Annotated in this window: 54 protein-coding genes, 1 tRNA gene and 4 pseudogenes (1 of these 59 only partly in view); 17 read left to right on the plus strand and 42 right to left on the minus strand. The window is 37.3% G+C overall.

All coding sequences use genetic code 11. The features are described 5' to 3' along the window. Positions 1-146: 146 nt before the first annotated feature. From CS842_RS00745 to atpB, 21 genes and pseudogenes are all read right to left on the minus strand, one after another. Positions 147-482 carry a CBS domain-containing protein gene (locus tag CS842_RS00745; RefSeq protein ID WP_103326806.1) on the minus strand — a complete coding sequence of 112 codons (336 nt, stop codon included), beginning with the start codon at positions 480-482 and terminating at the stop codon, positions 147-149. 141 nt (positions 483-623) lie between these two features. Further along, a complete protein-coding gene (locus tag CS842_RS00750; RefSeq protein ID WP_146037413.1) occupies positions 624-1,145 on the minus strand; it encodes a chloride channel protein in 522 nt (173 codons plus the stop codon). 10 nt (positions 1,146-1,155) lie between these two features. Beyond that, entirely contained in the window at positions 1,156-1,308 is a 153-nt protein-coding gene (locus CS842_RS06775) for a hypothetical protein (RefSeq protein WP_195909810.1), read from the minus strand. A 306-nt stretch (positions 1,309-1,614) separates the two neighbouring features. Then, positions 1,615-3,363 (minus strand): aspartate--tRNA ligase, encoded by a 1,749-nt coding sequence (gene aspS / locus CS842_RS00755; RefSeq protein ID WP_103326818.1) that lies wholly within the window; start codon positions 3,361-3,363, stop codon positions 1,615-1,617. Positions 3,364-5,161: 1,798 nt separating this feature from the next. Then, entirely contained in the window at positions 5,162-5,668 is a 507-nt protein-coding gene (locus CS842_RS00760; protein WP_103326820.1) for a ribonuclease HI, read from the minus strand. After that, positions 5,655-6,416 carry a lysophospholipid acyltransferase family protein gene (locus CS842_RS00765; RefSeq protein WP_103326822.1) on the minus strand — a complete coding sequence of 254 codons (762 nt, stop codon included), beginning with the start codon at positions 6,414-6,416 and terminating at the stop codon, positions 5,655-5,657. The genes CS842_RS00760 and CS842_RS00765 overlap by 14 nt, the downstream gene beginning before the upstream one ends. 898 nt (positions 6,417-7,314) lie before the next feature. Further along, on the minus strand, positions 7,315-7,563 hold the full coding sequence (locus tag CS842_RS00770; RefSeq protein WP_103326824.1) for a hypothetical protein: 249 nt from the start codon (positions 7,561-7,563) through the stop codon (positions 7,315-7,317). A 155-nt stretch (positions 7,564-7,718) separates the two neighbouring features. Further along, positions 7,719-8,054 (minus strand): hypothetical protein, encoded by a 336-nt coding sequence (locus CS842_RS00775; protein ID WP_103326827.1) that lies wholly within the window; start codon positions 8,052-8,054, stop codon positions 7,719-7,721. A gap of 2,218 nt (positions 8,055-10,272) precedes the next feature. Next, positions 10,273-10,359 (minus strand) — tRNA-Ser (locus CS842_RS00785). Positions 10,360-11,023: 664 nt separating this feature from the next. Beyond that, a complete protein-coding gene (gene trpS / locus CS842_RS00790) occupies positions 11,024-12,010 on the minus strand; it encodes a tryptophan--tRNA ligase (protein WP_103327016.1) in 987 nt (328 codons plus the stop codon). A 472-nt stretch (positions 12,011-12,482) separates the two neighbouring features. Next, positions 12,483-12,716, minus strand: coding sequence for a hypothetical protein (locus CS842_RS00800; RefSeq protein ID WP_103326835.1), 234 nt, complete (start codon positions 12,714-12,716; stop codon positions 12,483-12,485). Positions 12,717-13,173: 457 nt separating this feature from the next. Continuing rightward, the gene (locus tag CS842_RS06780; protein ID WP_195909811.1) at positions 13,174-13,335 is read right to left on the minus strand and encodes a hypothetical protein; all 162 of its coding nucleotides are present in this window, start codon (positions 13,333-13,335) and stop codon (positions 13,174-13,176) included. A 240-nt stretch (positions 13,336-13,575) separates the two neighbouring features. Beyond that, positions 13,576-13,917 (minus strand): hypothetical protein, encoded by a 342-nt coding sequence (locus CS842_RS00810; protein ID WP_103326839.1) that lies wholly within the window; start codon positions 13,915-13,917, stop codon positions 13,576-13,578. 504 nt (positions 13,918-14,421) lie between these two features. Beyond that, a complete protein-coding gene (locus CS842_RS07685; RefSeq protein WP_410468534.1) occupies positions 14,422-14,622 on the minus strand; it encodes a hypothetical protein in 201 nt (66 codons plus the stop codon). 8 nt (positions 14,623-14,630) lie between these two features. Continuing rightward, positions 14,631-14,846, minus strand: a pseudogene (locus CS842_RS00815) (AAA family ATPase). 291 nt (positions 14,847-15,137) lie between these two features. Further along, positions 15,138-15,998: an ATP synthase F1 subunit gamma gene (gene atpG / locus CS842_RS00820; protein ID WP_103326841.1), complete on the minus strand. Its 861-nt coding sequence runs from the start codon at positions 15,996-15,998 to the stop codon at positions 15,138-15,140. 5 nt (positions 15,999-16,003) lie between these two features. Continuing rightward, on the minus strand, positions 16,004-17,590 hold the full coding sequence (gene atpA, locus CS842_RS00825; RefSeq protein WP_103326843.1) for a F0F1 ATP synthase subunit alpha: 1,587 nt from the start codon (positions 17,588-17,590) through the stop codon (positions 16,004-16,006). Between the two features lie 9 nt (positions 17,591-17,599). Further along, entirely contained in the window at positions 17,600-18,163 is a 564-nt protein-coding gene (atpH, locus tag CS842_RS00830) for an ATP synthase F1 subunit delta (protein ID WP_103326845.1), read from the minus strand. 3 nt (positions 18,164-18,166) lie between these two features. Beyond that, the gene (gene atpF / locus CS842_RS00835) at positions 18,167-18,664 is read right to left on the minus strand and encodes a F0F1 ATP synthase subunit B (RefSeq protein WP_103326847.1); all 498 of its coding nucleotides are present in this window, start codon (positions 18,662-18,664) and stop codon (positions 18,167-18,169) included. A gap of 53 nt (positions 18,665-18,717) precedes the next feature. Next, positions 18,718-18,945 (minus strand): ATP synthase F0 subunit C, encoded by a 228-nt coding sequence (atpE, locus tag CS842_RS00840; protein WP_103326848.1) that lies wholly within the window; start codon positions 18,943-18,945, stop codon positions 18,718-18,720. 15 nt (positions 18,946-18,960) lie between these two features. Continuing rightward, positions 18,961-20,031 carry a F0F1 ATP synthase subunit A gene (gene atpB / locus CS842_RS00845; protein ID WP_241518397.1) on the minus strand — a complete coding sequence of 357 codons (1,071 nt, stop codon included), beginning with the start codon at positions 20,029-20,031 and terminating at the stop codon, positions 18,961-18,963. An 87-nt stretch (positions 20,032-20,118) separates the two neighbouring features. Here atpB and dusB point away from each other — a divergent pair, with 87 nt between their 5' ends. The 5 genes and pseudogenes from dusB to CS842_RS07360 all read left to right on the plus strand — a co-directional run bounded on the left by dusB (position 20,119) and on the right by CS842_RS07360 (position 24,251). Further along, positions 20,119-21,114, plus strand: a complete 996-nt coding sequence (gene dusB / locus CS842_RS00850) for a tRNA dihydrouridine synthase DusB (RefSeq protein ID WP_103326850.1) — start codon at positions 20,119-20,121, stop codon at positions 21,112-21,114. 1,185 nt (positions 21,115-22,299) lie between these two features. Then, positions 22,300-22,503: a hypothetical protein gene (locus CS842_RS00855; RefSeq protein ID WP_103326852.1), complete on the plus strand. Its 204-nt coding sequence runs from the start codon at positions 22,300-22,302 to the stop codon at positions 22,501-22,503. 619 nt (positions 22,504-23,122) lie between these two features. Beyond that, positions 23,123-23,503: pseudogene (locus CS842_RS07345) on the plus strand (PLP-dependent transferase). Between the two features lie 92 nt (positions 23,504-23,595). Beyond that, a complete protein-coding gene (locus tag CS842_RS07350; RefSeq protein WP_265614257.1) occupies positions 23,596-23,778 on the plus strand; it encodes a PLP-dependent transferase in 183 nt (60 codons plus the stop codon). Positions 23,779-23,990: 212 nt separating this feature from the next. Then, positions 23,991-24,251: pseudogene (locus tag CS842_RS07360) on the plus strand (PLP-dependent transferase). Here CS842_RS07360 and cysS read toward each other — a convergent pair. Together cysS and folE are read right to left on the minus strand one after the other, a co-directional pair. Then, the gene (gene cysS, locus CS842_RS00865; protein ID WP_103326854.1) at positions 24,215-25,897 is read right to left on the minus strand and encodes a cysteine--tRNA ligase; all 1,683 of its coding nucleotides are present in this window, start codon (positions 25,895-25,897) and stop codon (positions 24,215-24,217) included. The pseudogene CS842_RS07360 and the gene cysS sit on opposite strands and share 37 nt — an antisense overlap. Positions 25,898-25,934: 37 nt before the next feature. Continuing rightward, positions 25,935-26,615 carry a GTP cyclohydrolase I FolE gene (gene folE, locus CS842_RS00870; protein WP_103327021.1) on the minus strand — a complete coding sequence of 227 codons (681 nt, stop codon included), beginning with the start codon at positions 26,613-26,615 and terminating at the stop codon, positions 25,935-25,937. A gap of 109 nt (positions 26,616-26,724) precedes the next feature. On the opposite strand from folE, the gene CS842_RS00875 reads away from it, so the two are divergent. Together CS842_RS00875 and CS842_RS00880 are read left to right on the plus strand one after the other, a co-directional pair. Beyond that, complete coding sequence (locus CS842_RS00875; protein ID WP_103326856.1) at positions 26,725-27,699, plus strand: type I phosphomannose isomerase catalytic subunit; 975 nt, start codon at positions 26,725-26,727, stop codon at positions 27,697-27,699. 458 nt (positions 27,700-28,157) lie between these two features. After that, on the plus strand, positions 28,158-28,397 hold the full coding sequence (locus CS842_RS00880) for a hypothetical protein (RefSeq protein WP_103326858.1): 240 nt from the start codon (positions 28,158-28,160) through the stop codon (positions 28,395-28,397). Between the two features lie 1,337 nt (positions 28,398-29,734). On the opposite strand, the gene CS842_RS00885 is transcribed toward CS842_RS00880, so the two are convergent. Beyond that, positions 29,735-29,926 (minus strand): RNA methyltransferase, encoded by a 192-nt coding sequence (locus CS842_RS00885; RefSeq protein WP_103326859.1) that lies wholly within the window; start codon positions 29,924-29,926, stop codon positions 29,735-29,737. 764 nt (positions 29,927-30,690) lie between these two features. Here CS842_RS00885 and CS842_RS07365 point away from each other — a divergent pair. Both CS842_RS07365 and CS842_RS07370 read left to right on the plus strand, forming a co-directional pair. Further along, on the plus strand, positions 30,691-30,942 hold the full coding sequence (locus tag CS842_RS07365) for a type I phosphoribosyltransferase (RefSeq protein ID WP_265614239.1): 252 nt from the start codon (positions 30,691-30,693) through the stop codon (positions 30,940-30,942). Between the two features lie 22 nt (positions 30,943-30,964). Beyond that, positions 30,965-31,264 carry a uracil phosphoribosyltransferase gene (locus CS842_RS07370; RefSeq protein WP_346962745.1) on the plus strand — a complete coding sequence of 100 codons (300 nt, stop codon included), beginning with the start codon at positions 30,965-30,967 and terminating at the stop codon, positions 31,262-31,264. Here CS842_RS07370 and CS842_RS00900 read toward each other — a convergent pair. Beyond that, on the minus strand, positions 31,229-32,275 hold the full coding sequence (locus tag CS842_RS00900) for an aspartate-semialdehyde dehydrogenase (RefSeq protein WP_103326865.1): 1,047 nt from the start codon (positions 32,273-32,275) through the stop codon (positions 31,229-31,231). The genes CS842_RS07370 and CS842_RS00900 overlap by 36 nt on opposite strands. Before the next feature lie 231 nt (positions 32,276-32,506). Between CS842_RS00900 and CS842_RS00905 the strand changes: the two genes are divergently transcribed. The 5 genes from CS842_RS00905 (at position 32,507) to CS842_RS00925 (ending at position 39,790) form a co-directional block, all read left to right on the plus strand. After that, positions 32,507-33,367, plus strand: a complete 861-nt coding sequence (locus tag CS842_RS00905) for a YicC family protein (RefSeq protein WP_103326868.1) — start codon at positions 32,507-32,509, stop codon at positions 33,365-33,367. Beyond that, on the plus strand, positions 33,367-33,936 hold the full coding sequence (gmk, locus tag CS842_RS00910) for a guanylate kinase (RefSeq protein ID WP_103326869.1): 570 nt from the start codon (positions 33,367-33,369) through the stop codon (positions 33,934-33,936). Before CS842_RS00905 ends, gmk begins: the two co-directional genes overlap by 1 nt. Before the next feature lie 110 nt (positions 33,937-34,046). Further along, positions 34,047-36,626, plus strand: coding sequence for a phosphoenolpyruvate carboxylase (locus CS842_RS00915; RefSeq protein ID WP_103326871.1), 2,580 nt, complete (start codon positions 34,047-34,049; stop codon positions 36,624-36,626). Positions 36,627-37,031: 405 nt separating this feature from the next. After that, the gene (locus CS842_RS00920) at positions 37,032-38,114 is read left to right on the plus strand and encodes a mannose-1-phosphate guanylyltransferase (RefSeq protein WP_103326873.1); all 1,083 of its coding nucleotides are present in this window, start codon (positions 37,032-37,034) and stop codon (positions 38,112-38,114) included. Then, a complete protein-coding gene (locus CS842_RS00925) occupies positions 38,114-39,790 on the plus strand; it encodes a LysM peptidoglycan-binding domain-containing protein (RefSeq protein ID WP_103326875.1) in 1,677 nt (558 codons plus the stop codon). The genes CS842_RS00920 and CS842_RS00925 overlap by 1 nt, the downstream gene beginning before the upstream one ends. Before the next feature lie 8 nt (positions 39,791-39,798). Here CS842_RS00925 and CS842_RS00930 read toward each other — a convergent pair whose 3' ends face one another. Genes CS842_RS00930 through CS842_RS00945 form a run of 4 tightly spaced genes read right to left on the minus strand, consistent with a single transcriptional unit; the run spans position 39,799 to position 42,078 of the window. After that, positions 39,799-40,365, minus strand: coding sequence for a hypothetical protein (locus CS842_RS00930; RefSeq protein ID WP_103326877.1), 567 nt, complete (start codon positions 40,363-40,365; stop codon positions 39,799-39,801). A gap of 35 nt (positions 40,366-40,400) precedes the next feature. After that, the gene (locus CS842_RS00935) at positions 40,401-41,054 is read right to left on the minus strand and encodes an alpha/beta hydrolase (protein ID WP_103326879.1); all 654 of its coding nucleotides are present in this window, start codon (positions 41,052-41,054) and stop codon (positions 40,401-40,403) included. Between the two features lie 53 nt (positions 41,055-41,107). Next, a complete protein-coding gene (locus tag CS842_RS00940; RefSeq protein WP_103326880.1) occupies positions 41,108-41,362 on the minus strand; it encodes a DUF2400 family protein in 255 nt (84 codons plus the stop codon). A gap of 50 nt (positions 41,363-41,412) precedes the next feature. Then, positions 41,413-42,078, minus strand: a complete 666-nt coding sequence (locus CS842_RS00945) for an ABC transporter ATP-binding protein (protein ID WP_103327024.1) — start codon at positions 42,076-42,078, stop codon at positions 41,413-41,415. Positions 42,079-42,159: 81 nt separating this feature from the next. On the opposite strand from CS842_RS00945, the gene sucC reads away from it, so the two are divergent. Both sucC and dnaX read left to right on the plus strand, forming a co-directional pair. Beyond that, on the plus strand, positions 42,160-43,353 hold the full coding sequence (gene sucC / locus CS842_RS00950) for an ADP-forming succinate--CoA ligase subunit beta (RefSeq protein WP_103326882.1): 1,194 nt from the start codon (positions 42,160-42,162) through the stop codon (positions 43,351-43,353). Positions 43,354-43,386: 33 nt separating this feature from the next. Continuing rightward, complete coding sequence (gene dnaX, locus CS842_RS00955) at positions 43,387-45,162, plus strand: DNA polymerase III subunit gamma/tau (RefSeq protein ID WP_103326884.1); 1,776 nt, start codon at positions 43,387-43,389, stop codon at positions 45,160-45,162. Here the strand turns inward: dnaX and bioD are convergent. Further along, a complete protein-coding gene (bioD, locus tag CS842_RS00960) occupies positions 45,153-45,797 on the minus strand; it encodes a dethiobiotin synthase (protein WP_103326886.1) in 645 nt (214 codons plus the stop codon). The genes dnaX and bioD overlap by 10 nt on opposite strands. Beyond that, positions 45,794-46,867: an aminotransferase class I/II-fold pyridoxal phosphate-dependent enzyme gene (locus CS842_RS00965; RefSeq protein WP_195909812.1), complete on the minus strand. Its 1,074-nt coding sequence runs from the start codon at positions 46,865-46,867 to the stop codon at positions 45,794-45,796. Before CS842_RS00965 ends, bioD begins: the two co-directional genes overlap by 4 nt. Before the next feature lie 199 nt (positions 46,868-47,066). Here CS842_RS00965 and CS842_RS00970 point away from each other — a divergent pair, with 199 nt between their 5' ends. Beyond that, entirely contained in the window at positions 47,067-49,595 is a 2,529-nt protein-coding gene (locus CS842_RS00970) for an ATP-dependent Clp protease ATP-binding subunit (protein WP_103326890.1), read from the plus strand. Here CS842_RS00970 and CS842_RS00975 read toward each other — a convergent pair. From CS842_RS00975 to CS842_RS01030, 11 genes and pseudogenes are all read right to left on the minus strand, one after another. Continuing rightward, positions 49,590-50,630, minus strand: coding sequence for a glycosyltransferase family 9 protein (locus tag CS842_RS00975; RefSeq protein WP_103326892.1), 1,041 nt, complete (start codon positions 50,628-50,630; stop codon positions 49,590-49,592). The two genes, CS842_RS00970 and CS842_RS00975, sit on opposite strands and share 6 nt — an antisense overlap. Then, positions 50,631-51,245: a DUF4254 domain-containing protein gene (locus CS842_RS00980; protein WP_103327026.1), complete on the minus strand. Its 615-nt coding sequence runs from the start codon at positions 51,243-51,245 to the stop codon at positions 50,631-50,633. A gap of 413 nt (positions 51,246-51,658) precedes the next feature. Next, a pseudogene (locus CS842_RS07690) lies at positions 51,659-51,862 on the minus strand (lysozyme family protein); the annotation flags it as partial. A 38-nt stretch (positions 51,863-51,900) separates the two neighbouring features. Then, positions 51,901-52,095: a transglycosylase SLT domain-containing protein gene (locus tag CS842_RS07695; protein ID WP_195909813.1), complete on the minus strand. Its 195-nt coding sequence runs from the start codon at positions 52,093-52,095 to the stop codon at positions 51,901-51,903. Positions 52,096-52,553: 458 nt separating this feature from the next. After that, on the minus strand, positions 52,554-52,787 hold the full coding sequence (locus CS842_RS00995; RefSeq protein WP_103326898.1) for a Sec-independent protein translocase subunit TatA/TatB: 234 nt from the start codon (positions 52,785-52,787) through the stop codon (positions 52,554-52,556). Positions 52,788-52,826: 39 nt separating this feature from the next. Then, positions 52,827-53,180 carry a murein hydrolase activator EnvC family protein gene (locus CS842_RS01000; RefSeq protein ID WP_103326900.1) on the minus strand — a complete coding sequence of 118 codons (354 nt, stop codon included), beginning with the start codon at positions 53,178-53,180 and terminating at the stop codon, positions 52,827-52,829. Between the two features lie 642 nt (positions 53,181-53,822). Next, entirely contained in the window at positions 53,823-54,032 is a 210-nt protein-coding gene (locus CS842_RS01010) for a hypothetical protein (RefSeq protein ID WP_103326904.1), read from the minus strand. Between the two features lie 72 nt (positions 54,033-54,104). Then, positions 54,105-54,917, minus strand: a complete 813-nt coding sequence (lolB1, locus tag CS842_RS01015) for a lipoprotein insertase outer membrane protein LolB1 (protein ID WP_146037414.1) — start codon at positions 54,915-54,917, stop codon at positions 54,105-54,107. A 10-nt stretch (positions 54,918-54,927) separates the two neighbouring features. Further along, the gene (locus tag CS842_RS01020) at positions 54,928-55,935 is read right to left on the minus strand and encodes a sugar phosphate nucleotidyltransferase (RefSeq protein ID WP_103326908.1); all 1,008 of its coding nucleotides are present in this window, start codon (positions 55,933-55,935) and stop codon (positions 54,928-54,930) included. Positions 55,936-55,948: 13 nt separating this feature from the next. After that, the gene (dut, locus tag CS842_RS01025; protein WP_103326909.1) at positions 55,949-56,389 is read right to left on the minus strand and encodes a dUTP diphosphatase; all 441 of its coding nucleotides are present in this window, start codon (positions 56,387-56,389) and stop codon (positions 55,949-55,951) included. After that, positions 56,382-57,671, minus strand: the 3' portion of a protein-coding gene (locus CS842_RS01030; RefSeq protein WP_103326911.1) for a lipopolysaccharide biosynthesis protein. The gene runs 207 nt beyond the window's last position; the window shows 1,290 of its 1,497 coding nt (coding positions 208-1,497); its start codon lies beyond the right edge, outside the window — the gene reads right to left on this strand; the stop codon is at positions 56,382-56,384. Before CS842_RS01030 ends, dut begins: the two co-directional genes overlap by 8 nt.

Below are 57,671 nucleotides of genomic sequence, written 5' to 3' on the forward strand. Positions count from 1 at the left end.
TGTCAAACGTCTATTTCTTCAAAATTTGGACAAAGAAAGATGAGTGAGTTCCTTAATTCAGAAAAAAGAAAATAAGACTGAAACCTCTGCCGTAAACCTCATATTAGTTTTCATAAAATGCCAATGCTTTTTTATAGGCGTTATATTCAGAAGCTTACCTCCATGAGTTTTCTTCGGTAGACGCTGAGCAATTTAGATTTAGATATGAAGCCAACATATTTTCCCTGCTCGATGACCGGAAGATTCCATGCATTGCTACGTTCAAATTTCTTCATAATGGAAGCTATGGACTCCCCCTGTGAAAAAATTTCAGCAGGCCTGTTCATCAATTCTTTAACGGAAATTTTCATAGAGTGAGGATTGAACATAATAGCACGAACAACATCTAAAGTGATAATACCCTTTAATCTGACCTTGTTCATCAAGCACGGGAAAAAGATTTCTTTAAGATAAAGATATGGCGCTTTTATCAGAGCTTTCATATTTTCGATAAACTCTTACAGGAAAAATTTTTTTCAATAAGTTTTTCTATATTTAAAGAAAGTAGCGTCAGTTTCTTTGGTATACATAGAGTGTGGCATAAAATAACGGGTAATAGAAAATGAAAGATCTAGAAGTGATCATCAATGGTAAAGAGCTGATATTATCCCGTGAGTGACAATAAGGAGTATAGCCGTGAGCGACGCTTGTAAAATCCCTGCCATGAAGTCGGTCGTCCCTACCAGCGTGAAATTGCTCGCAGGTAAGTCTACGGCTAAAAACCTAAGAAACTTCTCAAAAAAAAATCCCCTGCCGTAACCGCCCATGAAAAGTGTAGATGTAAAAAATACCCCCACCTCCCCATGTATGGTAATATCTGTAGCTAGAGGTTTAAAAAGCAACAAGCCCATCATAAATAGCAAAAGCAATCCCTTTTTTCCCAAATAATCGGTATTTAAAAAATTCTTAAAAGCACGTTGAAAGTGCATATCGATCAAATCGTTTATAAAACTAAAGCTCTCTCCATAAAATGGTGGAATCAGAAGTATGAAAACACCTAAGACAACTCCACTTATCAGAGCTTTTTTATAATAATTTTTTAAAGGTTTAAAAAGTTTTTCCACATAAAAAAACATATCCGAAATATACATGGATATTAAAGTCATAAAAAAAAACCTAAAAGACAGTAACAAAAGCAATATTATCGAAATGAAAACGCTCAATTCCGTAAAAAGGTACCAAATAAGAAGCGTCAAAAAGCGTGCCTGTCGCGGTAATGGGCGCCTTATAAATCGCCGCTACAGAATCTGTAGTGGTGCATATTAACAAAAGTTTTCGAGATCTTTTATACATATGAAAAAAAGAAGCGATTTGGGACCCTATGGAAACTCCGTTTCCTACAGCAAGACCTTCTAAACCTATGAGGAAAGAATAATCCTGCGATTTATGACGCCATTTCTCCGCGCCAAAGACTGAAGTGCAATGGGAATGCCTTCATCGAATCATTTTTAATGATATATTTCTTAATCAATACAACCAGCATAAGGCCTATCAAAAGAGAAATTTCCGATGTGAAAGATGTCGATACCGCCATATAAAAACCGCCCAAGCAGGCTTTTCGGTTTTACGGACATTCTACAAGGCGGTTTTTATTTGTAAACCTAACTCTTCTAATTGTACGGTATCAAGTCTTGAAGGACTCTGTATCATTAAGTCTCTTCCGGAATTATTTTTAGGGAAAGCGATAAAATCACGTATGCTTTCCTCTGCTGCCAGCACAGCGGCTAATCGGTCCAGTCCAAAAGCAATACCACCGTGAGGAGGAGCACCATACTGAAAAGCATTGATCATAAATCCAAATTGCTCATAAGCTTTTTCCTTAGAAAAGCCCAACAAGGAAAAAAGCTGCTCTTGAAGTTCGCTTTGATGAATGCGAATGGATCCTCCGCCAATTTCACTGCCATTGATCACCAAATCATAAGCTTGGGCGCGGACTTTCTCCGGAGTGCTTTTCATAAGTGAACGGTCTTTTTCTTGAGGAGCTGTAAAAGGATGGTGCAAAGCATGATAATGTTCATTATTTTCCGATCGCTCGAGTAAAGGGAAATCCACTACCCATAAAGGGGCAAATTTTTCAGAGTCGAGTAAACCCAGTCTTCGGCCCATTTCTAAACGAAGCTCGCCGAGTTGTTTTTGAGTTTCTTTCACTTTTCCTGAAAGGATAAGTAATAAATCACCTGCTTGCGCCTTGAGTTTATGGGCCCATTCTTTAAGGTCTTTTTGATCAAAATATTTATCTACTGAAGATTTAAAATCCCCTTGTGGTAGATATTTGACCCATACGAGCGTCTGAGCGCCGATTTGTGGTCTTTTTACCCAGGTCGTAAGCTCATCTAATTGCTTGCGAGTATACTCAGCGCAACCCGGAACGGCGATACCTATGATAAGTTCTTGCGCATCAAAAATAGAAAAGCCCTTGTTTTTCACGAGCTCATTCAACATTCCGAATGTCATTTGAAAACGTCTCTCAGGTTTATCTGAGCCATAAGTTTGCATAGCTTCCTCATAAGAAATACGAGGAAAGGAACTGGGAAGCTGAATCCCGCGAATCTCGCGGAAAAGATGCACGATAAGTCCTTCAAAAAGTTTCAGTATATCTTCTTGTTCTACAAAAGACATTTCACAGTCGATTTGGGTAAATTCAGGCTGCCGGTCAGCTCGGAAATCTTCATCACGAAAGCATTTAACGATTTGGAAGTACCTGTCTATACCTCCAATCATCAGCAATTGTTTAAAAGATTGCGGTGATTGCGGCAATGCATAAAATTGGCCCGGGTGCATGCGAGAAGGCACGACAAAATCCCTCGCGCCTTCAGGCGTAGATTTGATGAGCATAGGTGTTTCCACTTCTATAAAATCAATCTCAAAGAGGTATTTACGACTTGCTAATGCTATCTTATGGCGCAAAAGTAGTTTGTCTTTTATGGGATTTCTTCGGATATCCAGATAGCGATAGCGCATACGAAGCTCTTCATTTCCGTCACTTTGGTCTTCTATGGTGAAAGGAGGTATAAGGGATGGATTAAGCACTTGCAGTTTCGAGACGGCTACCTCAATATCTCCGGTAAGATTTTTCGGATTTTTGGAAGTTCTTTCCACTACGTTTCCGGAAATTTGTATGACAAACTCACGCGCGAGCTCATCAGCTTGTTTTTTTAGCGGGTTTTCTTTGTAAAAGGTCAGCTGCGTGATTCCATAGCGATCTCTCAAGTCTATAAAGCTTACCGATCCCAGATTTCTTATGGAATGAACCCAGCCCGAGAGAACAATTTCCCGACCTATATCTTCTTGGCGAAGTGCTCCGCAATGATGAGTTCTGTACATTTTATTTAAGGTGTCCTAATTTCTTAAAAAAGAAGATAAAGCAACAAAGTTAGCGTCCTGTAAGGTTTTTGCAAAATTTTTGCATTTGTTAAAATTTATTCGTTTTATCTATAAAACAAAAACTCTGATTGTATTTTAAATGAGTAAATGAGTAAAAAAAATTCTGAGAAAATTTGTGGATTTAATTCATTTTTTCAAAAATTGTGGTCATAAATATCCGATGAAATTTTAGCGCCATCCATTACAAAGTCAGGAATTGTATTTTGCTACCCATATAACACCGAAAAAGCTTTACGATGTAAAGCCTGCTTATAAATAGTGTAGATTTATTTAAGGAAGAAGTTTTTTTACTTTATAGATCTCATTTACGGTATATTATAAGTTATAATTATAGATTTAATCTACAAATTGCATGCAATTGCTATTTCCTTTTTTTACATGCTCGGCATGTTAAACTAAAGTTTAACTATAAAACTTTTTTTGGGTTTTCATCTGTAGGATATATCTCTCGTTTTGTAATGTGTAAATGAATTTATCGATTTACCCGATTCAAAGCTTACTATACTATTTAAAATCAGCTTTGACATTCCCTATACTTCCTTGGTAGCGATATACTTATACTTTGGCTCCTATCTAAGCAGGTATTGACTTCTTCGAGATAATACGTAAGAGTATCCTCGGCTATCTTCTTCGCAATAGTGTTTGTGTGCTTTTCTAATGTAGATTCTTGTGGTTTTGTTGGTTACTATAGATTCGATAAATCTAAAAAGAAGTAATCTAAAAAAAGACAAGAAAAAAATAAGAAATTTTTGAATTTTTATTTTCAACCTATACTGTTTTGATTTGTATTTAAATCCTTTGTTTATATCACTTTAGAAGTGATCTCTCTTTTTTAGGACCTGTCTTTAGACTATATTGAAATATTTTCATTTTCTTTGATATGAAGAATATGTAACATTTTAAATAAAGGCTTCTCTTCTTTCTTAAGAATCAATCATAAAACAGAAAAGACTATTGTTGAAAACACCTTGTCTTTTCTTAAAGAAAATAAATTTAGAACTACAAATAAATTTTACCTTTAAATAGGATCTGATATAAGTTGCTTTATAAAAACTAAAGACATTTTATCTCTAATTCTTATAATTTTCTCGTCCTTTTAAAACGGGTTTCTGCCTTTTCACAAGATCTTTTCTTTGATAAATCCAGTGGTTTTGGTAAGTTCTCTCCAGAGTATTCTGCTAAGGGAGCGGGTGTAATTTTCTTTTTATTAAAAGTCTTCTTTTTCTGTTAATAAGCTGATTTCTTGAAAATCCTCTGAAGTCTCACCTTTACTTAAAGGAATATGATCTGCATAGCTTTCACATTCGAATAACTTTCACATTCGACAAGAAACATATCGTTATATTCCCGAATCTTCTGGAAGAAGCTTTTTATTTCATCAGAAGTATTATTTTAAGAAGTGAAGCTCAAGGATTTCGGGTTCTTATCCACAGGTCCACTAAATCTGCTTTGTTCAGTGGGTTTTGCGTCTATGTTTTGTAATGAAGAATCTTCTAAAGAATATATAGTTATATAAGATTTACACTCCAATAGTTCTTCAGATATATTATCGAGTTTATTGTTCATTTCTTTAATAAGAGGGCTCCAAAATTTTTCCTATCTTCATGATAGGCAAGACCTTCCAGTACTGATGATCAGCGCTCAAGGCGTCCAACCGATGTATCTGAAGCTTTAAACAATTGAGTCTTTGTAAGGGATGAGGAAAAAACGATAAAAAATAAAAGGAGATAAATTTTTCTCATAAAGAAATCTTCCCATTTGGGATTTGTAAACTCTCGTAGATTTCGTCTATTTTAAACGGGCCATTTTTAGCAGCTTGAGTGGCTATATAATCGCATTGTTCATTCTCAGGATGCTCATTGTGTCCCTTGATCCATTTAAAAGATACCTGATGTAAACGATAAAATTTAAGAAAACGACGCCAGAGATCTGAATTTTTCTTCCCTTTAAAATTTGATTTTTCCCAGAAAAATACCCAGGCTTTATCCACCGCTTGAGTTACATATTTCGAATCAGTAAATACTGTAACCTGCGATTTCTGTTTAAGATGCGCTAGACCAGCGATGACGCCCCAGAGTTCCATGCGATTGTTGGTAGTGAGACGAAAAGCTTCGGAAAATAACTTTCGATGGCCACTATCGGACATTTCCATGATCAAGCCATAAGCGCCTGCCCCCGGATTTCCCCTGGAAGAACCGTCTGAATATATACGCACCCGTGGAATGGCATTTTTAGAATCCGACATCACGATTTTTTCGCGCAAAATCCTTTAGCTGATTTTCAATTATCCGGTAACATTTTTCTTTCAAAGCATCCTTATCTGATAAAGTCATGCCTTTGGTGGAAATAGGTGCATGTCGCCGGACATAAACTTTTCCGGGCCCGCCCCTGAAAAAATTATAAGGAAACCTTTGTTTCATCCCATAAACGCTAAAAAGCAATAGAGGAATTTGCTTTTCTATAGCTAAGGCAAAAGCACCGCCTTTAAAATGCGCAAGCATATTTGATGTTTTTGGTACTCCGCCTTCTGGAAAGATACAGATGCTTCGGCCTAAATCGATTTTTATTTTGGCTTCTTTCAAAGCGTGAGTGCCACTGATACGGCTTTTCCTATCGACAAGGATATTACTTTTTCTATAAACATACCCGAAAACGGGGATTTTCGAGAGCTCAGACTTTCCTATAAAGACCATAGCGTGTCGACTCACAAGAGCATAAAGCAGCATGATGTCCATAACAGAGGTATGATTGCTCAGTACAATATAGGGTTGATCCTTACTAAGCCGGGTTTCTTTTTTAACTTTATAAACTATGCCCATAAGCGAAAGATTCCCTACTCCCCAAAGACGATGTAGACGATAGGCTAAAGGATAATATTTCTCCTTAAAAAGGAAAGGAATGGAGATTCCTCCACAAAAAGGAACCAGCACAATATTAATGACTATAAACCATAAACGCCATAAAAGAGATGAAAATCCTCTTATCCAATGCATTTTATTAAAAAATAATACTTAAAGTTGATCGCTAAAGATCACGGTAATTTTCTTTTTACAGAGAAATAAATGATTAAAAATAAGACTTTTCAAAGACGTGGATTTAAAAACAAGGAATTGTAATTAATAAGTTATTCAACTTTAGAGAGACCTTCCGATAAAGAAGATCTTGAATATAAATCTTCCATTTAAAGTAAATTATAATAAAACCTATAGTAAGCTTTTGAAAACCTTAAGACCAAATGATCCCTGCCAGAGAGTAGGAATAGAGCTTAAAAAAAGCAAAAACTGAGCTTGATGGAGACACCTTAAATTCTTTATAGAAAATTAAAAACGGATATAAAATGCATAATATATGTCTTTAATGTTTAAAAATAAGTTATAAAATATATAAATAGAATATGTACTATTAGTCATGAATATAGTGTTTTAGATAAAAAAATTAATATTTATTATCCAATTCATTTAACTATAATAAGTCATATGCTATTTTTAATTGAAAAATAAGAGCTATTTTCTCACTCAAGGAATGACTCTTGTTTTTGAAGATTTTATCACATTCATTGAATGTGTACCTTCTTTAAAATCATTTTTTTATAATTCAGATACCAAAAGAATATTACCGCTATATTTGCTGTTGGTGTCCTTTATAAACTGCAATAATCCTGTTTTCTTTCTCATTGGGATGCATTCCATCTTTTAGAAACATGGAATTATAATCACCTTTTCTATATACTCTTGCGTTTCGGCATATACATCTAAGCTCAATTGTATTAATCAGTCAGTTTTTTAACAATACTATTGTAACTATTTACTATGTCTTTGGTCTTGGCATTAGCCGCTTGTATGATTTCTTCTAAGTTTTTTGAACTTCTTGGATTATTCTTAAATTTTCCTCTTAAATAAAAGACAGCGATTTTATGAATGGAATATCGGTAGGATTGCCATGATTAGCGATAATTCCTTTTTGAATACCGCCTTTTGTAATAAGCCTATCCATAATTTTTCGCATCTCTCCTTCATAACTAGATTGAGCGATATCTAATGCAGTATTCAGATTGCTGATAAGATTTTCTTTTAGTGAATCATCAATTTTATCTTCTCTACCAAGAATACGAATTGAATTTAAGGGATATGTTAATATCATTAATTCCTAGCCAAAATTCCTAGCCAATAAGCATCATAGCATCTCTAATTGGGGTGGCATTATCTGAAGAAGCAAAGAATTACCCTCTGTTGTTTCTTGTATCATCAGGGTTATTGTCCAGAGCATGTTTGGTTTCCATATTGGCAATGCCCAGATTATGGGTGGGTTCCGAGGTATAGGGTAGAGGTGCCGTTTTTTGTTTCATCTTCCTGACCGTCCATAAGTAGTTGATTAAATACCAGGGTTGGATTCACCTTTTGAAATTGATCGGCGATAAACTTTGGATAACTTACTTCCTGAATTATACGAAGCAAGCTTTTACCTCTTTTAACATCATAACCACTTGTAATAGAATATCCAATATCCATATAAGCAGTTAAATCCGGTGGAGAGTAATAACTGGTTTTAGGCGCATCATTATCCTTAAAACATCCAAAAAAGAAAAAGCCTATAAGAAAAGTAAATATTTTGTTTTGTGTAAATTTTAACATATTGTTATATTTTTATTAAAATATAAATATAATAAAAGTTATTTATTTTAAATATAAAAACTTGCTTAAAAAACAAAGAGCTCTCGGAAGAGTTTTTGTTTAAACTCAAAAAATATGCAAGCAAGCTAACATGGAGATCTTACAGTGAACTAAAAAGGAAAATCTTTTTATAAGATTAATGACTTTTAAAAAGTAGAAAAAATCTCATATTATATTTACTTTACCTTTAAGGTAATAAGCTACGGGAGTTATGAGAGATCTAAGCAAATCATATAGATTTGTCTTGATTCTCATAAATGAGTTATAATATTTACAGCGCTTAAAAAACAGAAAAAAATAAGAAAATTTTAGGAAGGATACAGTAAAAGGAAAAGACGATAACATCTTATATAATGTAGTAAAATCGTGGTATTTCCACTATAAAACGTTCTTTTTCAACGAGAGTAGCGAGAAATTCGTTTTTTTTAAGAATAGTTGAGATCATCACAAGATGCAAAAACGTAAGGAAAAGATCTTGATTTCAAAGAAAAAAATCCAAAACCCTCGAGTGTATTACTAATACAATATAATTAGCCTACTCCATAAATTCGGTATTGAGCATGGATGAAAACTATCCTTATGTTCGCTCTAAAAAAGAGAAACGGTCAATTTCAGGAAAACGGGAAAAGATTAAAAATTAATTAAACTCTATATCTGCGTTAAATAAGAAAAAATCATATGAGTTGGTCATTTTTAAAAAATGTGAATTATTCTTCACCTTCTCGTGTGCCGAATTTACATTCGATGGAACATTTCCAGTTTGTCTTTAAAAATAAAATCTATGAGAGCTCAGGATAGTTCTCTGCCCGAGGTGATTCTTGATATGTAAATATTATAGTATCTCTTTGTTACATCTATAAAAAATCGAATGAAAATTGACTTTATTCTCATGAATTATCAGATTTATAAGCAAACGACGTTGCCCACAAAGCGAAGCAACCGATAAAAAAGTGGGTATTCCAAGCCAATGGGATGGTCCTATGGAAAAACAATATCTCCTATCAATAAACTTCTCATTGCCATTCCAAAATATAAAACAGAATTATTTAAAAGACAGGGAAGATGTTCCGAAACGCTCTGAGATCTCGAGTAATCTATGTTGAATCGGAACCAGATACATTCACCCGTGACTTCCCAGGTAAAAAGCTCCAGGTAAACGAAAAAAACCTGATTATATACCAAAACCAGAGAAAGAAACGAAACACTTTGCTCCACCAAGGAAAAAAAAGTATTTTCTTGCTTCCCAGCTTATCCCTCGCATAACCGACTAAAGCGTTCCCTAAAAGCGCTCTCGCGCCAAAACACACCAAGGCAAGTAGTAAAATCTGCTCTCCTTCATAAGTAACATCGCCTAATATTAAACTAATATAACTGTAAACTATCTGTAACGAGATATAATCCGATCTTTTAAAGAGTGTCTTCTTGCCAAGACGACCAAAGAAGGAAGGAGTCACTATTCGCTCAAAAGGGGTATGGTGCTTAAAGGTGACTATTCCAAGTAAAGAGTGGCTTGACAACTGAAAAATTGCCTGATAAATCTTCCCAGCGTAATTCCCAGCGCAATAAACAGGATCATCCCACCCATCACTACTGAGAGAACATACCCTTTTTTTTATCAGACACAACTAAAGCTACGATGGAATGACTGTAGAGTAAAAAAAGAAGTTCTGGAAGCTGCAATTACCCTGTCCAGGGCTATTATAAAGAAAGAGATATATAAAATTCCGATACTATATTGCCCAAGATGAAAAGAAATAAAGCGACCAATACAATCGTTTTGCTATTTATTCCCTCTGTCTGTTAAACATGAACTTATCGGAATAAACTGACCCGCCGTAGTGGGGTGAACTGTAAATCGCTTGCGATTTTATCAAGCATCCCCGGGCGATGATGAAGGCATCTTTCCTCACAGCAAATGTTCCTATAGCGAAAACCCAAATGATATTTTGTAGCTTCATAGTGATTTACACATATTATAAATGCGCTTTGGGAATACTTTTAGATACAATTTTTTTTCAAAAATTTCTGTTGTTAATTCAGAATATTTTGAGACTTTTGTGATAGTATGTTATAAACAATTTACAAAAAAAACGCCGTAATTTCAGATATATACGGAATATAAGTATTCAAATTGATATATCCACCACAACTCTCAAGAGCACTTTATGAGGTTTTACAGCGGAGAGAAAGGGATTCGAACCCTCGACACCATTTCCGGTGAACACGCTTTCCAGGCGTGCGCCTTAAACCGCTCGGCCATCTCTCCAGAATTTAAGCCCGAAATTTAGTCATTTATTTTATCTCCCGGAGCATTTCCATATTCAAACCGGCTACTTTTTATAAAGTAAATAAACCGATTAGTAATAAGCTATCGCCTGGCCGATAATATACAGATCTTCAACAGGGGTGAACAGGTTTTTTCTCAATCCCAATAAAACGAAGCTTTATCTGAAAAAACGGCCCGAAAAGCACCGGTGCGTCAGGTAAGATAGAGAACTAAAAATACCAGAGCTAATATAAAACCCAAAAGCAAGGGATAAGACTCTTTTATATTCTGAACCACCTCATAAGTATAGATAAGGTTAATTGACCGCTATAACGTCAAAGCGCACCTTAAATTCTTCCCAGAAATTGAATTCGGAAAAAAAGAAAAACATGTGATAAAAAGCATAAAAAAATAAAAAAAGACAGAGATCGATATGTCTAAGATCGCCGATAAATTTTCCCAGAAACATAAGTAAATAAAGGCTATTGGGAAGGAAAAAACATACTACGCGAAGGTTAAAGAAAAATCTCGTCAAAAAATTCGCGAGAGACTATACGTATCGGATATAATCTCAGAAAATCATCTCACTAGCAAAGTAACTCTGAGGAGAAAAGAGGATACTAAAAAAGTATATACTAACGCGAATCTTCCAGGTAATATTTTATTAATTCAAATCATTTGCTGAAAAACCTAAAGCATGACGCACCCTTTTAAGGGTTTGTTGAGCCACTTTCGAAGCGCGTTGACTGCCATGTACAAGGATTTCATCCAAAAGGGCTTCATCCTGTACAAAGGAATTAAATTTTTCACGCTCTTTAGCAAAATGTTTCAAAAAAAATTCATATAAAGCTTGTTTGACTTGTCCGTAACCATAGCCCCCGGCGAGGTAATTTTCTCTCATATGATCTATTTCTTCCTCAGAGGCCAATAATTTATAGAAGCTAAACACCAGGTCTTTTTCCGGATCCTTAGGAGCTTTTAAAGGCATGCTATCAGTTTGAATACTCATAATCTGTTTGCGCAGATCCTTATCAGGGGCGAAAATATTGATGGTATTTTTTCTGGATTTACTCATCTTTTGACCATCGGTACCGGGTATATGCAAAAGATTCTCGAGCATCATGGCTTCAGGGAGCACAAATACTTTTCCCATTTTACGATTGAAACGCTGGGCTACCTCACGCGCGATCTCGAGGTGTTGCAATTGATCTTTACCTACGGGGATTTTTTCAGCATCATATAAAAGAATATCTGCAGCCATAAGCATCGGATAGGTAAACAAACCAGAGTTTACATCTTCGATGTAATCCTTTTTATCTTTGAATGAATGAGCCAGTTTAAGACGCTGGTAAGGATAAAAACAATTCAAATACCAAGCGAGCTCAGTAACCTCAGGCACGTCGGATTGACGATAAAAAATTATCCGATCTGTATCGAGTCCACAAGCCAGCCATGCAGCGACTACCTGATAAGTGTTTTCCTTTAAGAGTTTCGAATCTTTGATCTGAGTAATTGAGTGCAAATCAGCAACAAATAAAAAAGAAGGCTCTGAGCAAGCATGTGCCCACTTAATAGCGGGCAAAATCGCCCCCAAAAGATTACCCAGATGAGGAACTCCAGTGCTTTGCACACCGGTTAATATTCTTGGCATTTTTAAACGATTTAGAGAATTTCGTAAAAAATCTCTGGCGAAGTAAGCCAAAAATCTTTCATCGCCAAAGCAATTACCAGTCTTTTCTTGTAGCTTCCTTTAATTTACGTTGCATTATTTTGTGCTGAACTTCCCTTTCACGATCTTCTAAGGCCTTCATCAACTCATTTTAATACACAGAATGCTTTTTCGAGGCAGACGCGGAAACTTAACTTTTTTCTTGCGGACATCTCCCGGAGATTTTTCCTCTACCTATGCCATCGGGATCTCCAAAACAATTTTTTTCAGAAGCGCGCTCCTCCTGAACTAAAAATAAGTTTTTTGATGAAGAAAATCAGATGCATCAGAGACCTGTGATGTGTCAAGGTCAGCTGAAGGAGGCGTTTCAGGATTTTCCGAAGAAGATAAATTATCATCAGTTAAGCTATCATTGTTTTGATCTTGCACGGTTTGTGTAACCTTAAAAAAGCACTTAGCGAGTGTAAATATTATAGCGCGCTTCATCATCGTAAGGATTCAACTGCAAAGCTTTCTGAAAAGAATCCATAGGACTTTTCATATTCCTGGCCTTTAACATAAAAGTATCTCCAAGATTGAAATAAACTTTAGCTCTGTAAAGAGGCAACTCAATTTTTGATAAGGCTTTTAGATAGTAAGTCTCCGCTTCTTTATAACGCTTTAGCTTTATAGAGCGTATTTCCCACATTGCAAGCTATTTTTCCATCTCAGGGTTTTATATCAAAGTTCTTCTGTAGAAGCCTTCCGATTTAAAAAATTCAGCGCCTGAATAATACCGGTCGGCTTCTTTTAGTAACGGACTTAACTGTTCGGGTATCTCTAAAAAAAGACAAAAAAAATAACATCAAAAAAAAGTATATCGCCTTCATGATTTTCGAAAGATATTTTTAGAAAATCTTGATGTCGATTGAATAACAAATATGTCTTTTAAAGATATTTCCAATATAATCAATATGAGTGCTGTGCCTATAAAAACTTGAAAATGATGCGCATAAGAATGCCATTTTCTCCACTGAGAAGAGCGTTGGTTCTTTAAACCTCTTGCAAATCAACTACCGCCAAATCTATAACATTTTCTTCTATGTATTTTCCATGTGTATAAAAGCCAACTCAGTAAGTAGTCTTTTATTAAGTCGGCTTATCACTCATTGTCCGTTGAATTTCTTAATAACCTTTGCCCATTTTTGAACTTTTCCGTTAGGTACTCTTTCCCCTTGCTCTATGCCGATATTATATATCGGAAAAGATTTTTGCGCCAGGGTCATGGCTTTATCTATACCTTGACAAGCCGAAGCTTCCGGATCCATGAGGTTCCTTATCAGGAATCGGATCCGGCCAGAGCCAAAATAAGAAAAGTTGTTGCCGAAATTTTAAGAGAAGTTCTTGTCCAGAATAAAGAAATAGGGGGAAAGATTTTCATATGATGAAATGAATTAGAAAAGGAACACCGACTGTTTCTTTCCAGTGAAAGAACCTTATATATAAGAATATTAATAAAAGTAATAGAACTAAATAATAAAAATTTTCTCTGTTTGCCCACTGCAGCATCATAACATATGTTTATAAAAAGTAGCTCGTAAGAAAAATTCAAGCAATAAAACAGCAAGAGCAAAGCAGGCAAAGTACTCTTGATAAGCATAATTCGACTGCCGAGAGAGAAGGGATTTATCAAGATAATCAATCTCTTGATAGATTTCTTGTAAGCGTTTATTATCTAGTAGCCCTGAAATATTTACCCTGTGTTTTTGGGCGATTTCTTTCAAAAGATCTTCGTCAATTTCCACCGGTTGTCTTTCATACTGAATTTCGCCGGTAGCCGATATGATACAAGCCAGAAAAAGAGCTTTGCCATTAATACCTATTCCGTATAGTATATACTTTAATGCCATAGCGAGAAGCAAGATCCATGGTTGCTTTGTGGTCTACAAAACCATCATTGTTCACCCTATCGGTCATTAAAAGAATGATCTTGCTTTTAAGTGGTGATGTTTCTAAGGTGATTTACTACTATACCAAGAGCATCTCCTAAAGCCGTGCCTCTGTTAAGCTCGCGGGTATGCAGTAAACTCACTTCGTGAGATAGCGCTTCTATGTCAGAGGTAAGAGGAATTTTTACAAGAACTTCACCGGAAAAGGCAAATAAGACGATACGATCGCTTTTTCACTCGTTTACAAAGTACAAGGCTTCTTGTTTTAGAACACTTAAGTGGTTAGAAAATCCTTAGCTAACATGCTTAGATACATCAGTCACGAGTATGTCTATACCATTATCGATAGCCGGGTACATCAGATGCATTTTTTGCGAGAGGGCCAGAGCGAGGAATAGTAAAGCGAACGCCAAACGAAAAATATTTAATAAAGATCTTTGCCTTAATAAAAAACCTGGACGAATATCAGAAAAAGGCCCCAAGTTCGGAAGCGACAGAGAAGGATTTGAAGAGTGATAAAAAAACATATACTTTACAAGAAAAGGTATAAGGGCAAAAGCCAATAAAAAAACAGGTGATGGAAAGTTGAGAATTTTCCTCGATGACATTCTTTACAATTTGCGCCTCAGCTTCTATATCAGGATAATCCACCAGACACTTCATCATAAAACGATCTACTTGAACCTCCGGTAAAAGATAGGTTCCTTCAATGGGAAAGTCTCATCACCAATAATAGTCACTTGTTTTTCCTGAATAGCCTCTAAAAGGGCCGACTGCACCTTAGCCGGTGCACGGTAATTTCATCGGCCAAAAACGGAGTTGGCGAAAATAGGTCTCTTTTTAATAACAAAATCATTGCTTTTAAGATGATAAATCAAAACTCCCACCACATCAACAGGCAAAAGGTCCGGGGGAATGAACTGTATCCTGGAAAACTTCCTTAAAGGTCTTATTATAGATTCTTACCCTATGATCAAACGGCGCATCTCGGTGAGAAATTTCTCTATAACGGGAATCTCATGTTGAATTTTCTTATTAAGGCCTTCTACGGTTTTAGGCAAAAAAAGATTTTATAAGAGATTAATTTCCGAATTTTTCTTTTGAAAAGAGCAGATACTGTAATAAAAGCACATAAACCGGCATTTAGCTAGATGATCTTAAGGTTTATTGTTTTTCCTTTTCTAGGAATTTAAGGCTTCAGCTCCTCCTACGATTTCAAGAATTTCCTTGGTAATGGCCGTTTGACGAGCCTTATTATAGATGAGCAGCAATTCGCTTTTAAGATCGGAGGCGTTATCCGTAGCTTTATGCATAGCGCTCATACGCGCGCCCTGCTCAGCGGCATAAGATTCAAGAATAGCGTTAAAAAGATGAATCTTTATCGCTTTAGGTATCAGTTCATTAAGAAGATCAGTTTTCGAAGGCTCAAGTAAATAATCCATCTGCAAACTATCCGGTGATTTTTCAGGGATTTCAATGGGTAGAATTTGCTCTGAGATCACCTCTTGAACTGCCGCGTTTTTAAATCTATTATACACCAGATGAATCGAATGAAAATACTTTTGAAGAAACTGATCGATTAACACATTGCAAAACAAAGCGATTTTAGTATAAGAAATAGAATCAAAAAGCGTACTATGATCTTGATAAATTTGAAAATGAGCGCTCAGTAAGTCCCTGGCTTTTTTACCTATAGTGAGCAAATAAGGAACTGGTTGATCTAAAGGAATCATCTGATGAATAACCATCCGAGCAATCGAAGCGTTAAACCCCCCGCAAAGCCCTCTGTTAGAGCTAATGGCAATGATCAATTTGGGTTGACTCCGACTTTCTTGAAGATAACCTGAAAGATCACCTGAATCCACTTCAGAAGAAAATGTAGTTAGTAAGTCTTCTATTTTCTGAGCATAGGGATGAATATTTGATAAAGCATCTTTGGCCTTTTTGAGTTTGGCCGCAGAAACCATCTTCATGGCTCGGGTGATCTGCATGATAGAAGCTACTGACTGAATCCTCCCGCGTATTTCTTTTAAGTTGGGCACAAGAGCTATTTCTGAGCGATATATTTGGCGCTGAGTTCGGAAACTGCACTTTCAAGAACCTTTGTCAGGTCTTCATCGAAACGCCCTTGTTTAAAAGCATGCATCACCTCGGGATACTTATGATCTAAATAATATAGATACTCCTCTTCAAATTCCCTGATCTTTTCAACAGGTATATTTTCTAAAAGATTTTTAACTCCAGCGTAAATAATGGCGATTTGATCTTCTACTTTGTAAGGATTATTCACACGCTGTTTGAGAATTTCTACATTTCGTCGGCCTTTATTAATAATAGCTAAAGTAGCTGTATCTAAGTCGGAACCAAATTTTGAGAAGGCCTCCAATTCGCGGAACTGAGCCTGATCGAGCTTAAGAGTCCCCGCTACTTTTTTCATCGATTTAATCTGAGCTGCGCCCCCTACACGGGATACAGAAATACCTTCGTTGATCGCCGGTCGAACACCGGAATTAAAGAGATCCGTTTCTAAAAAAATTTGCCCATCGGTAATTGAAATGACGTTGGTAGGGATATAAGCCGACACATCCCCTGCCTGAGTTTCTATAATAGGCAAAGCAGTAAGCGAGCCGCCTCCTTTTACTTTGTCTTTCAGTGACCCAGGCAAGTCATTCATAGCGCGCGCCACCTGATCGTCTTGTATGATTTTAGCAGCGCGCTCAAGCAAACGCGAATGCAAATAAAAAACATCTCCCGGATAAGCCTCGCGACCCGGTGGACGCCTTAAAAGCAGTGAAGTTTCGCGATAAGCTACCGCTTGTTTTGAAAGATCATCGTAAATGATCAGAGCCGGACGGCCTGTATCGCGAAAATACTCTCCTATAGTGGTCCCGGCAAAGGGTGCGAACACTTGCATAGGGGAAGGATCTGAAGCGTTAGCCGCCACGACCACCGTGTAAGCAAGCGCGCCATGGGCTTCCAGAGTATTAACTATGCCTGCCACAGTAGATCCCTTTTGGCTGATGGCTACATAAATACAAAAAATAGGCTCACCCCGATCATAAAATTCTTTTTGATTGAGAATAGTATCTACAGCTATAGTAGTCTTACCTGTCTGGCGATCTCCGATAATCAATTCGCGCTGACCGCGCCCAATAGGGATCATGACGTCAATGGCCTTTATTCCGGTTTGTAAAGGCTCCTGTACCGGCTGGCGATAGATAACACCCGGGGCTTTGCGCTCTAAAGGCAGCTCAAATAAAGGGCCTTCTATCGGACCTTTTCCATCGATGGGATGACCTAAAGTATCTACCACGCGCCCTAACATACCTTCTCCTACCTTTAGAGAAGCGATACGCCTGGTGCGCTTCACACGATCTCCTTCACGAATAGCATCGGAAGAGCCTAAAAGCACTACTCCTACGTGATCCTCCTGAAGATTAAGTACTATACCCTCAAGACCGGTATGAAATTCTACCAGCTCGCCATAGCCCACAGCATCTAGCCCATAAACACGCGCTACTCCGTCTCCTATCTGGAGGACTATTCCAAATTCTGATAATTGGCCTTCGGATTGAAAACCAGATAATTCTTCTTTAAGTAGAGCTGAAATTTCAGCTGCTTTTATATCTGCCATAAAATTTTCCTAAAGTTTAGTATTTTTTACATAGTTACGATCTATAAGGCTTTGACGAAGTCTGTGAATTTTTCCGCTAAGACTCATATTCCATTCTTTATCTCTTATACGAAGTATAAAACCACCCATAAGAGTTGGATCCACTTTTTTTAAGAAAAGGTATCTTTTTGTACCTTTGTTTTCACGCAACTTAGCAAGAATTTGACTTTCAAGTTCACCGCTTAAGAGGGTCGCTGTGATAAGAATTGCATTTTCCCATCGCTTTTTATCCTTGTATATCTCTAAAAATATAGCTGCGATAATCTTCAATAAAGAAGTTCTTTTATGCAGGCTTATTAGTTCTAAAAACTTAAGGGTTGTCTCAGAGAAAAAGCGAAACAAACGACGCAGAATTATCCTTTTTTTTTGAGGATTTAGTAAAGGTGTTTTAAGGAATAAATAGAACTCACGACTTTGATCGATCAAATTCAAAATCTGTTGCATCTCGTCATAAACCTTATCCAATTCACCGGAATAAAGGGAATAATCAAGAAGCCCCTTTGCATAACGCTTCGCTGTTTTAAAATTCTGCATTTGTCAGGGAAAATCTTTGAGATCAGCTAGCAGATTTGAAACGAGTTTTTCTTGTTCTTTATCGTTCTTAAGTTCTTTTTGAAGAAGCTTTTCAGCAATACTTATCGAAAGATCCGCTACTTGATTTTTAATGTCAGCTAAGGCTGCTTTCTTTTGATTTTCGATGAGGATTTTTGTCTGAAGAAGTATCTCATGACGCTCATTTTGCGCGTTTTCCTTTGCCTGATGTATAATCTGATCGCTTAAGGTGCGCGTTTCTTTCAGTAAAAGATCGCGCTGAGCACGGCTTTGTTTGAGCCAGATTTCCTTTTCAAGTTCTAGGGAGTTCATTTCTTGCTGAGCTTTTTGAGCCACCCGCAAAGAAGCTTGTAAATACTCTTCACGATCCTCGATAAGCCTCAATATAGGCTTCCAGGCAAATTTTGCAAGCAAAAAAAATAGAAGAATAAAAAGAATCGCCTGCCAAAAAATCAAACCTATGGAAGGCGTTACTAAATCCATATGCTCATCGATTGAATAAAATTCATTCAGCTTTTAAGTTTCGTCAAAAAATCCTACTTAAATACAGCCAAAAGGGCAGTGACTATACCAAATAGCGCGGCGCCTTCAACTAAAGCCGCTGCAATAATCATCGCGCTTTGTATTTTACCGAAAGCCTCGGGTTGTCTGGCAATAGCATCCATCGCGGATCCGCCGATCTTTCCAATTCCAAAACCTGCTCCAATCGCAGCCAAACCTGCTCCAATCGCAGCCAAACCTGCGTATGTCAAATTAGCATCCATAGTAAATATATTAAATTAATGTGTTTCATACTGTTCATGATCTTCCAGGGCTATCCCGATAAAAAGAGCGGATAAAGCTGTAAATATAAAGGCCTGCAGAAAGGCCACGAGCACCTCAAGCAATGAAATAAATAAAGCAAAAGGCATAGCAAATCCCGCGGCAAGCATATTTTTAAAAATAAAAATCAGACAAATAAAACTTAATATGATAATATGTCCGGCGGTCATATTGGCAAATAGCCGAATGCAAAGCGTTAAGGGTTTTATGAAAACTCCTGCAAATTCTATAGGAGCTAGCAAAAAACGCACAGGCATGGGAACACCAGGCATCCAGAAAATATGCTTCCAGTAAGCTTTTTTCGCCCTCATATTAACGATGATAAAAGTCATCATTGCCAAAACTAAGGTAGTGCTGATATTACCGGTCACATTTGGGGCAGCCGGCAACAACCCAAGAATATTGTTAACGAGTATAAAAAAAAAGATCGTAAGCAAAAAAGGTAAGTAAGGTCGATATTTTTTAGCGCCGATATTGGGAATGGCCAACTCATCTCTGACGAATAGCACCACGGACTCTAACAATCTGGCAGGGAAAGAGCCAGGTAAGTGTCCTTTATAGGAAGCGGACATACTTAAGAAAACACCACAAAGAATTAATACGGATAAAAAAGTAGCTACAACATTTTTGGTAATCGATAAATCTAAAGGTCGCTCGTTGGCGATATGAGCCGAGGTGTCCTGAAGCAGGAGTCCGGAAGCGTTGGTTTTATAGATCTTCTCATGGACTATACGGTAATATTTCCCAGCATCTTTAACAACTTTCTTACCGTGCTCAAAACGAGAAGCCGAGAATATATGCCAGCCCTCATCCCAGAGAATCACCGGCAAGGGAAGGCTTAGGTTTTTTTCTGCGCTTCCCCACAAATGCCATTCGTGAGCATCACGTATATGCTCAAGGATTACCTCAGCCGGATTCAAAATCTTTCCTTGATGAGGAGGCGTCTCAGGGAGCTGAGAATAACCAGAAAAACTCAGTAATACAAAGAAGAAAGAAAAAATAATGACCTTGCTTTTCAAAGCATACACTTTTTAAAAGTCGTGCAAATTTAAATATTTTTAGTTGCGAAACACAACAAATGAAAAAATAACTTTTCATTTATCATTTAAACTACAATGGTTTTTATAGGAGATTTAAAATTAAACGATTTTCCGCTAATTCTCGCGCCCATGGAGGATGTGAGTGACCCCCCCTTTCGTCGCTTGTGTAAAGAAGAAGGCGCTGATTTGATGTTCACTGAATTTATCTCTATAGAAGGATTGATTCGACATGCGGAAAAAAGCGTCAAAAAGCTCGATATTTTCGAATACGAACGCCCTATAGGTATTCAGATTTTTGGTGCTGAACGAGAAGCTATGATAGAAGCTACGGAAATCATCAACGAGCAAAAACCTGATATTATAGATATTAATTTTGGATGTCCGGTAAAAAAAGTAGTTTGTAAAGGTGCAGGGGCGGCTATTCTTAAGGATATCGACAAAATGATTTCCTTAGCTAAAGCCGTGGTAGAGCATACCTCTTTGCCGGTAACGGTTAAAACTCGTCTGGGTTGGGATGAGCAGACTATAAAAATTGAGGAAGTGGCAGAACGACTACAAGATGTTGGCATACTAGCGATTTCCATTCACGGAAGGACCCGCGCGCAAATGTATAAGGGTAAGGCCAACTGGAGCAGAATCGCTACTGTAAAAAATCATCCTCGCATAAAAATACCGATATTCGGAAACGGCGATGTGGACAGCCCGGAAAAAGCCTTGGAGATGAAAGATAAATATGGACTCGACGGGGTGATGATTGGCAGAGCAGCCATAGGATACCCATGGATCTTCAGAGAGATCAAACATTTTCTTCTTACAGGGGAAAAACTTTCCACTCCAAGCTTAGAAGAGCGGATAAATGCAGTTAAAAAACACCTCAGATGGACCATAGAATGGAAAGGTGAGCGACTCGGGCTACTGGAGATGCGCCGCCATTACGGCAATTATTTTAAAAGTCTCCCTAATATAAAGCCTTTTCGTCAGCAACTCATTATCACCTCCGCTTATGTGGAGGTGATGGCAAACCTTGAGAAAATTTTAGCTACTGCAAAAGAATTTACCAAAACAGAATAACTAATACCATTAAAATTTATTTATTTTATAAAATAAAATGCTAATCATGCGTATTTGTCAGAATAAATAACCTCCATAGATTTCATAAGCTCTCAGCAAGATTAATCTCCTCCTAAATCTATCTTAGATTCTTAAAGAGAACAAAGCTCAAATATCAAGATACGAACTCACATTATTATCAACTTCGTTATTGGGATGTAAAAATGCGACGTGCTAGAAAATATCCCCGGCTCATCAAAAGAACTTGATCAATACCACTCTTAAAAAGCTTTGAGTTTATCTTTTTGAACGCATGAATTAGGATGATGTAACAGTAAATCTGATAAATCGTGGAACAATAAAGACAGTAAATGAGTTCTTTATTAGATCTTAATGAGAGATACAAGTCTATATCTGTAAAATAGTGAATACAAGAATAAAGAAAGTGGCCGCTCTTGGTAAAGGGAAATAAAAACAAGTTGCTTTCAAGTAACATTATAAGGGACTAGAAAACCACTTCAGATAAAATCTAAGGCTTTTGAAAGCTATAAGAACACTAAGCTAGAGTTCACCGATATCCATTATCCATCTCTCTTTTCACAAGGAATTTACAGAGTATTTAAGTAAGAAAATATCCGATAAAGACCGGACGATCGACATAAAATATGAGCTACTTAAGGCAGGGAGAAGAGGTTTTAAAGGATAAGCCCTTAGGAACAAAGATAAACCCTATATATATAGAGAAACAGCACACCGAAAAGCTCAGTAAAAAACAAAGTGTCATTAAACCTATAGATATAACTTCTTCGAGAGCATTACGGTACAGTTGTAAGGAGATGTAAATCCAACTAAAGAGAATAAAATATCATCTTGTTAGTTAAAACATGGAGCAGCATTCCCAAATGAAAACCTTCATTTAACTCTTTGTGATGTTAAAAAGGTGTAAATATCTTATAAATTATATTTATATTAATTTTTTATTAAATAAATAGATATATAATTTTAATATATCAATTGCTATGCGATTTTAACATGCCTCTTAATTCATTTGTCTGAATTTTAATACTGATATAAAAAACTAAACTGATATGAAAAAACTAATAAGAAGAATACGAACAATATTTTGCATTATAATAAGCATAAACAGAAAAGACAAGGATAGACAAATCCAATTCCATAAGACTGTAAAATGATAAAATAGGTACTATGAAATCTCTTATTGATAAGGGATCTGATATAAATGCTCATAATAATCAAGGAAAATCCCAACTTCATTTAGCTGCTCAAATAGAAGCTGCACTAGCTCTTATTGCTAAGGGGGCCGACTCTACTATTCGGGATAATTCTGAAAAAACTGCCTCTGAAAAAGGCCTCTTCACATGGTCAAACAAAAATTTCCGCGTCAATTAAAATATGACTTTATTAAAAATCGCCAACCTCAAAAAGAGGATAAAAATTGCGGGTATAATGTAGCAGCTAACTTAAGATCTAATCAACACAACAAATCTTTCAAAATCTTAATCCATAGTAGAAAAGTTTACTACGCCTTCGGCAAGAAGGGATAGAAAAAAAGGATTTAATATTTAATAATATATACCATCATTACTCTAGTAAGTAATATAACGATATAATCATTTTTTATGCTCTTTCCTTTGTATATGATTAAATTAAAGTGTTCTAATGAAGAAGTCGAACCTATATACTTCTATTCTGTCAGGGTAGGGCGCTAAACCAGGTGAGATAAGTGTATCTGAAGAGACTTAAAATTGCAATGAGAAGCACAGATTATAACACATACATACAATATAATTTATCAAGAAAGGTAAAGGGATTTGACCCTGTTAAACGTTAGCAACCCTTTTTTTTAAAAGCAGATGCTTCTTCCGACCGAAAAAGTCTTTAACGGAAAAAAAGTAGAAAATAGTAATCTTACCTGTATTTATTTTTAATTTATCATCTTTCAATGGACGTTCTTTCCGTCTTTCATGATATATTAATTACTTCTCTAACATCAATACAATTATTAGCTATGAAAACAGAAACAGCCCTTCTCAGCGCTACCTATGTTGACACTCTGACTGGCGCCCTCTTAACACGCATCTACCAGACTTCCACCTATGTGCAGGAGGCTCCCGGGATAAACAAGGGATTTGATTATACAAGAACCAACAATCCCACAAGAAAGGTACTGGAAAAGCCTTATTTCGGACCTTGATGGCAGTTATACAGGTTTTTCCTTTACCTCAGGCATGGCAGCTATCGACGCTGTACTAAATTACTAAACGCAGGAGACAAAATCACTGCCATAGACGATATTTACGGAGGTGCCTACCGCTTACTCAATACGATTTACAAGCGGTTTGGGATAAATATAAAATTTATTGACACGAACACAATAGCGAAAATTTGATAAAAGCCATCACCCCTAAAACACGTATGCTATAGCTGAAGTCTCCTACTAATTCCACTTTAAAAATCTCCGATATCAAAATCTTAGGAGAAATAGATCATCAACATAAGATTCAGGTAGTGGTAGATAACACCTTTGCTTCTAGAATTTTACAACAACCATTAAATTTAGGCACGGATATCGTCGTTCACAGCGCGACAAAATATCTCTCTGGGTACTCCGATGTGCTTGCCGGATTGGTAGTGACCAAAGATCAAGAGACGGCTGAAAAATAAAGTATATCCAGAACGCCAGCGGCGCGGTATTGGCTCCTTTTGATTACTAACTAAAACCCTTTGCGGTATTCAGACCATTTCTTTTCGCATAGAAAAACAATCGGAAAACGCCATGAAAATCGCTAAACATCTTCTTCAATCTCCCTTACATTGACAAACTTTACATTAACAAGCTTTACTATCCCGGTCTACCCACGCATAAAAACCATAAGATCGCCACACGGCAACAAAAACGCTTTGGAGGATATAGCTTGGGTTTCAATTTGAAAAAAGCTTAGGAGACACCAAAAACCTCATCTGTCATCCAGAAAGTATGACACATAAATACCACTCCAGAGAGCGTCCGAAAAGTTGCCGGCATTCAGGACTCGCTCATACACATTTCCTGCGGTATAGAACACACAGAGGATCTTGTAGAGGATCTGAAAAATACATTTCATTCCGCTCTGAAAGTATTGGGAGAATCAGCTTGAGTCTTTACGGAGGTCGTTCCGTCTCGGTTATCGCGGAGCGTATAGCCGAGCTTTAAGAGTTCATCTCGAATTTCATCTGAGAGCGACCAGTCTTTATTTCTGCGGGCTCTCTCACGTGTTCTGACGAGAATATTGAGCAATTCCTTGGATTTATCTGGATCAGGCGGTAATCTATTTAATAAAGGGGATTTTGTTGAAGAATCTTCTGCTGAAAGCTCTTTCAATGAATAAGAGATCTTTGAAGATACCTTGATGGAGGAGAAATGTTTTTTAATATCAAAACTTAAGGATCTTTTTAATCTTACTAAAGGGCTTTCCAAGCCTAAAACCTCTGAACAAAAACTTTGCACAGTCGTTTTCAAAAAATTCAGATCAGAGGAACTTAAAGATGCTTTACCTTCAGAAATCGCCTCCATTAAAGGGTATATCTCAAAAAGATGGGCAATCAAGCGAGGGGTGTTGAAATCATCATTCATGGCTTCATAGCAACTCTCTCTCCATGATTGCACATCAAAGGTAGAGGTTTTACCTTCTTTTTTTGAAGACGAGAGCCTTTCCAGATCCAGGAAAGCCATCATAAGTCGATTATAACCTTTTTCGGCGGCGACGAGCGCGCGGTTTGAAAAATCTAAAACACTGCGGTAATGGGTCTGCAGCATAAAAAAACGCACAACCTCAAAAGAAAAAGACCTTTCAAGAAAAGGATTTTCACCGGTGAAGATATCGAAGGGCAAAAGCATATTGCCGCTTGACTTGCTCATCTTCTGACCGTTAATGGTAAGCATATTGGTGTGCATCCAATAGTTTACGGAACTTTTTCCGTAAGCTCCTTGCGCTTGCGCGAGTTCACATTCGTGATGAGGAAATTTTAAATCCATACCGCCCCCGTGAATATCAAAAACCTCCCCTAGATATTTCGTGCTCATGGCGGTACATTCAATATGCCAGCCCGGAAAACCCTCTCCCCAGGGAGAAGGCCAGCGCATAATATGCCCTGGGGAGGCTCTTTTCCAAAGAGCAAAATCCTGCGAGTGTTTTTTTTCCTGCTGTCCTTTTAAAGCGCGCGTATTCACCAGAAGTTCTTCCATCTTGCGATGGCTTAAAACGCCATAGCTTTCATACTCGGGATTATTATCAACAAGCCGAGCGTAAGCCTGCAGATCAAAATAGACCGAACCTCCTGACTCATAAGCGAGCTCATGATCCATGAGTTTTTTAATAGTCTCAATCTGCTCTGAAATATGACCTGTAGCGGTAGGTTCTATATCAGGAGGCACAGTATTGAATGATAATAATATATCATGAAAATTAAGGGTATATTTCTGTACGAGCTCCATAGGCTCGAGACGCTCGAGACGAGCTCTTTTCGAGATTTTATCCTCACCCTCCCCTGCTTCATCTTCTAAGTGACCTACATCGGTGATATTGCGCACATAACGCACCTTATAGCCTAAATGTCTGAAATAGCGAACTACCAGATCGAAAGAAATAAAAGTACGGCAATTTCCCAGATGTACCCAATTATAAACTGTCGGACCACAGGTATATATCCCTACGGATCTCTTCACTACAGGTGTAAAAACTTCCTTTTGTCCACTAAGAGAATTGTATATTTTTATTTCCTGATGAGCCGGCTGATTTTGCATATTTTATTCAGAGAAAATTACTTAAATCATTTATTCTCTACAAGCCGATCGATGCGCTTGCCCCGGTATAATGCAAGAATTCCCTTCGGGTGTTCGCGTCGGCTTTAAACACTCCCTCAAGTTCAGCCGTTACGGTGCTGCTTTCGATATCGCGAATGCCGCGTGAGTTTACGCAAAGATGTTTGGCGTCGATGACGCAAGCCACATCTTGAGTTCCTAGCATTTTCTGCATGGAACGAACGATTTGCATGGTCAAACGCTCTTGCACCTGAGGTCTTCTCGCGTAATAATCAACGATACGGTTGATTTTTGAAAGGCCGATCACTTTGCCGTTAGAAATATAACCTACATGCGCGCGACCCACGATGGGTAAAAAATGATGCTCGCAGGTAGAATACACTACGATATTTTTCTCCACAAGCATCTGGTTGTACTTATATTTGTTCTCAAAGGTGGAAGATCGCGGAAAACTCTCAGGATGAAGACCCGAGAAAATGTCCTTTACAAACATCTTAGCCACTCGCCTGGGGGTATTATGCAAACTGTCATCGTTAAGGTCTAGTCCTAATATTTCCATAATCTCACGAAAATGAGATTCTATGCGCTCGATTTTCTCCTGATCCACGATTTCAAAAGCATCTTTTCGCAAAGGTGTATCGTAATTAGAGGAAAAATGTGAATGTTCCTCATCAAAAGCGCTATTTATTTGTTCATTCATGCGCAATAAAATAAAGGACAAAGTTATAAAATTGAGTCCGCTTTATATTTTTTAAAGCCCTAAGATCTGAAAAGAATTCATTTAATTTTACGTCTTCAGAACAAAAATTATGCAAAAAAACCTCTACCCGCTTCGCTTTGAGCCCTTTTTCCAATACAGAATATGGGGCGGAGATCAACTGCGCAAACTTTTAAAAAAGCCGATCCCTTCTGGGAATATTGGAGAGAGCTGGGAGATTTCAGATGTTCAGAGCTACTTAAGTGTAGTAACTAATGGATCTTTAGCCGGTAGGCATTTAAAAGAACTTATTACTCTTTATAAAGAGGAATTACTGGGAGAAAAAGTTTATGAACGCTTTGGGAATCAATTCCCGCTGTTAATAAAGTTCATCGATGCGCACGAAAAACTCTCCATACAAGTGCATCCTGATGATAAGCTGGCAAAACAACGACACAATTCCTTTGGAAAGAATGAAATGTGGTACATTATGCACACTGAGGAATCGGCTGAATTGATCGTAGGTTTTAAAGAGAACATTTCAAAAGAGAACTACCGAAAATTAACTTCATCAGAAAAAGAAGAAGTACTTAATAAAGTAAAAGTACAAAAAGGGCAAGTATACTATTTGCCCGCAGGTCGCATACACGCTATAGGCGCAGGGGTATTACTGGTTGAAATTCAGCAGAGATCGGATATTACCTATCGTATTTATGATTACAACCGTAAAGATAAAAACGGTCAAATACGGGAGCTTCATACGGAATTGGCTCTTGATGCCATCGATTTTTCCTTATATAATCGCTATGACACACCTTATAAAATTAAAGAGAACTTATTCTCAAAAATTATCGATACGTCTTATTTTAAAATAAAAATTTTATCATTTCATGGAAAGATTAAAAAAAAATACGAACCTAAAGAAACCTTCAGGGTATTCATCGTGGTGGAAGGAAATCTGGAAATTAAAACCTCCACCACTACCGAAAAGTTAAAAATAGGTGACACCTTGCTCTTACCGGCCTTTGTAGATGAAGTACATTTTATTTCTGCCCCCGGAGCGAAAGTTTTAGAAGCCAGCCTTTAAAAACACCTGACGAAATTGACATCCTCTCTATCTTAGAAGAAGAGTATTTCTTCCGTACCTAGAGAGCTTAGCGACTCCCCAGTGGATTTCTGCTTTTACGAAGGATCTCAACTGCATCAATTCCTCCACAGGAAAGTTGTAGCATTCTCTGTCATTAAAATATTTTGGACACCGTTGACATTGGTATTCGCTCTATGATTAAATAAAATCAAACACCTAAAATGATATTTAAAACCCCATATGGCTTTAGGGAAATTTTAGCGAAATCATCCCCAATGATAAAGCTCAGCTGTAACAGGAATTCCAGGATAATATCTGACCGTTTTTTTATTTAAAATTCAATTAAAGCTTATTTAATTTTTCACGATTTAACTCTTCATTAGTAAAAAAGGTTTTTTCTTTCTTTGAAGAAGATTAACGCGTCGCTCTAAATGAAAAAGCACCACACTTAAAGCCATATGAATCAAGAAGAAAAAGATCTTAGAATAAAATTTCATGAGAACGAAAAGAAATTTAACAAGCATGTAAAGTGGCTAAAATTATCTCTTGATACACATATAAAGCATTTCGGAGCGAATCTTGAAAGCATAAAGGAGTTTTACAGAAATAAAAGCGTTTATATTACTGGTGTTTTTCCGAGCAAGCTTGCTTTTTTGAAGGAACTCAAAAAAGAACGTTTATTGTTGATGCTTTATTAGCTATGGGTTCTCAAGAAGATGAAAAGTTTCAGAGAGATCTAGAAATGAAAAAAGAGAATACAGAGCAATGCAAAGTTTCATTTAAAATTTTATGTAACGGCTTTTCGTCCATTCAAAATTATGAAAGCCCTGGTGTAGTATGCATGATGATTTAAATAATATGTTCGCCTTTTTAGATGAGCGCTCATAATCATCTCAAGTCAAATCTGTGGGAATCTCCACAAACAAAAAGACAAACCATTATCCACTATCAAGAGTATATCTCTTTTCTAAGATCTAAGATTAAAGCTTTTGAAGAACTGCTAACCCTTGCACTATAACCTCTTAGAGTAGATCCGATGAATCAACAACTCTTCAGGGAGTAATGTAATTCGTTTGCAGATTGATAGCGTAAAAGCTTATAGAAAAATCTATTTTCCTCTGTGAGAGGGGTCTTCGTATTCCTTTAAAAACCCTGATCTGAAGTTCATATCGGTCAAGTCCTTGAATTCACTCTCTATTTTCATGTTCAGAGCCTCAAGAGATCGTTAATCCTCCCCGGAAGGGCGGTTTTATCTGGAAATATGATGATATATAAGCGTCCATGGATTAGTGTGGCCGGTCGTCAGAGTATAGGAGCGCATATAGTGACCTTGTAGAGACCACCAAAGTGAAAAACCTTATGAGGGCATGTATATTTATATCACAGCGCCTGCTGATCTCGAGGCAATCTCAAATGGAAAGCTTAAAAAAATATCACTTGAGAAAAACCGATGGAAAAAATGGCACTTGTAAGTCATCACGCCTATCAATCCTCATAATATAGCTTTATACATAGGAAAATATGCTCATAAAAAGAGCTACTTTAAGGGAAGAAGGGAAAACTACCTCTTGATTTTATTTCCTAGAAATAAAACTTATCTTGTGCGCTTCCTTTACAATAGCATACTTAGATGCTTTGAGTTCTGGATAGGAGCTTATCCTTATACACAATGCCATCTTCGAGATAAGGTTACCCTACACTAGAAAATCTATTCCTTTTATAAAAAATTTCCAGATATTGCTGTGCGCGAATGCATGGGATTTTAAAAATAGCCTCGATTACCAAAAAGATTCTTTAATTAAGTTTATAAATGCCACCGGATGCTAGAATATGGGCATAAGCAATGAGTTTTGATTCCTGACGTCCTAGCTGCACAGGGCGTTAAAGTCTTTTCTATTGGCATCTGGATAAGTGCATTTTTGTTCAACGATAAAAATTTTTCTGCCTGAGTTGCAATAATTCGTAAAGTTCCTTTTTGCAAAGTTCCGCGAAACTCTTAGTAGACCAATATGCTGTCATGATTTTTTATTAAATTCTAGTTTTTGTCGTAGAGCTTCAATAATATGATAGCCGTAGCATTTCTCACATTTAGCGAGTCTATTCCCCCCCTGCATCGGAATTTTAAAAAAACATCAGCTACCTTTATTATATTTTCCGAGATATCGTAAGATTCTGCCGTCATAATCAGATCAACTCCAAATCGTAAATCACTATCGTATAAGTTCATGGAATTTTTTAGTACGCTTGCTATCAGTTATATTTTTCGTTCTTCTCAGCCAGAGAACTAGCTTTGATGCGTTGGCAGTCACGATTTTTTGAGTGAATATTGGTTCCGAGGTTTGCCCGAATTACATTAGGGTGAAAGATATTCGGTTTTAAAATCACAAAGAATCACCCTCCTCTACGGCAACGGCTTGCGTGCTTCGAAGAATGGCACCCCGTTCCGGGGTTTCGATATCCTCAAGGAATAAGTAATAAATTAGCCTCTCGATTACGTTTAGCCTTTCCAGGCTAAGGTTACGTCGATGAGAAAGCCCTACTACACCTCCGCTGCTTTTGCGGTAGGCTATTTTTAAAAGTATTTCTGCTAATTTTAGTAATCATAGGAAATCTCTCTGAGATAGTTCTCTCCTGGAAAATTTCCTTGCAAAGGAAAAGCTCTTTTGGTGTATATCCTTGTAAAGTTTTTTCAATTTTCCTTGAGTCTTCGACAATAATTATATTTTGCCCCCTGCGTAAGCTGGGTTTTTTCTGGGGCTTTAAAAGATTTTTAGTTCTTGGATTTTTCTCGCTGGAGATATTCATTTTTAGAAGATGCTATTCTTAAGTCGAAGAGAAACTTTGTCTTTTTGTATCTTTATATTTTATTATCTCAAAGAGCATCTTTCCCATAATGGGAGAGTATAAATATTTTAACGTATAATTATTAAAGACTTCAGTAAACAAGCTTCGATATTAAATCATCGCATTGCAGAACTTCGGGATGTTCAATTGGAGAAGGACTATAGGGTCTTTCATGAAAATCTCGAAAATATTGGTACTATTTTGGGATATGAACTGAGCAAATCCTTGAATTTTTTTCCGAAAAACGTCTCTACCCCTCTGGGTATAAAATCGATGGATATATTAACTCAACAACCTTTTCTATGTATCATTCTCCGCGCGGGCCTTCTCCTACATACAGGTCTTTTAAGATTTTCATCAGGCAGAGACCGCTTTTATCTCTTTTTTCCGCCAGTATAAACAGAATGCTAAGAGTTTTGAAATCGTTGTGGATTATCCTCGCTACATCTTCTTTAGAAGGAAAATAGTAATCATCTTAGATCCTATGCCTGCAGCAGGTGAGAGTTTGATAAATGTTTATAAGACTTTACAAAAATATGGCACACTGCATTCTCTTCATCTGGTTTTGGTGGTAGCAGCACACCCGGATATCGACTACATAAGAAAACATCTGCCCGAAAAAACCAAACTTTGGGTTGCTTCGATAGATGAAGAACTTAATGATAAGAGTTATATCGTTCCGGGTTTAGGCGATGCCGGTGATTTGGCTTTCGGAAAATGAATTTGAGATTTCATTTTTTTTTAAAACCAACTCATGCTCCAATAAATATTCTGCAATTTGCACAGCGTTTGTCGCGGCGCCTTTCCGTAAGTTATCCGCTACTATCCATAGCTGTAAGCTTCTTTCTTGTGAAAAATCTCTACGTAATCTTCCTACAAACACCTCATTTTTGCCATGGGCGTAAACAGGCATAGGATAATAGTTATTTCTTGGGTCATCTTGCACGATTAACCCGGGAGCGTTTCTAAGTATCTCGCGCAGTTCTACCAGTTCAAAATCTCTCTCAAATGTAATATTAACACTCTCTGAATGCCCTCCGATAACAGGAATGCGAACCGCTGTAGCGCTTAGCGTCATATGGTCAACGCCCATGATCTTTTTGGGTTCACGCATTAATTTAAGCTCTTCTTTAGTGTATCCGTTTTCTTCAAAAGAATCGCATTGAGGAAGCGCGTTTTGATGGATAGGATGTGGATAAATGCGTTCACAACTTACTCCTTGTATTTCCGCGTTCAGCTGATCAACGGCTTTTTTACCCGTCCCTGTAATCGATTGGTAGGTGGATATAAGTACACGTTGTATACCGTATCTCTTATGCAGAGGGTTGAGCGCCATGACTAGTTGTATGGTAGAACAATTGGGATTGGCGATGATTTTATCTTTTGTCGTGAGCTTATGTGCGTTGATTTCCGGTACGATAAGTTTCTTAGAGGGATCCATACGCCAAGCCGAGGAATTATCTATGACCGTTGCGCCCACTTCGGCAAATCTAGGCGCCCACTCTTTAGAAATGTCCCCTCCGGCTGAAAATAAAGCAATATCAGGACGGAGGGCAATGGCTCCGTTCAGATCAATGAGTGGATATTTATTTCCTTTAAACGATATTTCCTGACCTAAAGATCGTTTTGAGGCTATAGGGATCAACTGTTTTACCGGAAAATTTCGCTCTTCCAGCACCTTTAGCATTACACGACCTACCATACCTGTAGCTCCGATAACGGCAATTTTCATAAGAGTATTTTTCACTTCTCACAAATATCAGAAATTATTTTTCAATGAATGAATTTTTAGCTTTTTTTAATGATTTTCTCATCTTTTTAGCGCAAATTTTTAATTGATTATGAATAACAAAGGCTGTTTTAGAATTTATAATATTTTTGCTTTAAATATTGCCTCTTCATTAATGATAAAACATGCTGATATCTTTAATCGCAAAAATCTGTATTTTGAATCTTTTTACTCATGACTGAGTCTATGACCGGATTTAGCCGGATGGAAAAAGAACTTTTCGACAAGAAGGTCACTATCGAGATCAGAACGCTCAATAGCAAATATCTAGATATGAGTTTTCGTTTACCTGCCATTTATCATGATAAAGAATGGACTTTGCGTAAAAAAACAAGCGAATTCCTCATCAGAGGTAAAATTGAAATAAGTCTTCACTTACAATCCATAAGATCCTCCCAGAGGTACTCCTTGGATGCTGATCTTATACGTTCCTATATGCAGATTATTAAGACTATAGTTCCTGGATTTAAGGAAATACGCTATTTTTCTCTTGCGATGAAGATGCCTGACGCCTTAATCGCTTCTGCAGAAGCACCTGATGAGAAAGAGTGGCTTTCCATAGAAAGTCTTTTTCAAGATACACTTATCTCTGTAGGAGAGGTTCGCAAAGAAGAAGGAAAATTTTTAAGTAATGATTTTACTCATCGTGTTCAAAATATACTGCAACTTCTTGATCAGATAATTCCTTTTGAAAAAGAACGTAAAGCGCTCATTCGAGAAAAAATAGAAAAACAATTTAATAATCAAAATATTTCTGCGGATCCGATTCGCCTCGAGCAAGAATTATTGCTTTATCTTGAAAAGATAGATATCACAGAAGAGCGTATTCGTTTAAGAAAACATTGTGAATACTTTGCTCAGGTAGTAACTCAGGAGAAATCTCAGGGAAGGAAACTGGGTTTTATAGCTCAGGAAATCTCTCGTGAGATTAATACACTTGGTGTAAAATCCCAGCATATCGAAATTCATAAATCTGTAGTTTTGATGAAGGAAGAGCTGGAAAAAATCCGAGAGCAATTAGTTAATATTCTCTAATGAGAAACGGGAAAATTATTATTTTTTCAGCTCCCTCGGGAGCTGGAAAAACAAGCATAGTACATCGCTTGCTTCAAGCGATGCCTGATTCTCTCGGCTTTTCGATTTCATGCACCACGCGGACCCCTCGTCAAAATGAAATTGATGGAAAAGACTATTACTTTTTATCTCTTGAGCTCTTTCAAAATAAGATAAGTCAAGGTGATTTCGCTGAATGGGAAGAGGTATATCCAGGGCGTTTTTACGGCACTTTAAAAAGTGAAATCGAGCGTCTATGGTTACAAGATCGACATGTTGTTTTTGATATAGATGTTCAAGGTGGATTAAATTTAAAAAACCTGTATCCCACGCAATCTTTAGCTATTTTTGTACAGCCACCTTCATTAAAAGAGCTGGCAAGGCGCTTGCATATAAGATCTAGTGAAGCATATGAAGATTTTCAAGTGCGTTTACAGAAAGCTGAAAGTGAAATAACTTATGCAAAGGTTTTTGATAAAGTCTTAATAAACGACGATCTTTTGGAAGTTTTATCCAGAGCAAAGGAATTGGTAGAAAATTTTATTACCTGAGTTAAAACCATTTTGAGTTAATCATTATTTTATCGTCTGTTTTTGATTTTTAAGATCAAGAGTGACGTTTTTAAAATTTTGACAATAATAAAGAATATCACATATATAGTATGGATTCTAATATTTTTTCAAATAATACTTTCCAGGCTTTTAAAGAACTGGTAGATACCAAGTTTCACCTTTATAACAGCCTTTTTGCCTCTTTGCCTTTCGATCCGGTAGAAAAAACCGGCGTTTTTTTATCTCTTTTTTCTCTTCACTCTCAGGACTGGATTAAGAATAACCGTAGTCCTCAAGAGATGATACGCAGTTTTTTCACTCAATACACTACTTATACTAAACCTCGTCAACAAATCGATCTTCTTTTTCGTTTCATTCAATATACCGAAAGACAGATAGTGCTCTTTGATGCTTTAGAAGACGCGGCCTTTTCTAAAACCCATGATATGCAAGGAGGAGGTACTTTACGGCATTTGCAGTATGAGATGAGCAGAGTTCGTAATCAGAAAGAGTTCTCTGCAAAAATTAAAGACTTTACAGTGCGGCTGGTGCTTACGGCACACCCTACGCAATTTTATCCTGGTAAAGTATTAGCCATTATCAATGATCTTTCTAAGGCGCTTGAAAAAGGCCATACGGCGCAAGTAAATATGTATTTACAACAGCTTGGTAAAACTCCCTTTTTAAAGAGGAATAAGCCCACACCCTATGATGAAGCAATTAGTTTAATATGGTATTTGGAGAATGTATTTTACCAGACGGCAGGGCGCATTATTTCTCAGCTTCGTCGTCGTTTCCCACGAGTTTTCCCTTTAGAACATAATGCACCAATTTGTATGGGCTTTTGGCCCGGAGGGGACAGAGATGGCAATCCTTTTGTCAGAGCTGACACTACCTATAAGGTGGCTCAAGCACTTCAGCGCAGCATTATAAGGTGTTATTATAAAGAGGTAAGACAAATGAAACGTCGTCTTACTTTTCCTTATGTCGAAGAGCAGATCGCTCAGCTTGAACTAAAATTATACCATCAACTTTTTGTTTCACAAAGCATTCCGCCTGATTTTGAAAAAGAATTGTGTAATTTGCTTTGTGATATACGCGCTACTTTAATTGATCAACATGATGGACTATTTGTAGGGCTTATTGAGGAACTTATCGTAAAGATCAGATGGTTTGGACTTTACTTCGCCTCTGTAGACATACGCCAGGACAGTTCAATTCATACGGCTTTAATAGAAGCTGTTGCTTTGCGTACTGATATTCTTCCTGTTAATTATAGAGAGCTCTCCGAAACTGAAAAAATGACAGCTCTCCTGAAAATAAATAATTTTGTTAATCCTGAGCTTTTGCAAGATGATTTGCATCGCGATACCCTTGAAACCATTCATATAATTCTGCGTATTCAGCAAGCAGGTGGTCAAAGGGCTTGTCACCGCTATATTATCAGCCATACTACCAGTGCTTTAAATGTTTTAGAAGTATATGCGTTATTTCTGATGAGCAACTGGAAACCCGATGAACTTACTTTAGACATCATTCCTCTTTTTGAAACTATTGATGATTTAAAGCATGCGGCTTTGGTGATGAAGACCCTTTATCAAAATTTTATATATCGCGAGCATATTAAAAGACGCGATAATAAGCAAACGATTATGTTGGGTTTTTCAGATGGAACTAAAGATGGAGGTTATCTTATGGCCAACTGGAGCATTTATAAGGCTAAAGAAGCCCTTACGAAAATCTCCAAAAAATATGATGTAGAAGTGATTTTTTTTGATGGCAGGGGAGGACCGCCTTCCCGAGGCGGGGGCAAGACACATCAATTTTACGCTTCTATGGGACATAGTATAGCTAATAAAGAAATCCAACTCACTGTGCAGGGGCAAACTATTAGTTCGAATTTTGGAACTATAGACGCTGCGCAATACAATATAGAACATCTTATGCATGCCGGTATGATTGACGCTTTGCGTCCGTCTCCCCAGGAGCTGCTCTCAGGTGATTCCAAAAAATTATTTCAAGATTTGGCAGATGAAAGTTATCGAGCTTTTTGCGAGCTTAAAGAGCATCCTTTATTTATAGATTATCTTAATGAGATAAGTCCTTTGCGTTATTATTCTGCAGCAAATATAGGTAGTCGCCCTTCTAAAAGGGATGTTTCCGCGGCGCTGAATCTGGAAAATTTACGAGCCGTGCCTTACGTAGGCGCCTGGAGTCAGATTAAACAAAATGTGCCTGGATTTTACGGAGTAGGTATAGCTTTGGAAGTACTTGATAAAGCAGGCCGATGGTCAGAGCTTCGGCAGCTCTATAGATATTCTCTTTATTTCAGAACCCTTATGGATAATTGCGAGATGTCAATGAAAAAGAGTTGTTTTTCGCTGACCTCTTATCTATCAAATCACCCCAAATACGGAGAAATATGGCATAAAATTCATGATGAATTCCTGCGCACGCGTAAATATGTATTGCGTGTTTCAGAAACTGAAAAATTAATGACCAACAATCCGGTAGACCGACAATCCATTCGTATTCGTGAGCGTATTGTTCTGCCTTTATTAAGTATTCAGCAGTATGCCTTAGCTACTCTGCGGGAGGAGTCGCTTTCTGAAGAAGAAAAGAAAATTTATGAAAAACTCGTAGTGCGTTGCTCATTTGGAATTATTAATGCCGGACGCAATTCAGCTTGAGTTGTTTTCTAAAGGATTTTCCGGGTTTTTTTTGCCTTCGATAAGATGTACTTCTATAAGTTCAGTTTTCTCTAGTTTAGTCAATCTTTCTGGTGCACGCTATAAAAGTTTATTTTTCAAATGCTTTTTTTCAAGATAAGATTTCCTTTTGCAAGAGTCATCATTGGATGTTGGTTTAATAAGTTAACTTTATTGGAGTTAAAATGATAGTTACGTTTAAGAGATTCTTTACATATCTCTTGTAGATAACGTTCGATAGCTTCCATACTAAAAGCTCCCTTTTAACACGATTTTTATTAATTTTAGTAAAGGAGAAATAAATATCCAGAATAGATTTTGTTTGTTAACAGATCGACAAAGTAGTACCTTTCAGTTGTTTTCTTAGCAAGAAAGATCGATAAAGTTATGAGTAATCGACACCATTATTGTTTAATTTTATGTGGAGGTATTGGTAGTCGTTTTTGGCCTATGAGCACAAGGGTCTATCCTAAACAATTCCACGATATATTAGGTACTGGAAAAACGCTCATACAACAAACCTTTACACGGGTAAAAGCACTTATACGTATAGAAAACATTTTTTTAGTTACCCAGTCTGATTATAAAGATTTAGTTTTAAAGCAGCTTCCTGAACTTAAGGAGAGCAATTTGATGCTAGAGCCTTTCATAAGAAATACGGCGCCTAGTATCGCGTATGCCTCATTTAAGATTCATAAGCTTGATAAATGGGCTATTGTTTTTGTTGCGCCTTCAGATCATCTTATCCTTGAGGAAGCGCGTTTTTTTGAAATCCTCATTTGTGCTTTTCAAAAGGCCGCTCATAGAGAGATTCTTATCACTCTTGGTATTACTCCAACCCGTCCTGATCCAGGTTATGGGTATATACAATTTCATCCTGGAGGTTCGAATTCTATAAAAAAAGTCAAAACTTTTGTTGAAAAGCCTGCTTGCGAGATTGCAGAGCAATTTCTTGAATCAGGTGATTTTTTATGGAACTCCGGTATTTTTATATGGCATACAAAAACAATTCTTAAAGCTTTTGAAATTTATTTACCAGAAATATTTACTCCGTTTTCAGAAATTGTCGATACATTCGATAGTATTAAAGAAGTACAAGCCATAGAGGCTATTTTTCCTACCCTTCAGTGCATTTCCATCGATTATGGAATATTAGAGCGTGCCCAAAATGTTTATGTTATTGAGGCTGATTTTGGCTGGAGCGATTTGGGTACTTGGGGTACTCTTTATGAGAAAATTTCCAAAGATAAAAATGGGAATGCCTGTGTTGGGAAAAAGATTTTATTTTATGAAGCTAAGGACAATATAGTTTTTCTTCAAAGTTCCAAAGCAGCTATTATAGAAGGTTTAAATGATTATATAATAGTGGATACTGAGAAAGCCCTATTGATATGCAAAAAAGAAAATGAGCAACAACTCAAGATTTATATCAATGATTTGAAGATGAATCGTGGGGAACAATTTTTATAATGAAAAATACAAAAAATGTCCTTCTTACCTCTATCTTTTTTCTATGTTCTCTTGTGTATGCGCAAACTACACATAAGGTGCAAGAAGGTGATACACTTTACGGTCTTAACAAACAATACAATCTTAGTATTGAGGAAATTACTCGATTAAATCCGCAAATAATAGGGAATTCCATTCAATTGGGCGATATTATTCGCTTAACTGATTCTAAAATATCTGTTTATGAGGTACAGCCTAAAGAAACTATTTATAGCCTTAGTAGGCGTTTTAGAGTTTCTCAGGAGACACTTTTACTTCTTAATCCTGAGATAAGAAATGGCCTTAAAACGGGTATTCTTTTACGCATTCCATCATCAGATGGAGAAATTTCTCAGCCTGTAAAATCAGCTCATCAGGAAGTTCTGAAAATCCTTCCTAAGGAACTTGTTCGCTCTGTAACAGCCTATCCTGAAGATGGTTTTATAAGATACTCAGTAAAAGAAGGGGATACTTTGTTTACTATTGTACGTACCTATAAACTAAATCTTTCTAAGCTGTTGCAAAACAACTCGGAACTTACCTATGGATTGAAAGCTGGCATGATTTTAAAAATACCCATGAGCAGTGGAAATAAAGATATCAGACTGGAAGATAATACGAAAAAGATGTCACTGACAGAAAACCTTAACATAGTTATGTTACTTCCTTTGTATGAAAAAACGCCTGAAAAAAATCAGGAACTTAGTCAACATGCAGCCGATTTTTACTCCGGAGCCAAATACGCCATCGATTTATTATCTTTAAGAAAATCTATTCATGTGAAACTTTTTGACACGGAGAATAACAAAAAAAAAGTAGAAAATTTTTTAAACGCCTATGATTTTTCTCAAGTGCATGCCGTTATAGGTCCTTTTTTTCGATCTAGCGTAGAACAGGTGGCACAAGCCCTTCAAAAGCAAAGAATTCCTGTAATCTCGCCTCTTGCTTCATCAGAATCTTTAGACACCTATCCAAATGTTATTCAGGCTGAAGTAAGGGATCAGTTTCTGGCCGATCCTATAATAGAGGAAATTAAAAACTCTTCATTAAAGACTCAGACAATATACCTGCTCAGCACATCTCAGGAAGAGGTTACCACGACTTATTTACGTGATCAACTCTTAAAATGGCGTCCACAGTTGCAAATCTTAAGTGTTGACAAACTTTCAAAAGTCCCTTTGGACGCTTCTCCTTTTATCGCCATCCTTATCTGTGATAAACCCGATATGGGTAAGGCTTTTATCGAAGGTATTCGGCGTTTTAGACCCGAACAACTCTTCCCTTTAGGCGTAGGATATAATCCTGTTTATTATAACAATCTTACTTGGCTTAAAAACTATGGAATAGTTTTCACCATGAAATATCATGTTAATAAACATACCGAAACTGACAGGAAAGTTCTGGAAACTTTAGGATTTAATGATAAGAAAATGCCGGATAAATATAAATTGTTGGGTTTTGACGTAGCTTATGATATTCTTGAGCGACTTACCGAAAACAAAAAAATTTTGCGCTCTATGGACACTAAACCACGTTCTCGCGTAGCTAATAAATTTCAGTATGAAAAAATATACGGGGGAGGGTATACCAACAAAGGAGTATGGATCGTTCGTTTTAAATCCTCTTTAAAATCTTCAGAAAATGAACCTTCAGAGTAAAGGTTTTCTTAGAAGAATTTTCGGGCTTGGCGCATATTTGGATTTTGTAGATTTCGGCCTATATTGACTCTTTTCATCTGCTCTCTCATCATTTTGATCTGCTCGCTCAGGATACCCGCGCTGTCGAGATCTCTGGCTTCGGAAAGCAAGATTTCGGCTTGTCTTTTGTGACCGTTGCTTAAGGCTGCCGCCGAAAGATTTAATTTTGCCATGGCCCTATCGTGTTTAAATTTCAAGCCGATCTCCAGGGCCTTTTTCATATGCTTCTCTGATTGTGTGATGTTGGATTGCGCCGTGAGTATCCCGCTAAGAAAATAATAATAAGCTCTTTGACTTTTAATGAGTTGTGATTTAGGATTTTTTACATGACCCAACCATTTTCCGAGTCCCTCCATATCTTGTTTTCGTATACGGAAAAACCCTAGTAATAAGTACTCGTTTCTAAAAAATAGAAAAACAGGTATCGCGCTTAGAAATATGAAGAAAATGCCCAAACCATATTCGCTTTTCTTAAAAGCGAATATGGTTCCTATAAGTAGTGAAAAAGTAATGAGTATCTTAAAATATTTATGCATAGATTCTATTTATGAGAATGAGCAAACTTGAAATCTCAACGATTAGCGATCCATTCGAGCATATCTTTATAATTTGATTCATTCAATTCGTGTCCCTCTTCATATTCTTTATAAGTATGACAAATATGATGTTTTTCAAGCAGTCCCGGACCTTTTTTTGCCCAATTTATAGGAATGATCTCATCGTGTATCCCATGGGATATGAAAAAATCAAGAGAAGAAAAGTCATTATCTATATTTTCAGGAAGGAGTTCTTGGTATGGAAATCCACTTAAAGCAATAACTTTATGTACCTCTTGAGGTTTTGAAAGGGCAATGGCATAGCTCAAAATCGCTCCCTGGCTGAATCCGCATAACCATACGTTTTTTTCATCAAGCCGGTAATGAACAAGAACCTCCTTTATAAAACTTATGATCTTATCTCGTGAGATCAATGCCTGATTGATATCTGAGGAAATTCCCTCTGCCGACATTTGAATGTTATACCAGGAAAAACTATTCGGCCCTATAGAATAAAAGCCGCGCAAACTGACGACAAAGAAATTCGGCGGAAGCTCCCTCGCGATCGCAAAGAGATCATTTTCGTGGCTTCCATAGCCGTGAATCATTAGAAATAAAGGAGGTTTTTCAGTTAATTTTGAAGGTTTTCTTATTATATGTTTGACAGAAAGACTGTCTATAAATTGCATGATCTATAAATATTTTTTAATAAAGTATCTGCCAAGGCGGCATTATATAAAAATCATTCGGCTTTGAAATTTTTAAAAGCTCCCAGACCAAAAAGAGCAAAATCGTATTTCATGGGATCTTTTTTATTCATATTTCTTAATTCTCCGTTTAATTCCATGACCGAATCAATATCGTTCGTTTTGCGAGATAGTAAGCCAAGTTTTCTGGCTACTCTTCCCGAGAGTACATCTAAAGAACAAGAGAGTTCAGAAGGAGATGGATTTTTCCACAGACCCAGATCTACTCTACTTTTATCCCCTCTGACTATCTAGCTTTTGATCGAGGAATATTTTTAATTGATCTTTTTTCACTAATCTCTCAAATAAGATTTCCTTCGTGCATATGAAGCTGCCTGTCGGCCCTCTCTGCAAGCTCTGGGTTGTGTGTTACGATAAGAAATGCTTGTTTAAAACGCTCGCGCAAGGAAAAAAAGAGCTCGTGTAGCTCTCGGGAATTCTTAGCATCCAGATTTCCAGAAGGCTCATCAGCAAAAATCACTTTTGGATGGTTAATCAGCGCCCTGGCGATGGCCACGCGTTGCTGTTCGCCTCCCGAGAGAACTGCAGGTTTATGACCTAGCCTCTCTCCGAGGCCGAGTTGCTCGAGCAATTCTTTTGCTTCTTTTTGCAGGGATTTTTTTTCGCGATTACCTATATAACCCGGTAAGCATACGTTTTCTAAAGCTGTGAATTCAGGCAAGAGATGGTGAAACTGAAAGATAAAGCCTATGGATGTATTGCGAAGCTCTGCAAGTTCCTTATTTGAAAGACTTTGAATATCTTGCCCAAGTAATTTTAGTTTTGTATTTACCCCTTTGCGCAGCGTGAGACGCTCTAAGCTGCCCAATATCTGAAGCAAAGTACTTTTGCCGGATCCAGAGTCTCCCGTTATAGAGACCACTTCACCTTCTTGTATATCTATATCAACACCTTTCAGCACCTCTAAAGATCCGAAGGATTTATAAATGCTCCGCGCTTGAATCATAAAAAAAAGTTTTTCAAATATAAACATAAAAAATCCTGCAAAATGTTTTTCCTACATTTGTAAAGCCTATAAATTTGCATCATGAATTTACACGAATACCAAGGAAAAGATATTCTCCATTCATTTGGAGTAAAAGTTCCCATGGGGATAGTAGTCCTTACTCCGGATGAAGCGGTAAGTGCAGCAGAAAAAATCGCCACAGAGAGCGACTCCTCTCTGTGGGCTGTAAAAGCTCAGATTCATGCCGGCGGCCGTGGAAAAGGCGGCGGTGTGAAAATTGCTAAGTCCCTTGATGAGGTGCGTGAAAAATCTTCACAAATTCTTGGCATGCGTTTGATCACTCCACAGACTTCCAAAGAAGGCAAACTCGTGCATCGCGTGATGATTGCTCAGGATGTTTATTATCCGGGTGCCTCGGCACCTAAAGAATATTATGTTTCAATGCTAATGGACCGCACTAAAGGGAAAAATATGATCGTATACTCTAGTCAGGGAGGAATGGATATTGAAGAAGTAGCCGAGAAGAATCCTGAAAAAATATTCACTGAAGAAATCGATCCGGCTTTTGGTATACGGGACTTTCAGGCGCGAAAAATCGCTTTTTACCTTGATTTGAACGGTAAGGCTTTTAAGGAGTTCGTTTGCTTTATTAAAGCCCTTTATGAAGCTTATGTGGCCTCAGATGCCTCCCTTTTTGAAATCAATCCGATGCTAAAAACCTCGGACGATCAGATTATGGCCGTAGACGCTAAAGTAGTGCTAGATGATAATGCCCTTTACAGACATTCTGAGTATGCGGCTATGCGTGATACGGATGAGGAAGATCCCGCAGAGGTGGAAGCCTCCAGAGCGGGTATGAATTTTGTAAAACTTCATGGTAATGTAGGTTGTATGGTCAACGGAGCGGGCCTGGCTATGGCTACGATGGATATGATCAAACTCTCGGGTGGTAGTCCGGCGAATTTTTTAGATGTGGGGGGTACTGCCGATGCAGAGCGCGTGGAGAAAGCTTTTCGCATTATTTTGAAGGATGAATCTGTTTGTGCTATTCTGATTAATATTTTCGGAGGTATCGTCCGTTGTGATCGTGTGGCGCAGGGTATTATCGATGCTTATAATAATATGAAGGAAAGTTTTTCTGTACCGCTTATCGTTCGTTTACAAGGAACCAATGCCGAGCAGGCTAAAAATATGATCAACCAGAGTGGCTTGCGAGTACATTCGGTTATCACTTTAAAAGAAGCTGCCGAGAAAATTCAAGAGGCGCTTAGTTAAATTTATCTTAGAGAAAAACCTTTTTTTATCTGTATGCAAAAGCAAGTCTATGTCGTTTCATCCAGAAAATATCGCCCCGCGGATTTCGAGGATGTGGTGGGGCAAAAATCCATTACAGATACCCTGGATCGTGCTATTAGAAGTGGACGTTTAGCTCAAGCTCTTTTGTTTTGTGGTCCTCGCGGGGTAGGAAAAACCACTTGTGCTCGTATCCTGGCTAAGAAAATCAATGGCTTATATCAAACATCGGATAGCATCTCGAATGATTTTAATATTTTTGAGCTCGATGCCGCTTCCAACAACTCAGTGGATGGTATACGTGCTCTTATAGATCAATTGCGCTTTGCTCCACAACAAGGGCGATACAAAATTTATATTATCGATGAGGTACACATGCTATCTCAGGCAGCTTTCAACGCCTTTTTAAAAACGCTCGAAGAGCCCCCTGCACATGCTATTTTCGTATTGGCTACCACTGAAAAGCATAAAGTTCTTTCTACCATTCTTTCACGCTGTCAAGTATATGATTTCCGGCGTATTTCTCTGGAAGATATCTACAAACAATTAGAAAAAATTGCCAAGGCTGAGGGTATAAAAACAGAACAAGAAGCTCTTCATCTGATTGCTCAGCGTGCCGATGGAGCTCTTCGTGATGCCCTTTCGATTTTTGACCGTCTGATCTCTTTTTCCGGAAAAAACCTGACATCATCTCAGGTCAGGGAACAATTGGGTATTCTTGATCAAGAATATTATTTTAAGGCTACAGAGTTGATACTTATTCATGATATCAGAGCGGTTTTAGCGCTATTTAATGAAATATTGCAAGAAGGCTTCGATGGACGGATTTTTATTGCTGGTTTGGCCGAGCACTTAAGACATCTTATGATGGCTTCCGGTTCAAAAAGCCTTTCCTTGATAGAAATGCCGGAGGCTATGCAAGCCAGATATATCGAGCAAGCTTCTTATACTTCGACGGATTTTTTACTAAAGGCCTTGCAGGTCTGTCAGCGTGCTGAAATGGATTCTAAGTTAAGCCTAAATTCTCGTCTTTCACTGGAGATTTCGCTGATGCAGCTGACCTCTTTCGGCAATGCGAATACTCAGGGCGAAAAAAAAAATAATATTCCTCTCCATTCTGGAGTTCTTTCAAAAATTGCATCGAATGCAAACGAGATGATATCTGGTTCAAAACTTGGAATACCTTCTTCTGCCTCTGTTACATCTCCTAAGGAAAAACCCTTTCAAAGAAAAGTCTTTATCAAGGAAATATCGAAATCTGTAAAGAAAGAACCTCTTTTATCCCCATCCGGTACGCTTTCGGACAAGACCTGGAAGAAATCTCCTGTGGAGGGTTCTGCTTCAGTGTCTTTTAGTATTCGCGAGGCCCTTAAAGACCCTCTACCTGCTACATCTGCTGTTGTAGAAACACCCTTAGCCAAAGAATCTTACTCAAAAAAAGATTTTAGAAAGGCCTGGGAGGCATTTTCCAGATATCAAATACCTTCTGAAAACTCTTCACTTCGGCATGTCTTAAGCGCTGTAGAATATGAATTCTCTGAAGATAACTTAGTAATTTTATACTTTTCTTCAAGAGCAGCTCTGACGGAATTTTCTACAATATGCGAACCTATATTGAATCATCTACGATATCATTTGAACAACTTTCATCTATATTTTGAAACGCGTGTCAAAGCTTTTCAAGAGAAAAAAACTGTTTATACCCCTGAAGAAAAATTTGCTTTTTTGTCAAAAAAGAATCCTCAACTCGAACGGCTCAAAGAAGCTCTGAGTTTAGATTTTTATGACTGATTTTCTAACCATTTTAGAATAGTTTTTTGCCATATGTTTGCATAATTTTTGATGATAGTAATATTCAAATAGTCTTCCTCATTGAGTCTTCCGATGAGGGGAAATTTGCAATGTTCCCGGATAATATTTTCTGTCGAGGACTGTGCTTTCCCATTAAAAATCAATCCTATTTTAGCTATATTTATTTCTTTTAAATAGTTTAAGGATAATAAAGTGTGGTTAATGCTACCCAGGTAATGTCTGGACACCAGAATCACTTTGTAATCAGTTTGAATCAAATCAGCTATAGTATATCTCTCGGATAGTGGCACCAACAGGCCTCCTGCGCCTTCGATGATTAAATGATTTGAGGTAGAAGGCGCTTGAATCTTTTCTTTTTTTAAAGTGATATTCTCAAGTCTTGCCGCTGCATGTGGAGAGAGCGGATGATGCAATCGGTAAGTTTCGGGATGAAAACGGCTTTTTTCGTTTTGAATCATTGAGCTTACTTTTTTTGTATCACTATTTTGAAGATCTCCGCATTGTATAGGTTTCCAATAATCAGCCTTGAGAGCTTGCGCAAATATGGCGGAAACGATCGTCTTTCCGACTTCCGTTCCTATCCCGGTAATAAATATTTTATGTATTTCTTTCATTTTCTATCTAGATGATATTCTATTAAAGCGAGCAATTTATCTATCTGCTCAGGTGTGTTAAAACTGTGAAGGCATATACGAAGGCGAGACTTTCCTTCGGCTACGGTTGGAGGCAATATAGCTTTTACCCCATAGCCATTTGTTCGTAATTTTTTTTCCAGTCTGCGTAATTCTTCCTCTTTTTTTAATAAAAATACTTGTATAGGTCCTTCAAGGGACGGAATATATTCTTCCAGTTTTTCTCGAGAGGTACTTTTACGAAAGTATCTGAAATTATCCCACAGTGTTTCACGTTCGCTCGATGAATTTATAAGATGCCTGTGTGCCGCTTGTATTTGGGCTAATACAGCCAGAGGAAGGGCGGTGGTATAAATAAAAGAGGGCGCGAAATTTACCAGATAGTCTTTTAATTCTTTCGATCCTATAACTGCCGCGCCAAAAGCACCAAAAGCTTTTCCAAAAGTGTAGATCCTTGCAAAAACCTCATCCTCTAAACCTAACTCTACTACTCTTCCTTCACCCTTAGGACCGTAAATTCCCCCACTGTGGGCTTCATCTACGATAAGGAAAGTTTCGGGATAATTTTTGCATAGCTGAACGATTTCTTTCAAGGGAGCCAGAGTTCCACTCATAGAATAAAGGCTTTCCACTACAACATATTTCGTTCCCTGCGCTTTACAAAGTTTCTTCTCGAGTTCTTGAAGGTCATTATGTTTGAATTTAAGTTTTTCAGAGAAATTTAATCTTATGCCATTATATATCGAATTGTGAATGTATTCGTCAAATATAATACTATCTTTGCGTTGCGCAATACAAGAAAAAATACCTATATTAGCATTGTATCCAGAATTAAACAGAAGAGCAGAGGTGCCATTGTAAAATTGAGATAGTTCTTTCTCAAGATTTTTATAAAAACAAGACTCTCCACTGATCAGACGTGATCCACCTGCTCCGAACTTTTTCCATTCTTTGAGAGTCTGTATAGTAAGGGACTTTATTTTAAAGTTTCTTGTAAGACCGAGATAGTCGTTCGATAAAAAATCAATAGTATGTTCAGGTAAACATTCCAAAATCCTATGATTCCGATGTTTATGGCGTTGGGCTAACTTATCTGTTAAAGATTTAGGTATTTTCACGTGAAAATAAAAAAATGAGCCATTTTGGCAGAATTTAAATGAATAGAAACGAAAGCTTGCTATTGGCATGATTTATAGCTTCTACTCAAGAGGAACAAAAATATAGTTTTGATAAATTTTAAATAATAATATCATGGGTGATAATTTTTCATCAAATCTCAAGGATGTTTTGATATATAGTAAAGAAGAGGCCCTGCGTCTAGGCCATGAGCAGATAGGTACAGAGCATTTATTGTTAGGTATATTGCGCAAGGGAGAAGGCAAAGCCATAGACATTTTTTATTCATTAGAAGTAAATCTGCAGGAAGTTAGGAAAAAGATAGAAACTCTGGCTCCACCCCGTCCGCTTGCGGGAGAAAATAAAAATAAAGGTATTGAAATGACCAAACAGGTGGAGCGTGTTTTAAAAACCACCTTTTTAGAAGCTAAGTTGTTTCAATCCAAAACCATTAACACAGCTCATTTGCTCTTATGTATATTGCGTAATGCAAATGACCCGATAACTAAGCTCTTGGGTAAATTTGACCTGGACTATGAAAGGGTCATGGAAAAGGCTAAGCTTCAGCACCAGGAGAATATTGAAAGAGACTCCGTGTCGGAGGCCGTTTATTCTGATGAAGAAGTCGAGGGAAATCCTTCTTACAGGGAAGATTCTTATTCTATAGGAACATCCACAAAAAGCAAAACACCGGTTTTAGATAATTTCGGCCGAGATCTTACGTTAATGGCTGTGCAAGGAAAATTGGATCCGGTGGTAGGTCGTGAAAAAGAAGTTGAACGAGTCTCTCAGATTCTCAGCCGGCGAAAGAAAAATAATCCCTTGCTTATCGGTCAGCCGGGTGTTGGAAAATCCGCTATCGCTGAGGGTTTAGCACTTCGTATAGTACAGCGAAAAGTTTCCAGGTTGCTTTACAATAAGCGAGTCTTAACCCTGGATTTAACCGGTTTGGTAGCTGGAACGAAATATAGAGGACAGTTTGAAGAGCGCATGAAGGCCTGTATGAATGAGCTTGAAAAAAACAAAGGTATTATATTGTTCATCGATGAGATTCATATGATCGTTGGAGCAGGGGGAGCCCAGGGTTCCCTAGATGCGTCCAATATTTTCAAGCCTGCTTTGGCGCGGGGTGAAATTCAATGTGTCGGGGCAACTACTTTAGATGAGTACAGGAAATGTATAGAGAAAGATGGTGCATTAGCGCGACGTTTTCAAAAAGTTCTCATAGAACCTACCTCCGAGGAGGAAACCATAGAAATCCTTAGCCGTATAAAAAACAAATATGAAATGCATCATAATGTCGTATATACTGATGAAGCTATTGAGGCTTGTGTAAAGCTTACCGTACGGTATATTACCGATCGTTACTTACCTGATAAAGCTATCGATGCGCTTGATGAAGCCGGCTCTCGAGTGCACATAAAAAATATCAAAGTTCCTAAAGAAATAATTTCTTTAGAGAAAAAGCTCGAGACCATTCGGGAAGAGAAATCTAAAATGGTAAAGAGTCAAAAATACGAAGAGGCTGCGCATCTTAGAGACAAAGAGAAAAATATCGAAAGAGAATTAGCTGATTTTCAGAAACATTGGGAAGAAGCTTCTAAGGAACATCGTGAGGTCGTCTCGCAAGAGAACGTTGCAGAGGTGGTGTCCATGATGAGTGGCGTACCTGTAAGTCGTGTGGTGCAAGCCGAGATGAAAAAATTGATTCATATGCCCGAGCTTATCAAGCTAAACATTATAGGGCAGGATGAGGCTGTTGAGAAGACGATAAAAGCTATACAACGCAACAGAACAGGATTAAAGGATCCTCATCGTCCGATAGGAACCTTTATATTTCTGGGACAAACCGGTGTTGGAAAAACACAATTGGCAAAAGTGCTGGCACGGGAACTTTTTGATAGCGAAGATGCTTTAGTACGTATAGATATGAGTGAATATATGGAAAAATTCACCATTTCCAGATTAGTAGGCGCTCCTCCGGGATATGTAGGTTATGAAGAGGGAGGACAACTTACTGAGATTATCCGTCGCAAGCCTTATTCGGTAATCTTACTCGATGAAATCGAAAAGGCCCATCCAGATGTGTTCAATCTTTTGCTACAAATGCTCGATGATGGTCATATCACCGATGGTTTAGGACGGAAAATAGATTTTAGAAATACTATTATTATTCTAACCTCTAACATAGGAACCCGTGAGCTTAAGGATTTTGGAGCAGGTATAGGCTTTGGCACAGCTGCTAGAGAAAAGAACTCCGATAAACATCTAAAAGGTACTATATATAACGCCTTAAAGCGCGCTTTTGCGCCGGAATTTTTAAATCGTATAGATGACATCGTCATTTTCAATTCTCTTAAGAAGGGAGATATTTATAAAATTATTGATATAGAATTGAAAAAGCTTTCCGATCGCACTTCTCAGCTGGGTTATGATTTACATATTTCTAAAGAGGCCAAAATTTTTATCGCAGAGAAAGGATACGATAAAGATTATGGAGCACGTCCTTTGAAGCGCGCCTTGCAGAGATTTGTTGAAGATTTGGTCGCTGAGCAAATTATAAATGAAAAGATTTGTAAAGGTGACTCGATTTTTTTACAACTCGATAAGAAGAAAGAAAACTTATGTGTTGCAAAAGGAGATACTGTTAAAAGTCGTTTATGAAGAGATCTTTAATATCTGACATACTTTATCGATAATCATTTTTTCTGTTAACTCCTGTAGACAAGCCTGGTCTTTGCGCCAGCATTTTCGCTCCCCGAAAATCGAGCACGGACGGCAGGAAAGCGATGATTGTATAGCATCCACAGGATTTTGTTGATATCCATAAAAGCCTGCAAAAGGATGTGTTGCTCCCCATATAGAGATTACCCTTGTGCCCATCATAGAAGCTAAGTGCATATTAGAAGAATCCATTGTAAGTATCAGATCCAATTTGTTCATGATATAAAGTTCCTCAGACAGATCGAATCGTCCGATAATATCGATCACTTTTGTAAACTTTTTGGCCCAGTTCAAAGCGACATTTTTTTGGTGAGCTCCACCTCCAAAGAGAAAAATTTTAAGATCTTTTTTATCAAGAGTTGCTATAACGCGCTCCATTTTATCAAGAGGATAGGTTTTTTCACTATAATGGGCAAAAGGAGCAATTCCTATCCATTTTTCATTCTTTTTAAGGCCCAGAAATTTTTCTACCCAAGCCAGTGTGGCGGTTTTAGGGGGTGAAAAATCTTTTTTAACTTCTAGACCAAGTTTTTTGAAAACCTCCGCATAGCGTTCTATTATAGGTAGTAACGGCTGAAATTTTTTACCGTATTTTCTAGTGAGAGATTTCCTCTCTTTCCTGTATTTTTTAATTACGGAAGTCTCTATTTTTTGATAGTTCCGAAAAAAAAAGCATAATATTTGAGAGCGAAGTACACCATGTAGATCGGCAATTTGATAAATACCTATTGCTTTTAGTTCTCTATATAAGGTTAAAAGACCAAAAAAACCTTTATGTTTCGCATCATCTTCTAGTAAAAATACCTTTAAATGTGGAAAGGCTTTAAATAAAGGCGCGAATTTCTTCTTGGTAAGAAATATAAAATGATGTTTTGGGTATTTTTGACAAAGCGCATTTACAAGGGGCAAGGAAATGACAATATCTCCCAGCGAACTATTGCGTATGATGAGAATATTCTTTCTCTCTTGCTTCATTTATTCTTTCTTGTAAAGAACGGGATTGAGATTTTCATCATTGTACATTTTCATCTGTCTGTAGATTTTCATCTTTTTTTTACCATTTTGCAAATCTTCAAGAAATTCTTCTATAGATGTACATAAGTCCTCTTGTTGCTCTTTTAGTATTTGTAATTTTTCTCTGCATTTTTTGCGATGTGTAAAGGAGACTTCTGTACGCGAGATCTGCTCATGCATGTGGTAGATTTTAAGAGCCAATATAGAGAGTCTATCCAGAGCCCATGCCGGACTTTCAGTGTTTATTTTGGCATCTTTATCTAACAAAACATTTCTGTAGCGAACAACAAACCAATCATCGATCTTTTCTACCAAGTCAGTGCGTTTTTGATTGGAATCATCAATAGATCTTTTCAGCGATAGTCCTTCCTCGGCTTTGATACCTGGCATTCTGATGAGATCTTCCATATGCCATTGTACAGTGTCAATCCAGTTTTTTTTGTACAGTAGATTTTCTATGCTACCCTTTGTATAAGTACTAAAAAAAGGCGCCTGAATACTATCATGTAAATGATAATTTAATAGACTCTCATTAAAAATGTTCCAGCATCTTTGCGTGAAAGTTGGCTTTTCCATGGAAGAGATCATTTTTTCTTTTTACGAGCGCTTGTGTTTTTTCTGCGAGAACTCCTTGTTGAGCAAGAAAACTTTTGCTTTCTACTTTTGCCATCGGAAATTTCATTCTTGCCTGAATGTAAGTTTTTTCCAGCATTTTTTTTTATAAAGGCTACACGATTTCGGGTTGTTCTGGACTGATTTGAAATTTGATAAGCTTGAGAAGTGGTATAAATTTCCATTTTTTTTGCATAAAAATTGACGAGCTTGTGTTTTTAGGCAGACGCAAGGGATTTTGTTGACCTCCGGGAATAACACCCAAATTATACTAGAGATTGAGAAAAGTGAGTTCTTCACGTGAAATTTCGAGTTCCTTAGTCAGAATACCCAGGTGTATTTTTTTCATGAATCGTAACTGAAGCTATCTGATTAGCTCACAGGTAGATTTTCAGCTTCGATATGATGCTCTTTATAGTAATCATCACATAGTTGATCGCAATGAATTTGGGGATATAATTTCTGGTTTCTTTAGGAAGAGTTTTGCTAAGTTCCCGAAAATCACGCGTTCCCTGACGACTTATCGCACGAACGGTTCCGGTCCCGGAATTGTAAGCTGCTAAAACAAAAATGCCCAGTTTCCCAGATGTTAAATATCGGTCGGCTGCTTCCGTAGATTTTACCGGATCGTTTCTATCATCATGTAAGGTATTTTATTGAGGTCATACATGCGTCCCGTCGCTGGCATGAATTTCCATAAACCATGAGTTCCTGCTGCGCTAGAGGTAATTCGTGAATTCAGATTTGACTCCACAATAGCTAGGTACTTTAATTCTTTGGGAATATTGTACTTTTCCAGTGCCCTTTTAAACAAGGAGGAATAAAATTCAGCTAACGAAAATATTTTCCCATATGCTTTCTTATTCTTAGGTAACTTTCCACGACAGCATGTACCGATCCGGTATATATGAAAATATTCATTTTACATAACTGCTAGAGTTTTTTAAGGTGCTCTTTGAGTTGATCAGGACTTATGTATAGTTATTGATAGTGTTCTTGTTTTCTTTTTTTGAGAAAAGCCTCGACTCCTGAAATCCATCCTTCCATAGGTCTATGTATATAAAGAATATATTGAAGATCAGATCAATTCATAATCAACTGATTATTATCAATAGTATCTTTTTTGTCGAGATCTCGATTAAATTAAGCAACGGGAAATAGTGGTAGTAAAAAAAAGTAAACCTAGAATCTGTCGGTTGCTTTTTTTAAGCATATAACGTTATTCGCATGAGCACAAATGGATAAATCATCTCTGCGTAACAAATTTTAAAGTTATTTTGAAGCGGAAAGATCTTCTTTATTTTTTTTCTCGTCATCAGAATACTTTTGTTCGGTTTTTTTAGCTTCTTCAGCTTCGCCTTGCGTAGCTTTTTTAAATTCTCTCAATCCTATTCCTAAACCTTTCATAAGTTCGGGAATTTTTTTTCCACCAAACAAAAGAAGACCAAGCGCAATGATGACAAGCAATTGACTGGTGCCAAAGCTTCCTAAAACTGTAGATGTCATAATTATTTTTATAATGTTTAAAGGTAAATTTAACATTTTTTATAGACCTTTGATCCACTGTGGGGGATTTTGTTTGCTGGTATTGTACCAAACTTGAAAAGTTAAAAGAGTATCTCCTTGAGAATTCGTATACACTTCTCCTATAGATTGGTTCATCTTTATCTTACTTCCTTTGTGTACATATACCTCTTGTAGATTGTTGTATACCGTGTAATAATTTCCATGCTGGGTTAATAAAGCCTTCCCTCCTCCGCTTGTAAAGTACACCGCACTGACGATTCCTTCAAATACGACTCTTTCCTGAGCGCTCCTGGAAGTTCGAATATCTACACCGCTGTTATCTATAAATCCCTTCGAGGTCTGGATAAACTTGTCGTCCGAAATGGTTAACAACTATTCCTTGAATCACAGGCCAGGGAAGACGACATTTACGGATTAAAGCACTCTCTTCGCTCGAGAGTCGTCTCTCAGGAAAGCGGTTCACCGGCGTTTTCTTGCCCGAAGCTCTCTGAGCTTTGCGAGCGCGCTCTACCTATTCACATCTTTTTTTTGCTTCTCGTTGCGCTTTAAGCTTAGCTAATCGAATTTCTCTGGCGATCACAACGATTGAATTTGCCTATCGAGCTCTCTTGCCTGTTTTTGCTTGTTGTGGCTATGAGGTTTTTACACTTTTTTTTGTAAAGTCTCTGCAGGTTCGTTCTGTTCGAGTTTTTCAGATTCAAGAGTATGCTTTTCTTTTTTCTGACTCTGCATAACCTGCTTTTTTTTGCTTGTTTCCCTCCTACAGTTGCTTAAGATGCTACCCAAGAGAAATTTGTTTTTCGCGAATACTTTGTAGCCTTATCTTTTTGAAAATCGATGTACGTCTTTAAATACTTCATTCTTTTAAAAACCTCTGTAATCTTTTCAGAGGATAAAATTCAATAATGAACCTTTAATAGATTTGTTTTTATAAGATTTGATAAGTATATGTTTTATAGGTGTCTTTTAATAAAATCAATTCCTCTTTCAGTTTTCCATGATTTTATATTTTCATTAGCCAATGGCGCTCTTAATTTTTTTACATTCCTTTTGGATTGTTTCAATAAGTTCAGTGCGAATGTTTATCTTTCTCGAAAGTGCATTGAGCTGATGAAGTGTGCTGAAAAATTCTTTTTTATTTTTCTGGATTTCCAGATTGATCTTTTTGATCTCTGACTTAAAGGTCTGGTTTTTTTTTGAAGTCCCGATTTTCCCTGAGCACATACGTCCAGCGTGAACACTTTTGAGAAGATCATCAATTCAAAGAGTAAAACCTTATATATCCGGAACACATATTTAGAGCTGCCTTTCTGTATAGCCCTCGGGTATGGAAAATGAGATATCAGGCATAGAACCGTCAATTTTGATCTCCTGAAGATCTACAGATAGTATGGGCTGGATTTGATCATTAACAAATACACGAAGTGTGCCAGGAAAATACTCCTCGTTTACCTTTTCCCAATTTTCAAAGAAGACACTTATTTTTTCTCCATCGCTAAGCTTGATGATCTCTTTTTTTAGATGAAAGTTTCCATCTATTTCAAGCTTATCAGTATACCCTTTTACTTGATCTCCGCTGTTTGTAGTGAGTTTTGAGGAAGTTGAACGCAACTTATAAATGTTTTCACTCATCGAAAGAGCATAGTTTTCGGCATCTATCTGAAATAAGGATCTGCCCAAAAGAAGATTTTCCAATTGAGAATAATTGAAAAAATAGGCTTTCAAATATTTTCCAGCTAAAGAAAAATCTCCTTTCAGAAAAGTTCTTTGAAGTTTTTCATAAGCTTCTGTCTGATGCGGCTGAATCAATGCTCTTCCCACCTCAAAACCCAGAAAAGAGGCGCTAACCCATATTTTTTCTCCCTTTTCAATGCGCATCTTCGCGTTAACACGATAGTCCTTTCCTTTGCTCAGGAGTTGAATTTTTCCCTTTAGACTAATACTTTTCGCTTTAATTTGATTCTTCTCCCGATATTGTTTTAAAATACTTATTAATTTTAAAAGCTCAGGTTTTTTGTCAACCAATTTTTCCGGCGCTTTGCAAGCGCAGATCATTGCTATCAGAATGAATGCTATCCCTTTCCATAGATAATCTCTGTCTTTATGCATCGACTGAATTTTAAAAATCAAACACAGAATAATCCCCTAAACTGATTTCTCTTGTAACTCCCTGATAATGAGTGCTATTTCCGATCATCGAATTGGATAAATTGGCATGGATGATCTCCGTGTGATTTTGTATCAGTGAGGTCTCTATATTACTATTTTTTACCTGAGTGTGCTTACCTATCGATACAAAGGGTCCGATTTTACTGTTTTCAATCATCGCGCCTTCTCCTATAAAACAGGGCTCTATGATAAGACTGTTTTTAATCGTGGCATTATAGCTATAAGAGGATTTATCCGCATGTTCAAATTCAAGTACTTTAGTGTTGGTATCGATAATAGCTGATTTATTACCACAGTCCATCCACTTATCAACTTTTCTATGTGAAAATCGTATGCCTTTTTTTCGCATATTCTCTAGAACGTCTGTAAGTTGATATTCCCCCTTATCTTTCAAATCTTTATCTATCAGATATTGAAGTTCATTCTTTAATTTTTTTCCTTCTTTTATGTAATAGATTCCTATGATAGCCAAATCAGAGACAAACTCATCAGGTTTTTCAACGAAGCCTGTTATATAACCTTTCTCATCATAAGTAACTACTCCAAAAGCTTGTGGATTCGACACTTGTGAAGTCCATATAAGGCCTTCAGCTGGAGTTTCCAGGCTGAAATTCGCCTTGAAAAGGGTATCGGCAAAAGCAATGATTACAGGGCCTTCCAAAAATTCTTGCGCGCAAAGCAAAGCATGAGCGGTACCGAGGGGCTTTTCCTGACGGAAAATTCGACCTTTTACGCCGAGTTTCCGGGTGATATGAAGCAATTGTTCTTCCGTCTCACGACCAAAGTCTCCGATGATAAAGGCTACTTCTTTGACGTCTTTTTTAAGTATCCGATGAATCTCTTCCACCAGTCTTTGAACAATAGGCTTCCCTGCAATGGGGATCAATGGTTTGGGAACAGTAAGGGTATGCGGCCGCAGTCGTGAGCCTTTTCCTGCCATAGGTATAATTATTTTCATAGCTTTTTAAGTTTTACATCCCTGTACTTCCAAAACCTTTTTCTCCACGATTGCTCTCTTGCAATTCTTTGGTTTCTTGCCATTCAACCTGAGTATACTTTTTGATCACCATCTGGGCGATTCTCTTTCCTGACTGTATTTCAAAAATCTCTTTAGAAAGATTTATGAGTAATACTTTTATTTCCCCTCGATAGTCACTGTCTATAGTACCCAGTGCGTTGGCACAGCTGATGCCTTTTTTTAAAGCTAAGCCGCTTCTCGGTCGGATTTGCGCTTCGTATCCTTTGGGCAGTTCTATATAAATTCCTGTTGGTATAGCTTTCCGCTCCATAGGCTCTAAAAGTATGGGAGATTCCAGATGAGCCTTAAGATCCATTCCGGCAGCCCCTTCGGTTTCATATCGAGGAAGTGTGTTGGAAGAAACATTTCGTATTTTTATTTTTAATTTACCCATGTAATATTTTTATCAATGTTGATTTTTCTATAAAAAAGACGACATACAAATATAGCAATTGTCCTATAACGTTATAATATGGAAATTTTTCTCCCAAGCAATAACCTACCAAAACACCTAGAATAAGATGACCGCACAACTGCGTTACCGGGTAATTTATTCTGTAGTATTTTTGTCCCCACCAATAGGAGATCAACATCATACTTCCATAAGAGACCAATGTCCCCCAGGCTGAGGCAACATATCCTAGTTGTTGTATCATCAAAAAATTTGATAAAACAGTTACTAAGGCTCCAATAAGGGATATATAAGTTCCGATGATGGGTCGATCCTTTACTTTATAAGTGATAGAGAGATTTGTATAGATGCCTAGAAACAAATTGGCCATCATTATAACGGGTATGATGTTTCGAGCACTTTGATAGTTCGCTCCGATCATAAAATGGCTAATCCAGTTCAAATTGCTCCATAATAACGCAAAGAAAACCGTCCCAAACAATGTAAAAAGATAGGTCAATTGACTATAGGTTTCTTTCGCGTTAGCGTCTTTAGCTTTTCTAAAATAGAAGGGCTCTATGCCTAATCGAAAAGCTGTGGCATACAGAGCCATAAAGGCCGCTATTCTATAGCAGGCAGCATAAGCGCCGTTGACTTCATCTGAAAGCCATCTTTTAATGAGGATCTTATCTAAGTTTTCATTTATGGCAAAGGCCAGTGTTCCGAGCATAATGGATGTACCATAAGCGAGCATTTCCAGGGCAAGCTTCAGTCGGAATTTTTTAAAACGGATCTTTATAATTATATCGAACAAGCAAAGAAAGCTTATAATGGAGGCGATCATATTTGCATAAAATATATAACCGGTTTTATCCGTATATCCTTTAATTCCGTTTAAAAAACTGAAGAAATCTGCAGGAGATTCGCTATTTCCGCTCAACAGCCAAAATGTGACAAAAGCTTGCAGACACGCATTTATAATTCGTATAAGCGTATATCGAAGCGCTTTGTTGTGAATACGCAGCCAAGCCATAGGAAGGCTAGAGATGGTTTCGAAAAAGATAATCAAAAAAAACATCGAGAAATATTCCCGATGAGCTTCGTAACCTGCAAAATATGAGATTTCTTTTACAAAGAACATGACGATAGTCAGGAAGGTCAGCGCGATGAACAAAAGGCTGAGAATGCCACTGGAGAACACTTTATTGCGGTCGGTATTTTTTTGTTTATAAACAAAACGAAAATAAGCGCTTTCAAGTCCAAAAGTCAGTATACTGATCAATAA

The sequence above is a fragment of the Bacteroidetes bacterium endosymbiont of Geopemphigus sp. genome, from assembly GCF_002904345.1.
Classification (GTDB): Bacteria; Bacteroidota; Bacteroidia; order Flavobacteriales; family Blattabacteriaceae; genus GSPS2-BC2016.

What these genes read in the sequence shown, in the direction of transcription:
- CS842_RS00745 (WP_103326806.1), bottom strand. Translation starts at nt 482, where the DNA reads ATGAAAGCTCTGATAAAAGCGCCATATCTTTATCTTAAAGAAATCTTT.
- CS842_RS00750 (WP_146037413.1), bottom strand. Translation starts at nt 1,145, where the DNA reads ATGACTTTAATATCCATGTATATTTCGGATATGTTTTTTTATGTGGAA.
- aspS (WP_103326818.1), bottom strand. Translation starts at nt 3,363, where the DNA reads ATGTACAGAACTCATCATTGCGGAGCACTTCGCCAAGAAGATATAGGT.
- CS842_RS00760 (WP_103326820.1), bottom strand. Translation starts at nt 5,668, where the DNA reads ATGTCGGATTCTAAAAATGCCATTCCACGGGTGCGTATATATTCAGAC.
- CS842_RS00765 (WP_103326822.1), bottom strand. Translation starts at nt 6,416, where the DNA reads ATGCATTGGATAAGAGGATTTTCATCTCTTTTATGGCGTTTATGGTTT.
- CS842_RS00770 (WP_103326824.1), bottom strand. Translation starts at nt 7,563, where the DNA reads ATGATATTAACATATCCCTTAAATTCAATTCGTATTCTTGGTAGAGAA.
- CS842_RS00775 (WP_103326827.1), bottom strand. Translation starts at nt 8,054, where the DNA reads ATGTTAAAATTTACACAAAACAAAATATTTACTTTTCTTATAGGCTTT.
- trpS (WP_103327016.1), bottom strand. Translation starts at nt 12,010, where the DNA reads ATGCCAAGAATATTAACCGGTGTGCAAAGCACTGGAGTTCCTCATCTG.
- CS842_RS00800 (WP_103326835.1), bottom strand. Translation starts at nt 12,716, where the DNA reads ATGTGGGAAATACGCTCTATAAAGCTAAAGCGTTATAAAGAAGCGGAG.
- CS842_RS06780 (WP_195909811.1), bottom strand. Translation starts at nt 13,335, where the DNA reads ATGGATCCGGAAGCTTCGGCTTGTCAAGGTATAGATAAAGCCATGACC.
- CS842_RS00810 (WP_103326839.1), bottom strand. Translation starts at nt 13,917, where the DNA reads ATGGCATTAAAGTATATACTATACGGAATAGGTATTAATGGCAAAGCT.
- CS842_RS07685 (WP_410468534.1), bottom strand. Translation starts at nt 14,622, where the DNA reads ATGATGAAGTGTCTGGTGGATTATCCTGATATAGAAGCTGAGGCGCAA.
- atpA (WP_103326843.1), bottom strand. Translation starts at nt 17,590, where the DNA reads ATGGCAGATATAAAAGCAGCTGAAATTTCAGCTCTACTTAAAGAAGAA.
- atpH (WP_103326845.1), bottom strand. Translation starts at nt 18,163, where the DNA reads ATGCAGAATTTTAAAACAGCGAAGCGTTATGCAAAGGGGCTTCTTGAT.
- atpF (WP_103326847.1), bottom strand. Translation starts at nt 18,664, where the DNA reads ATGGATTTAGTAACGCCTTCCATAGGTTTGATTTTTTGGCAGGCGATT.
- atpE (WP_103326848.1), bottom strand. Translation starts at nt 18,945, where the DNA reads ATGGATGCTAATTTGACATACGCAGGTTTGGCTGCGATTGGAGCAGGT.
- dusB (WP_103326850.1), top strand. Translation starts at nt 20,119, where the DNA reads ATGGTTTTTATAGGAGATTTAAAATTAAACGATTTTCCGCTAATTCTC.
- CS842_RS00855 (WP_103326852.1), top strand. Translation starts at nt 22,300, where the DNA reads ATGAAATCTCTTATTGATAAGGGATCTGATATAAATGCTCATAATAAT.
- cysS (WP_103326854.1), bottom strand. Translation starts at nt 25,897, where the DNA reads ATGCAAAATCAGCCGGCTCATCAGGAAATAAAAATATACAATTCTCTT.
- folE (WP_103327021.1), bottom strand. Translation starts at nt 26,615, where the DNA reads ATGAATGAACAAATAAATAGCGCTTTTGATGAGGAACATTCACATTTT.
- CS842_RS00875 (WP_103326856.1), top strand. Translation starts at nt 26,725, where the DNA reads ATGCAAAAAAACCTCTACCCGCTTCGCTTTGAGCCCTTTTTCCAATAC.
- CS842_RS00880 (WP_103326858.1), top strand. Translation starts at nt 28,158, where the DNA reads ATGAATCAAGAAGAAAAAGATCTTAGAATAAAATTTCATGAGAACGAA.
- CS842_RS00885 (WP_103326859.1), bottom strand. Translation starts at nt 29,926, where the DNA reads ATGAACTTATACGATAGTGATTTACGATTTGGAGTTGATCTGATTATG.
- CS842_RS00900 (WP_103326865.1), bottom strand. Translation starts at nt 32,275, where the DNA reads ATGAAAATTGCCGTTATCGGAGCTACAGGTATGGTAGGTCGTGTAATG.
- CS842_RS00905 (WP_103326868.1), top strand. Translation starts at nt 32,507, where the DNA reads ATGACTGAGTCTATGACCGGATTTAGCCGGATGGAAAAAGAACTTTTC.
- gmk (WP_103326869.1), top strand. Translation starts at nt 33,367, where the DNA reads ATGAGAAACGGGAAAATTATTATTTTTTCAGCTCCCTCGGGAGCTGGA.
- CS842_RS00915 (WP_103326871.1), top strand. Translation starts at nt 34,047, where the DNA reads ATGGATTCTAATATTTTTTCAAATAATACTTTCCAGGCTTTTAAAGAA.
- CS842_RS00920 (WP_103326873.1), top strand. Translation starts at nt 37,032, where the DNA reads ATGAGTAATCGACACCATTATTGTTTAATTTTATGTGGAGGTATTGGT.
- CS842_RS00925 (WP_103326875.1), top strand. Translation starts at nt 38,114, where the DNA reads ATGAAAAATACAAAAAATGTCCTTCTTACCTCTATCTTTTTTCTATGT.
- CS842_RS00930 (WP_103326877.1), bottom strand. Translation starts at nt 40,365, where the DNA reads ATGCATAAATATTTTAAGATACTCATTACTTTTTCACTACTTATAGGA.
- CS842_RS00935 (WP_103326879.1), bottom strand. Translation starts at nt 41,054, where the DNA reads ATGCAATTTATAGACAGTCTTTCTGTCAAACATATAATAAGAAAACCT.
- CS842_RS00945 (WP_103327024.1), bottom strand. Translation starts at nt 42,078, where the DNA reads ATGATTCAAGCGCGGAGCATTTATAAATCCTTCGGATCTTTAGAGGTG.
- sucC (WP_103326882.1), top strand. Translation starts at nt 42,160, where the DNA reads ATGAATTTACACGAATACCAAGGAAAAGATATTCTCCATTCATTTGGA.
- dnaX (WP_103326884.1), top strand. Translation starts at nt 43,387, where the DNA reads ATGCAAAAGCAAGTCTATGTCGTTTCATCCAGAAAATATCGCCCCGCG.
- bioD (WP_103326886.1), bottom strand. Translation starts at nt 45,797, where the DNA reads ATGAAAGAAATACATAAAATATTTATTACCGGGATAGGAACGGAAGTC.
- CS842_RS00970 (WP_103326890.1), top strand. Translation starts at nt 47,067, where the DNA reads ATGGGTGATAATTTTTCATCAAATCTCAAGGATGTTTTGATATATAGT.
- CS842_RS00975 (WP_103326892.1), bottom strand. Translation starts at nt 50,630, where the DNA reads ATGAAGCAAGAGAGAAAGAATATTCTCATCATACGCAATAGTTCGCTG.
- CS842_RS00980 (WP_103327026.1), bottom strand. Translation starts at nt 51,245, where the DNA reads ATGGAAAAGCCAACTTTCACGCAAAGATGCTGGAACATTTTTAATGAG.
- CS842_RS00995 (WP_103326898.1), bottom strand. Translation starts at nt 52,787, where the DNA reads ATGACATCTACAGTTTTAGGAAGCTTTGGCACCAGTCAATTGCTTGTC.
- CS842_RS01010 (WP_103326904.1), bottom strand. Translation starts at nt 54,032, where the DNA reads ATGTGCTCAGGGAAAATCGGGACTTCAAAAAAAAACCAGACCTTTAAG.
- lolB1 (WP_146037414.1), bottom strand. Translation starts at nt 54,917, where the DNA reads ATGCATAAAGACAGAGATTATCTATGGAAAGGGATAGCATTCATTCTG.
- CS842_RS01020 (WP_103326908.1), bottom strand. Translation starts at nt 55,935, where the DNA reads ATGAAAATAATTATACCTATGGCAGGAAAAGGCTCACGACTGCGGCCG.
- dut (WP_103326909.1), bottom strand. Translation starts at nt 56,389, where the DNA reads ATGGGTAAATTAAAAATAAAAATACGAAATGTTTCTTCCAACACACTT.